The following is a 57,671-nucleotide window of genomic DNA, read 5'->3' on the forward strand; positions in this document are numbered from 1 at the left end:
CCAGCTTCATGTAATTTCTTGTAATCCTCAACGGAACAAGCTGCAATATTTACGTTTACACGGCGAATTTCGCCATTTTTATTTTTAATACCGTAAATAGTCTTGATAGATTCCAAAATATATTCAAGAGGATTATTAAGAGGATCTTCACCAGACTCAATAACAATGCGCTTATGCCCCATTGCTTCTAAGGCAATAACCTCTTCTCTAATTTGGTCTTGAGTCAACTTTTTACGTTTAATATCGCGATTTTTAGAATGGTACGGACAGTATACACAACCATTAATACAATAGTTAGACAAATATAATGGTGCAAATAGAACGATACGATCCCCATAAATAGCTTTCTTGATTTCTTTAGCTAACGCATAAAGCTTTTCCTTATATTCAGGCAACGGACATTCTAATAGAACAGCTGCTTCTCTATGGTTCAACCCCTTAAATGTAGCAGCTTTTGCTAAAATAGCATCTAACAACTCCCGATTTTCCTTGTTTTCCTCTGCATAGGCAAGGGTGTCAAGGATTTCCTGATGGGAAATAAATTCCTCCGCCTTTGGAGATTTTACATCATACATAGTACTTACCTCAAATCTTTCTAGTGGCAACGCCACCCCTCTTTAGGTATATGAAAGTATATGACAACCAGTCTTCTGGTATTTCACTGATACTGTACTAAGTATACCACTATTCCTACTAAAAAACATAGGAATTTAATACACAACAAAAGGTTCCCTCCTCCTATGAGGAAGCAACCTTTATTTCATGGGTTATTCTAATCTATATCGATTATCTATATCGAATATGACTAAAATGTATGTAACTAAATTAATTCCTTATTTACTATTAAGATTTCAATAGAAATTACTTATATAATTGATTTCTAGTATTAAAAAATGTCCTATAAGACAACTGACACGTAATAAAACAAGCAATCGATATAGTGGATAACGACATAAATGTAACGATCATTTGATATTTCACCGCTTCTAAAGGTGGCATGCCCGCTAATATAAGGCCTGTCATCATCCCCGGAAGAGCTACGATACCTAAGGTCTTAGCACTATCTACAGTAGGTTGTAGACCCGTCTTTATAACGTCACGGACTATCGCTTTCGAAGCTTGTTTAGGTGTACTACCTAAAGCTAATTTAATCTCCACCTCTTGTTTACGCAATTCAAAATTTGATAGCATTTGACGATAACAAAGCCCAATGGCTACCATAGCACCACTAATGACCATACCACCAACAGGAATCAATTGGTACGCAGTAAAACTAAGCACGCCAGTTACCAATAAAATAGATAAGGTTATCCATGCACCAATGGTGATAGCAAACCAGGAAATCCATAACGCATGCGGAATCCCTTGCCCTCGTTTAGCTGAGTTATAAGCAGCATTAAAAGCCATAAATCCAAGTAAGCCAATAATAAATATTGGACTTTCCGTACTAAAAATATAGGATAAAATAAACCCGATGACTAATAGTTGAACTGTAGCACGTATAGCACTGATGAAAATATCCTTTTCTAGCTTCAATTCTTGTCGATAAGACATAATCATACTAATAATAACTAGCACTGATGCAAGGCACAACGATATAGTAGATATAGTTTGAAACTGACTCATATCAGTACCTCCTCTTTAGCTAATTGACCGTCTACGATAGTGATGCGGCGATTTGCAGTACGCAAGCTTTGCTCTTCATTATGAGTAATGGAGATAATGGTGATCCCCTTTTTATGAAGCTCATCAATAACATTTTCTACAATAGATGTATTCGTCGCATCTAAGGCAGACGTAACCTCGTCTAAAAGCAACACTTTAGGCTCAAAAATAAGGCTCCGAATAAGGCATATTCGTTGCATTTCACCACCAGACAACTCATCATTACCGCGCTCCATATAATTTAGTGGCATATGTAGTAGATCAAAGAGATATTCTATACGACTCATATCCGGTTTTAAACCGCGAATATCATAAGGAAATAGAATATTACGACGTACTGTTTTCGCAAACAAATAAGGTCTTTGAAAGCAGTAGCCCACCTCTCTACGATAAGATTCAGGATCTATAGCCGTTAAGGGACGATCATTATAAGTAATAGTTCCCGATGTAGGACTAATCAGATCACTACATAATTTTAAAAGTGTACTTTTACCACTTCCAGAAGGACCTACAATAGTAATATAATCGCCTTGATTTACCGATAAAGATACATCACTGATAATAGATTTGTCTTTTACAATATAAGATATATTTGATAATTCTAGCAGCGCCATAAAGCCCCCTATCTCGTCATATGTATATTAATAGCAAAATATCGACTCACTGTTGCTAGTTATTTAGTATTCTTAAGCATAATGATTCTAATTATTTTATCATTACCAATATGATAATGCTAAGCTTAATTATAATATATCTATTAGACACATACTACAGAAAACAAAAAATCCCTAGTGGAAAACCACTAGGGATTAATAGTCTTTGTAAAATTAAGCTTCTACAGGGTATACGCTAACTTTACGGTTGTAACGACCAGCACGTTCAAATGCTACTTTACCAGGCACAAGTGCGAATAAAGTGTCATCTTTACCGATACCTACGTTAGTACCAGGGTGGAAGTGAGTACCACGTTGACGAACGATGATGTTACCGCTCTTTACGATGGAACCATCATGGCATTTAACACCAAGACGTTTAGATTCACTATCACGACCGTTACGAGTACTGGACACACCTTTTTTATGTGCGAACAATTGCAAATCAAAAGTAAACATTAAGTTCACCTCCTATATTTCGTGTATTTGGACAAACTCTGGATATTGACGGCTAATTTCCTTTAAACCAAGGATCATAGTCCCCAGAATATCCTGTCCACTCTGGTTAATCGTACCAGAGAGAACCATATCACATTGACCTTCGCTATTCGTATATTCCCCTTCTTGCTGAGCAATTTGGGTAAGTCCTAACATTGCCGTTGCCGATAAGGCAGACACTGCAGCACATACGATATCGAAGCCATGCTCATCATATCCTGCATGACCGGACATATGACAACCAATTACTTGACCATCACTATTCCGCTGGATTCCAATGGAAACCATAATTAAGCTTGGATAGATTCAATACGAACTTTTGTGAACGGTTGACGATGGCCTTGACGACGACGGTAGTTGGATTTAGCTTTGTATTTGAATACTAAGATTTTTTTACCTTTACCATGCTCAAGAACTGTACCTGTAACTTTTGCACCGTTTACAAGAGGAGCGCCAACTTTAACGTCGCCGTCATTCACTACAGTCAAAACTTCTTCGAATGTAACGGACTCGTTAGCAGCTGCTTCCAATTTTTCGATAGTAATTACATCGCCTTCAGCAACGCGATATTGTTTACCACCAGTTTTAATAATTGCGTACATGAGAACACCTCCTTGTTATCGAACTCGCTGAATTCGGTATCCCGACCCGAACTTCGGTCGGGCGTTTAAACCTGCTTCACGCGGATTGCAAAGTTCAGTAAACCGAACTAATACTGATATAGTATATCCTATTTACCTATCCATGTCAAACTAAATTCAACATAAACAGCTCAGTTTCTAATACTTTCATATATATACAAACCTCTAAAATTCTCCGATAATACCGAGGTGTTGTAAAAGTATTTTTGTACCGATGAGAATCAATACACCCCCACCTAGTATGTCTGCATATTTCCCAACAAACTGGCCCATAAATTTACCTAAGTATACACCAATTAAAGAAATACCGAAGGTAATAACTCCAATCATGGTAGATGCTTCCCACACATTGATGGGCATGAACGCAAAGGTAAGCCCTACAGCCATTGCATCAAGACTAGTGGCTACGGAGAGCATCATCATTTCCCAAACGCCTAAAAACTGTTTATCATCGTCTTCATCAGTTTCATCGCTCAGCCCCTCTCTGATCATAGCAACACCTAAATAGCCGAGCAGACCAAAGATAATCCAATGATCCCATTCAGATATGACATCAATAAACTGACGGCCTATAAGCCAGCCTATAACGGGCATGAGAAACTGAAACAAACCAAATAAAAACGCTAAGGTCACTTTTCGTCCATTCTCACCAACGGGCATGGATAAACCTTTACCGATAGAGACACCAAAGGCATCCATAGCAAGACCAATACTAATTAATACAATTTCAAATACTGACACAATATTCCTCTATAAACAAACTACTTACTTTATTCTGCTACAGCCATCAGAGAATAGCCTTCACGACTAATTTGTGGATTTACCACAATAGAAATCTTCCGGCCCATAGACTCGCCTAGGTCTTCAAGAACGGCCTTTGTCAAATATTGAGCTACCTCTGGATGAACTTCAATCTCTAAATTAGATTTAATACGCCCCGATTTAAATAATTCACGGATTCGTCGAACGATCTGCATATATACAGTTCTACCTGACAACATATAGCCAGTCCCTCCACATTGAGGGCAGGTATCAAACATCAAGGTCTGCAAGCCTTGGCGTGCACGCTTACGGGTCATTTCCACGAGCCCCAGCGAACTAATACCACATACCACAGTTTTCATCTTGTCTAACTTGGCTTGTGCGCTCAACAATTTTAACAACTCTTGTTGATGGGACTTATCCTTCATATCGATAAAATCGACGACGATAATACCACCAATATCGCGCAATCGCAATTGACGACAAATTTCTTTAGCCGCCTCTTTATTAACGGTAAAAGCTAAATCTTCTAGCTTATTGGATTTACCCGTATAATGAGCAGAGTTCACATCGAATACGGTAAGTGCCTCCGTATGATCAATGCGGATAGAGCCGCCAGAAGGAAGATTGATATCACGAGAGATAAGATCTTCTAATTGAGGTTCAATGTGATTGGCTTTAAAGATAGGTGTGCTGTCTCGATGGCGTGTCACTTTAATTTGCTGTGATGTAGGGCCATGACCTAAGAGGTCCATCAATCGGGATTCGCCCATATCGGAATCGACGATGATTTCCGCTACATTTCGATGCGCATAGTCACGTACAAGGCGGAACCAGAAGTCCGCATCACTATAGAGATCAGTACCACTCTTAGCCACCTTAAATCGTTTTAACACATGTTGCCATGTACGCCATAGATATTCCATATCACGACCGATTTCGTCAGCACTAGCCTTAGCGGCTGCGGTACGAATAATAAATCCACAGCCTTCCTGTACATAAGGCGCTGCTAATTCTTGTAATTTAGCACGTACTGCTTCATCAGTAATTTTCTTAGAAATATGCATACCTTCAGAATATGGTAAAAGCACCATAAAGCGTCCTGCCAAACTCACATCAGCTGTAACGCGAGCTCCTTTACCTAGCATTTCCTCTTTTACCACTTGTACGAGAATTTGCTGTCCCACAGATAGGCGTGGCAAGATTTTCTGTTCTTTCCCCTGTTGAAGGTTCAAATACGCATTTTGAGAGCCTCCAATATCGACAAAAGCCGCTTGCATACCGTTAAGTACGTTCTTAACAGTCCCCTTGAACATGTGATTTGCCATATGAGACTCATCAGTACGTTCTAAGACAAAGTCTACTAACTGCCCTTCTTCGTCGATAACAGCCATGCGGATTTCTTCGCGCATAACATTGACCAAAATTTTATGCATCCTATCCCTCCCTTCGTTCAATTCAAAATATATAGGTCTTTTAAATCACTAAAGCTTATATAAATGCTTAAGATTTATGTAAAAAGTACTAGTAATTAATTTCCAATGGAGTGTAACGGCCTTCATCGTTTTCCACCATAATGGCTTTACGGTGAATTTCATAGCCCGTCGTAATAGGCCAGTTATATTTATCTTTACCAAGATTCCACACTTCGCTAGGTTTGATTGTACCTTGCGGATAAATGCCGATGCCCATAGTAAGGGTTACCATACCATCCTTAACAGATGCTACGATAGGTTCTTTTACAAATTCTTTCACATCGATGGTGCGAGTTTTCTTAGGCGTTACCTTTTCATAAGAAATTTCCGATGCTTCATTGAAAGGTTTTAGCAATGCATCCCAATCAGCATTTTCATCCGTTACAGGACCTGTAACTTCGTAAATAGCAAAGTTACAAATAGCCATCATCTTTTTCACCTTTTCAGGCATTTCTTTGCCACCTAGCACCTCAAGACCTGGAGGTGCTACGCGGTTTAAGCGCTCCATGATGGACTCTAAAGAATCTTCTTCTAGTACATCCATATCGATATATTCAGCTGCTGCCGTTACGCCTAACGCAAGTGCGGAGGAGAAGCTAATTTTCATATGTGGATTAAAGCCTTCGGAATAAGCCATTTTAATTCCGGCGCGGCGAATCATACGCTCTACAGCTTGTGCATAATCAAGGTGCGACAAGAATCTCAACTCTTCGCCTTTATTTAAGGCCAAACGTAACTTTTTCAACTCTGCCACCCTCCTTATAGTCAATAATAGCTGTATCAAGCTCTGGACATACATTACAGCCCTTACATGGAGCACGACGGCAATCGCCTGTAAGATTTGCTTCTACCGCTTGTTCCCACTCACGTTTTAAGAACGCTTTACTTACCGTGCAGTCTAGATGATCCCAAGGTAATGGCTCATCAAAGTCACGTGTACGGCGTGCATAATATGCAGGATCCAAACCACAGTCTGCGAAGGCTTTCAACCAAGTTTCATAGTTGAAGAACTCAGTCCAGCCATCGAATTTACAACCTGCTTCCCAGGCTTTTACGAGAACCTTAGATAATCTACGGTCCCCACGAGCAAAGGCAGCCTCCATGTAGCCAGTATAGCCATCATGGTAATGATAGGAAATATTGCGATTATTGATGAGAGACTTCAAGTAACGTTGTTTACGATGAATTTCCTCTACATCTTGTTGACCATACCATTGGTATGGAGAATGTGTTTTCGGTACGAAGAAGGATACGCTGACAGTGACAGAACCATTGCGTTTACCTGTAATATCACGATGCAAATCAAGCACCTTATACGCCAAATTAGCAATACCTGCTAGGTCTTCATCAGTTTCAGTAGGAAGGCCCATCATAAAGTACAGCTTAACTGTATTCCACCCAGATTTAAAGGCATTTGTACACGCTGCCAATAAGTCTTCTTCGCTAACACCTTTGTTGATAACATCGCGCATGCGCTGTGTACCTGCTTCAGGAGCAAAAGTAAGACCACTCTTACGCACTTGTTGCACTTTTTTCGCAATATCGATGGAGAAACTATCGATACGCAAGGATGGCAAGCTTACGCTCACTTGTTTGTCTTTGAACTCTTCCATGAGCATGTCTACGAGCTCAGGCAATTTAGAATAGTCCGCAGAGCTTAAGCTCATCAAAGAGATTTCATTATACCCAGTGTTAGCAATCGTGTCCTTAGCAATTTGAAGCAAACGTTCTGGTGTCTTTTCACGAACAGGACGGTATAACATACCAGCCTGACAGAAACGACAGCCTCGTGTACAGCCCCGGAATAGTTCTAGTACTGCCCGGTCATGCACGATATCCAAGAATGGTACTACAGGTTTTGTAGGGTAGAACACATTTTCTACATCTTCTACGATGCGTTTCTCTACAGCTGCCGGTACATCTTCAAAGCGAGGTGTAATAGATTTAAAATCACCTTGATCTGTATATTCCACATCATATAATGCAGGACAATAGGTACCAGGAATTTGAGCTACTTTACGCAAAAACGCCTCTTTACCACCTGGGAAACCTTTTGCTTTTTCAGCTTTATAGAGGTCGATAAATTCATCACCCCATTCTTCGGATTCACCGAGAGATACAATATCAAAGAAATCTGCAATAGGCTCTACATTAAATGCACATGGACCACCACATACGAGTAACGGGAAATCCATATCACGATCTTTAGCGTACATAGGAATGCCAGCCAAATCGAGCATATTCAAGATATTAGTAAAGCTCATCTCATATTGAAGCGTAAAGGCTAGTACATCAAAGTCTTTAATAGGCGTACGAGTTTCCAAAGAAAATAAAGGAATGTTGCGCTTGCGCATCTCCTCTTCCATATCGTGCCAAGGTGCAAACACACGTTCCGCTGCTGCATCATCACGACGGTTTACAAGACCATATAAAATTTTGATACCCAAATGGCTCATGGCCACCTCGTATACATCTGGAAAAGCTAATGCCATTGTTACATCAACAGTACTGTGATCTTTTACGATACTGTTATATTCGCCGCCCGTATAACGAGCAGGCTTTTGGACATGTTGTAACCATGACGTATCTAATTGAATCATACATCCTCCGTCTTTTCTGAAAGACTTCTTTCACAATCAATCCTATATACATAGGTTATTTAAAAAATATATTTCGTCCGTTGCATTGCGATATTTAACAAAATACCGATACTTAACATATTCGTAGTCAATGCACTAACACCATAACTAAGGAATGGCAATGGAATACCAGTAACAGGCATAATACCAATTGTCATACCTACGTTTACGAGTACCTCAAAGGTAAACATGGTAGCAATACCTGTAGCTAATAACATACCAAAATTATCATTACACATATACGCCACTTTAATGCTGCGATAAATAAGCATAAAGAGCAATAACAATACTATGATACAACCTACAAAGCCAAATTCTTCACCAATAACTGAGAAAATAAAATCCGTATGGTTTTCTGGTAAGAAGTTCAACTGACTTTGAGTACCATTGAAGAGTCCCTTACCAAAAATCAAACCAGAACCAATGGCAATCTTAGATTGAATAATATGATAACCAGATCCAAACGGATCAATATCTGGATTTAAAAATACGAGAATACGTTGTTTTTGGTATTCTTTCAGTACAAACCAGCCTAAAGGCATCAATAATAAACCAGTGCCCGCAATGATTTTTATGAGTCTTATTTTAATGCCAGAGATAAATAGCATCCCCACAAAAATGGCAATGTACACAAGAGATGTACCTAAGTCAGGTTGTAAGAATACAAGCGCAATAGGCACCCCAACATATAATACAGGCATTATTAAAGACTTAAATGTATCTAACTTGCCAATACGGGGCTCTAGCATTTTGGCCATACAGATAATCATCAATAATTTAGAAAATTCTGATGGCTGAATGGTAATAGGACCCAATTGAATCCACCGTTGAGCACCCAATGCAGATGTACCAACAGCCATAACAGCAATTAACATCAAAAGAGTAATGCCATAAATGATATTGCCCCAATCCTTTAATCGATGATAGTTAAGGAATTGCATGCCTATCACAACAGCTGCATTAGCAAGGAAAAATATAAGTTGCTTTACTACTAAACTACCAAATCCAATAGGCTCTTGATTAACATGAGTTGCACTGCCAATAGCTGCTAAGCCAATGCAAACTAGTAGAAAAGTACATATGATAATAGCCCAGTCGCTATCATTCCATAGTTTCCGCCACATCATATCACCTATTTCAATTTACGACGGCGCCATAAACTTTGCTTACCTTGCACTAATAAACGCTGAGTAGTCCATCCACCGCGATTAATATACAAAACAGTATTTGAATCCCCAAAGATAGACTCACCAGCTGAAGCAAGAGTCGGTGTACATGCTTCTTCTTTAGCCGCTTTTTTCTTAGTTACATAGGCATCAAATTGTTTTTGTACATCATAATCTTCCCAACAATCACCTGTTACAACATAGTCTACAAGAGGTGCTAATACATTACGAAACTCATGAGAAGCAAGGTCTAACAAATGACCATCTTGTGTATATGTTAGGATATCTTCATCATAAGGAATCATAGCCCCTACATACTCGGCGCGAAGGACTTCCAACATATCATATAAATCTAAGTCTTCACGATCTACAGGAACTGCATTAAAGGCAATAGCAAAGTCGCGAATATTATGTTCTTGACACACTTGAATCATACGCGCCCCATTGCGCAAGGATACCCACAATGGATGTGTCACAACGATACAACGACTGACAAGATCTAAAATTGACTCAATGCCCTTACCAATCCCTGCTGGTGCATCAATCAAAATATAATCATATACATCACAAAGCCGACGAACTAATTTCTTATACTTCTTTCGACCTATATCTTCCCAACGTGCACTTTGACTAGCCGGTAAGAAATCTAGATTTTCTGCAATTGATACAATAGCATCATCTGTATATTCTTTATCTTCACTCGCATCAAGTGCATCATAGATAATTTCATCTGCCACGCCTAACACGAGATCCAAATCGCGCAATCCAAAGTCCCCATCACAGAGCAATACGCGGTGCCCTGCATGACTTAAGGCTGCACCCAAGCATGCAGTGACAGTCGTTTTACCTACGCCACCCTTGCCGGATACAACACCAATGATTTCGCCCATACTAATCCTTTCTTGGTTGCCCACTTGTTACTGCATTCTGAGGTTTCTGCCCATTAGACGTATTCCCTACAGTTGCAGAATCTTTATTACTTTTAGTATTTGTGTCATTCGTTTTTTTATTTAATGGTACATTGAAATATGCGGCTAGCACATCACGTACGATTGGACCTGCAGAGCCCGCACCAAAGCTACCTTGTTCAACAAGTGCAACCACAACAATTTGTGGCTTATCATATGGTGCATAGGCTACAAACCAGCCATGATCTCGGCCATGTGCATTTTCTGCAGTACCAGTCTTACCAGCTACATTAATTGGGAAGCCTTTAAATAAGTCCCCTGCTGTACCACCTTCGTTTGTAACATCACGCAAACCTTCTCGAATAAGGTCCATAATATTTTTTGGAACTGGTAGAATACCTAATTTATCAGGACCGAAAATCTCTTTCGGAGTGCCATCTTTATTATCAATACGGCTTACCACATAAGGTTTATATTTAATGCCACCATTAGCTACTTCGCTGAGCAAAACAGCCATTTGCAATGGCGTAACTAAGGTAAAAGATTGACCAATAGCAGCATCGAAGGTTTCACCTAAGTACCAATCTTCATCATATACTTTTCGTTTATACTCAGGGCTTGCCATAATGCCAGACGCCTCACCTGGTAAATTAATACCAGTCTTTTCGCCAATGCCAAAATAAGCAGCATATTTATCGAGATTTTCTATACCAACGCGATTACCCATTTCATAGAAGTAAACGTTATCTGACTTAGCAAGCGCTCTATTAAAGTTAAGCCATCCTAAGGCTTCACCTTCTGCATTTCGCTTATCGATCAACCAGTGCTTACCACTGTCAAAGATCATCTCTTCAGGAGTAACCTTTTTAAGATCTAACGCTGCTGTACCGGTAATAATCTTAAATGGTGACCCTGGTGGATATTCACCAGAAATAACCTTATTATCAAAAGGATGATTTTTATCATTATTCAGCTGATTCCATTGAGCAGTTGTAATCCCTTTAGAAAACCAGTTTGGATTAAATTCAGGCGCACTGACCATAGCTAAAATAGCCCCTGTATTAGGGTCCATGGCCACCACTGCTGCCCCTTGTGCTGGAATACCTTGCGCACGCAATTGATCGAGCTGATTCTTAACAGCTTCTTCAGCGGCCTTTTGTAAATTCACATCGATGGTTAGATGAATATTAGCACCTGGCACTGTATGTTTTCTATCTACTTCAGCCACAGGACGACCTGTAGCATCTACCTCAACTTGTTTACCACCATCGGTACCACGTAAGATAGAATCATATAATTTTTCGAGACCAGAACGACCTAAAATAGTACCACCACTTACCAGTGTATTAGGGTCTTGCTGTTTTAGCTCTTCTAATTCCTCTTCACTCACTTCACCAACATAACCAAATAATTGAGAAGCCATCGTTTCATATGGATAGTATCGAAGTGGCTCAACATCAATGGTTACCCCTGGTAATTCATGACGATGCTCTTCAATGGTTGTCACTACATCCATAGAAATATCATTAGCAATACGTATTGGCTCATAACCATACTTGTGATCATTAACCTTCTTTGTAATATCTTCAGGCTTCATTTTTAATAAAGCTGCCAATTTAGCAACTTCACCATCATCTAAAGCCTTTCCTGTAGGCATGATAGATATTGTATAAGCAGGTCTAGAGCCTACAAGAATTTGACCATTGCGATCATACATAATGCCCCGTGCTGCAGTCATCGGTACCATGCGTAGACGGTTACCCTCCGCCTTAGCTTGATAATAACCGCCAGCCAAGATTTGTAGCATAAATAAACGCAATGCCAATACTATAAATATGCCCGCTACAATGTAAAAGAGTACATCAAAGCGACTCGTTTTTCTTCGTTTATAGAGGCCTTCAAGCACTCTTTCACCCCCTTACCAAATTATTACCAAATATAATCTTGTTGTTCATCCTTACGCCACAACAATCCATGTACGATAGCAGCCAATACGCCGTTCCAGAACAGTACAGGTATAACCATATGCCACATATATAAGCCAATATGCAAATCCCCACCACTAGCCAAGATCATAAGGCTACGGATAAAACCATCTAGCAAGGTACATATAGCTACAATAGCACTAGACCAATACCAACGTTCTTCATAGAGTCGATGTTTCACTGCAGATAATAGGTAAACCACAAGAACGTAAGGAAATAAATGGAGCCCAAAGAAATTAGATATCAATACATCATGGACGATACCACCTATAACAGCGGCCATTATCCCCATACGACGTCCTTTAAAAAGAGTAACCATAACAATGATGGTCAAGATTAAATTGGGTAACCAATTCGTATGAAAAATAGCAGGCAATAATTGAGCCTGTATAAAATAAATTAAGAATCCACAGAGGACTAAAGCTAGACGCGTCATGGTTTAACGGCCCCCTTTGCCCCTTCAACTTGATCTCGTTGTGTTTGAGGTACTAGTTTAGGCTCAAGACCTGGTTTTTGTGGTGCACTTACGGAAGATGATGTAAGGACAAACACCTCTTCTAAACGATAGAAGTCCACACTTGGTGTAATTACGGCATTCTTTACAAAACCTTCCGTATCATTTTCGATGGACTGTACATTACCAACAGGCAATCCTTTAGCGTAGATACCACCATACCCAGAGGTGATTAATTTATCCCCTACTAATACATCACCATCACGAGCAATATTTACCATTGATGGCGTACGAGGTGAGTCGCCATCACCTTTTACGACACCAGATAGGCGAGATTCAGGACGTTGTACAATAACACCGATTGCACTACGCGGGTCAAGAATGGTTTGTACTCGAGAAGAGTGAGGGTATACATCGGTAATAAAACCAACTACCCCACTTGGTACAACGACAGCCATATTGACAGCCATCCCTTCTTCACTACCCTTATCGATAGTGAAAGTATTTGTCCATGTGCCGTAATCCTTTGTAATAATACCTGCTAAAGTCATGGAGAATTCCGGATGATTGCTCTTATAGTTGAGCAATTGACGAAGTCGAATATTTTCTGCTACTACTTCATCATAGTTAACAACCTTTTGTTCTAATGCAGCCTTGCGAGATGCTGCCTCATCACTTTCAATAGTTGCAGAAATAGCATTATTGAGTACTGTAAAACCGGTTTGTACACCGTCAAGCAAACGGGCAGATCCATAAGCAAATGGCGTTGTAATACCTTCAAGAGTGACAGTAACAAAAGGAATACTAGTTCGTTGTTTCCATGCAAATCCGAGCAACGCTAATAGAATACAGCTAATGACAACAACGATAATTAACTTTTTATCTGACTGTATCATATTAGTCTTGGCCCTTTCTATTTTTAGAATTCACAATAAAACGTGATAAGCTCACCAAGTCAGATGAAGCCCCGTTAAGGCCCACAACGACTTTTGTCTCTGGTGCATCCGGAACATGTACAGGCACACCTAACTCGCCCCCGATACGCTCAGCCAAACCCGACAGTTGCGCAGTACCACCAGTAAGATATATTCCATATTGCATAATATCTGCTACAATCTCAGGTTCAGCAGAACGAATCATTTGTTTCACTTCATCTAAAAGGCCAGCAATACAGTCATTAACAACTTGATATACCTCGGACTGATGAATAACACAACGTCTGCCTAAACCATTCATCATATCACGGCCTTGAAAGGCATATTCGGCATCTTCTAAAGGTGCCATAGCAGTGCCTACTGTATGTTTAATATCTTCTATAATTTCTTCAGAAACGATAACCCCAAAACACTCACGTACATAGCGTAGCAATGCATTATTGATATCTGAGCCACCGAAGCGAATCGTTTTACTATCTACAATGCCGCCCAATGAAACAATGCCCATATCAACAGTGCCACCACCAATATCAATGACCATAGATCCACGAGCTTCAAAGATAGGTGCACCGCAACCAATGGCTGCAGCGACAGGTCGTTCGATAAGAAATACTTCGCGTGCTCCGGCCTGAATAACGGCATCCATCATCGCTCTTTGCTCAACGTCGGTCATCCCACAGGGAACACCAACAAGAACTCGAGCGCGGCGCAATGCATTAGACACTTTATTCAGAAAATAGTTAAGCATCGTGTGCATAACTCGATAGTCCACAATAAATCCATCTTTTAATGGTGTCAAAGGGCGCCACATATCGGGCATACGCAATACAAGACGTGCCGCTTCATCCCCAACGGCTACTACTTTTTCTTGTTTTGTATCAGTTGCTATAATAGATGGTTCGCTTATAACAGTTCCTCGCGTGCCCCCCATGAGGCGCGTCTGTATGGAACCAATATCTATACTTACATCTTTTCCTAGAGTAGGTAAAATGGAACTCATAGTAAAATCTCCTTCATTACATCATCATTCCATTTTACCACATATAATGCGACTTTATCTATTGAATAGAAAAAGCACTCCTATAATGATGTATACATCTCTTCACTGAACAAATCAGAAAGAGTGAACTCATTATTATGAGTGCTTTTACTATTAATATGTGCATTCTCTAACTAAGTTTACCTATTTCACTAAGGCTTGTGAATTCATTATCACCAATGATAATATGATCTAACACTGGAATTCCCATAAACTGACCTGCACTGACAAATAACTTGGTAAGCCGAATATCTTCGTCACTAGGCCGGCTATCGCCAGATGGATGATTATGTATTAAGATAATGGCTGCCGCATTACAAGCTATGGCCTTCTTAAAAACAGCTCGCTGCTCTACGAGGCTAGATACTAAACCGCCATTCGAAATATGTTCTAACTGAATCAACTTATTTCGAGACGTCAACATAGCTGCCCATACATGCTCCACCTCTTCGTGTCGCAGGCGCTCCATTACATATTGAGCAATGACAAAAGGTTGAGAAAAATCTTCGTATGTTTCCTTAATTTTTAGTTCCCCTAATCGTCGCCCCATCTCAAGAGCCGCACACAAAGTTACCGCTTTATCTGTGCCAATTCCCTTAATTTTTATAAGCTCTTCAACGGTCATTCTATTAAGACCGTACGCCCCATCATCATAGGACTGTACAATATCACTCGCTAGCGATATGGCAGACTGACCTTTCACCCCAGTACGCAATAAAATAGCTAGCAATTCCTCCATCGCCATATGGGATGGTCCTAAAGCAAGAAATTTTTCACGGGGACGCTGAAATGGTAACATGTCTTTTACACTTACTGTTGGTACTTCCATAGAATCTCTCCATTCAAATAGATAACACCATTTGTAAATCTAACTACACACATCTACTCTCTTACTATATCAATAGCGCACAGCACAGCACAGCACAGCACAGCACAGCACAGCACAGCACAGCACAGCACAGCACAGCACAGCACAGCCGATTATAGCACTATCGCCATCAAATGATAGTATTATTTAGCACCTAATGCTTTACACAATTCATCGTATACATGTTCAACAGGTAATCCTACCACATTGGTATAAGAGCCTTCTATCTTCTCTACCCATAAAGCACCTTTACCTTGTATGCCATAGGCGCCAGCTTTATCCATAGGTTCGCCACTAGCAATATAGGATTCGATTTCAAAAGGAGCTAATTTTTTAAAATATACCTTTGTTTCATTATGAAAAACTATTTCTTGACCTTTAATAAGCAAGGCTACACCAGTAATTACAGAATGAACTTGGCCTGATAAACGCTCTAGCATATGACGGGCCTCAGATTCATCATGAGGTTTACCTAGCACTTGATTGTCTAATACGACAATCGTATCAGCACCTAGTACGATGCTCCCTTCAGGTACGCCTACAGCCGCACGAGCCTTACCTAAAGCTTGTTCTTTCACCATTTCAATAGGATCATCATAACCCTTATTAGCCTCTTCATAGGTACTTGATACAACAATATGATCAATACCAACTTGTGTTAATAATTCAGTTCTTCGTGGTGATTGGCTCGCCAAATATAATCCAGCCATTTGCACTCCTTTATCGTATACAAATTTTAGTTAATTTCACCGTTTTATAAATAAAACCATTCCAACTAATTTAGATAATATAAATTAGAAAATATCTGTAAATTAAACAAGAATATTAGGGCCATCCTTTTCAGGTGTTGTTAACTTTTTATAGTACTCTTGTACATCTTCGCCATGTTTTACCGCATCAGCACGGACTGCAGCATAAAACACAATGTCCGCTTGAGGCACACGGATACGACCTGGTACATGTTCCTCTAAGATGTCAAAAAATTTATCATCTGCTTTCAATAAAAGGCGACCATTTTGAACCTTATCACCCTTTACAATCGCATATACTAGAGACCAAATAGGACGCGGATCAGAAGTTGAACATTTTCTATATTTATATCGATATTTAATATTTGTCAATAATTCACGTTCAAACTTAAATACGCCATCAATCATATCGTAATCTACCTCAAAATGGCGCTTTCTAAATATAGAAGATTCTTCAATTACTAACTTTGTATCTGTCAAAATATAGGTATATCGACTAACAGCTTGTTTAACAATTACGATGATAGCCATAATTTCAATAAAATATTCTGCTATTAAAATAGTATGCAAGTTAATACTACGATATGTAGTGTAGCCAACACCACATAATAATAGAATAACAAAACATAATACTAGCCACTCTGCACTTTTAGCACGCTGAGATTTTTCTTCATATAATACTGTCATGTGTTACCCCTTTAAAAGAACTACTACTTTATAACTATACATTCTATTATAAGGTATTCTAAGTATAAAAACTACAAAAACCCCGCCTATATCTATGATATAGACGGGGTTTTATGACTCTATTAGTCACCTAGTTCAGATACGAACTATATTATTTTTTCAAGGATGCTGTAATACGTTGAGTATCGCGAGCAATCATGATTTCTTCGTTTGTAGGGATTACGAAGATTTTAACTTTGGAGCCTTCAGCACTGATTTCTTGTTCTTTACCGCGGATGTTGTTGCGTTCAGAGTCAATGCGAGTACCCAAGTATTCTAAACCGTTGCAGATTGCATCACGGTTACCGATACCGTTTTCACCGATACCAGCTGTGAATACGATAGCATCAACGCCACCCATAACTGCTGCGAATGCACCAATTACGCGGCGAACTTTGTAATGGAACATGTTCAATGCTAATTGAGCACGTTTGTTACCATTAGATGCTGCTTCTTCGATAACACGGAAGTCATTGGACACACCGGAAATACCAAGTACACCGGATTTTTTATTCATAATAGCGTCTACTTCATCGTAGTTCATGCCAGTTTTGTTCATCAAGAATGGAACGATAGCTGGGTCAATATCACCAGTACGAGTACCCATGATCAAACCAGACAATGGAGTGAAGCCCATTGTTGTATCGATGGAGCGACCACCTTTAATAGCGGATACGGAAGAACCATTACCTAAGTGACATGTGATGATGCGAAGATCAGACATGTGTTTGCCCATCAATTCAGCGCAACGTTGTGCAACATATTTGTGGGATGTACCATGGAAACCGTAACGACGGATGCCATAATCTTCATAGTATTCGTAAGGAAGCGCATACATGTAAGCTTCTTTAGGCATTGTTTGGTGGAATGCAGTATCGAATACAGCAACCTGTGGAACGTTAGGCATGATAGCTTGGCAAGCTTCGATACCTTGAATGTTTGGTGGGTTATGCAATGGAGCCAATGCGCAGCATTCTTCTAATGCTTCCATAACAGCTGGAGTGATCAATACAGAGTCAGCGAATTTTTCACCGCCATGTACTACACGGTGACCAACAGCGTCGATTTCGTCCATAGACTTAATTACACCATATTCAGCATCAACTAAAATATCAAGCAAAATGCGAAGAGCTTCTTTATGGTTCAAAATTGGTTCAACGCGTTCTAATTTATCTGCGTTAGGACGTTTATGTGTGAAGATAGCATCTTGATCACCAATCTTCTCAAAAAGACCTTTTGCCAATTCTGTTTCAGTTGTCATATCAAGTAATTGATATTTCAAGGAAGAACTACCGCAGTTAACTACTAATACGTTCATCGATTAACCCTCTTTCTGTTGTGTAACTTGAATCTTGTTTTGAATTTCTTTGCTGATATCAGCACCTACCTGATCCTTTTCAGGATATTGGTAGACTATATTCCACAATACGCCATGATCTAAGAATACGTATTGAGAAATTCTAAATATTTGTCCTTGTGATGTAACAGTAACATCAAGTTTTTTAGCAGATGCGCCTTCTAATGCTACGGACTCTTCTTTGATGGTCGCGCCTACTTTAGCAAATTCAGACTTACTGTGATTAATATACTCATCTACCGTAGGTAAAGGTTTATTTTTACCAGCCCGCAAAGCCTCAACCTCAATCACCATATGGTCTGTAACAGATCCATAAATGTCAATTGGATACCCATCATCAGACATATTTTTTGTGCTTTTACCCATTTCATAAGGCAAAGCAATGGTAATTTCAGATTGACCAGCACGGATAACTTGATGGCCAAAACTATATGTATCCATTACATTTGTAGAGCCACATCCCGCCATTGCTAGTAGCGCAGCACCGAGCAGAGCCCCTTGTAATGTACGTTTCCAATTTTGTTTCATCATATACCTCACATCAATTCAGCATTTACAGTTAATTATAGCCTATACAACAAATAAAATCTACAAAAAACTTTAGTTTTACACACATTTTTTACGTCTATTTCTTTACTATACGGCCTCTTAAGTTCAAAATTTATTTACAGTCTTTCTATGCTTTGTTACACTAACACTAATGAAAGGAGTCACTATGAAAACCATCGGTATTATTTGCGAATACAATCCATTTCACAATGGTCATGCACATCAACTACATACATTAGCTACAAAATACCCTGATGTATTGCGCATCTGTATTATGAGTGGCTCCTTTGTACAGCGTGGCGAACCAGCCCTTTTCTCAAAATTCGATCGCGCTCGTTGGGCTATTCTAGGCGGTACAGATATCGTTATCGAACTTCCTACGCTTTATTCGTTAGGTAGTGCTCAACTATTTGCTTCAGGTGCCATTCAATTAATTAAATCTTTATCTATTGATATGCTGTCCTTTGGTTCTGAAACAACTGATTTAAATCAACTCATCTATATGGCTAAGCGTATGGATTGTGAAAGCACCCAAAATGAATTACGCAATTATTTAAATGAAGGCATGTCCTATGGTACAGCCTTCCGTAAAGCGCTAGGCTCCGAATCACTTAGCACACCTAATGCCTTATTAGGGCTTGAATATATTCGTGCTGCATTAAAATATTATCCAAACTTAGAATATATTCCTATTCAGCGTACATCGGATCACCATAATTACAATTTCAATCAAGAGTTACCATCTGGTACGGCATTGCGTCAACTCATCACTACGGCTAATCCCTTAGATATGTGTTCAACGCTTCAAAGTACTATTCCAACATCAATTCTAGATGATATGACCCATAGAATCACAAATGATGACTATGTCGACTACAATAGATATTACAATATGATACATATGTTGAGTCGCCGCCTGACCGCCAATGAATTAGAGCGTTTTGTTGATTTTACTGAAGGTATTGAACACTTGTGGTTAAAAGCAGCACAACAGCCTTCATGGAAATCTGCCATTGAGCAAATAAAATCCAAACGCTACACCTACGCCCGTTTACAGCGCATGGGTGCCTATCTTACATTAGGCATTACGAAAGACTTGATAAATATCGCTATGCAAGACGGTCCTCAATACGCCAGATTACTAGCCTTTAACGACAGAGGACGTCAATGGCTGAGAACTGAACATGACATTCCACTCATTCAAAAATGGGCTAAAGCACCTACTCAGCTCAATAGTCTTGGAAAATCTATGCATCATATAGATACACTAGCTACAGATATACAAGCCTTATGTTTTCATAATGAAAATAAACGTATAGGGCATACAGACTATACATATACACCGCAATATATCAAATAAAAAGTACAATTGTAATTTAAGCAAAAAAGGGGTTACAATACAGGTTATTCCTGTATTGTAACCCCTTCTTCACCATCTAAGTCTACTACGGCAACCCGTACACTTTCAAGATGTGATGTAGGAATATTTTTACCCACATAATCTGCGCGAATCGGCAATTCACGGTGACCACGGTCCACGAGTACTGCTAATTGAATAGATTTAGGTCTACCGGATGTCATCAATGCATTTAAAGCTGCACGAATAGTACGCCCTGTGTAAAGTACATCATCCACGAGAATGATTGTTTTCTCCGTTGTATCAATCGTACATGGTTTCCCCTCTTTTTGGCGAGCATCACGATCATCACGATACATAGCAACATTGAGTGATTCACATTCAATACGAATACCTTCAATGCGTTCAATTTCAGACTGCAAACGTTTTGCCAAAATAACACCACGTCGTTCAATGCCTACAATAAGAGCATTAGATAAGCCTTTATTACGTTCTAGGATTTCGTGACTAATACGACGAATCGCGCGCATAATAGCATCTTGATCCATCAATAAGCGTTTCTTTTCCATATATACGCCCTTATAGCACAGAGTTCTCTATGCCCCTTTACAAATATAGTTAGAAGATTAGTTTCTTTAGATTTCTTTTCTTTTTTCGCTTATTTTCGCTTATCTTCTCGATATGTTTTAGCAAACTCTATACATGCTTCGAAGTCATCCGGAAGAGGCGCCTCAAAATGCATACTTTCACCTGTAATAGGATGTTTTACATCTAAAGATTTAGAGTGCAATGCCTGTCCTTCAATAGGAAAATCCATACGACGGTAGCCATAGAACGGATCATTAACAACAGGATGTCCAATATGAGCAAAATGTACACGAATTTGATGTGTGCGCCCAGTCTCTAAATTACATTCAACCAAGGTTTGATGGCCAAATCGTTCAACCACATTAAAGTGAGTGACTGCATCCTTACTATTTTCAAAGACAACCGCCATTTTCATACGATCCTTAGGATGTCTTCCAATAGGAGCTTTAATAGTACCCTTTTCTTCTACAATATTACCTTGTACTAATGCTAAATATGTCCGTTTAGCAGAATGCTCCTTTACCTGTTCAGCTAAACCTATATGAGCTGCATCATTTTTAGCAGCCATCATAACACCAGATGTATCCTTATCTAAACGGTGAACAATACCAGGTCTAATCTCACCATTAATACCAGACAAATCCTTACAATGATATAGCAATGCATTAACAAGTGTACCCGAATAATTGCCCACCGCAGGATGAACAACCATACCTCGTTGTTTATTCACAATGATAATATCATGATCTTCATACAATACATCTAAAGGAATATCCTCTGGTTTTACCTCTACGGATTCAGGTTCAGGAATCTCTACATGAATAACCATGTTAGGGGTAAGACGAAGGTTTGCCTTTCCTACTTTTCCACCAACGGTAACGTGACCGCCTTTAATTAAGCTTTGAATATAGCTTCGAGACCCTTCCATCTGTTCCGTTAAAAAAACGTCTAGTCTCGTACCTTCTTGTTCAGAACTAACAATATATTCCTTCATTATCTACCTCTCTATTGGTTAAGTATTATCTATTATTACTAATTGTCTTCTTTTAATGTAAACAAATAATATACAACTAATGCTACACCTACACAAATACCAATATCAGCCACATTAAAAATAGGCCATATACGAAAATCAAAGAAATCCACTACACCATGAATCATATAACGGTCAATACCATTACCAATAGCACCAGACACTAATAAAGCAGATCCAATTTGTAAAGTCCAAGGACCTTTTGATAAGCGCTTCCAATAATATGCACATGCGCCTAGCAAAATAACTGCTACCAGTAAGAAAAACCATCGCTGATTAGCAAGCATACCAAATGCTGCACCGCGATTAATAATATATGTTAAATGAAATACATTGGGTATAACCACTAAAGACTCACCTAACATAAAATGATTCATAATGTAATATTTAGTCCATTGATCTAAGAGCAACCAAAGAATTAGTATAATGTAAAACAAGCTGTACTCCCTTATAATAATATATATCTTAATAGTCCTATTATACTAAGTTAAGCAAATTTAGGCAAAATAAAAAGCCCCTCAATGAGGGGCCGTTTAATTTGTGATTACTCAGCGGAAATTACAGATACTGGGCAAACGGATTCGCAAGAACCGCAATCGATGCAAGTATCGTTGATTTCGTATTTAGTTTCGCCTTCAGAAATAGCAGAAACTGGGCAAACAGATGCGCAAGAACCACATTTAATGCAACCATCAGCAATAACTCTCATAATTAGGACCTCCATAAAAATATAGATCAGAACTTTTTATTATCATTTAGAAAGGCACTTGCCTCAACTTATGTTCTCATTATCACACAGTTCTTTTTGAAAGTCAAATGAAAATGATAAAAAACTGTATATATTTTTGCATATTACTTTTTCATTTTTATCATACAAAGCCTATGTTTATAGGTATTTTGATATTACTTTTCATTTAATTAATTGAATATGATATTCAACAAATGAGAATGTTGTAATTATCAATTTTATAAAATCCTAATCATTATAATAGGAATTTAATTATCAATATTTATTATCATAAAAACTATTTTTTTATTACAACAGATTTAACGCTTATCTATATTTTAATCTAACATATAAACTTCACTCTAAAAAAGGCCGAATCATACGATTCGACCTCATTTATATTTATAAAGTAAAGTAATATCTTTACTATTATTCACTATATAACAATAATACTATTTTTTCTTATAGCACTTAGAAAGATGTTAAGAATGTTAGTGTACCTAAAATAACGCCTGCAAGGTTTGGTACGATTAAAATATAATCACGTTTAGGTGATTTTGTCCAACCATATAATACCCAGATCAAACAGGATACTGCTGCAAATAATGGTTGCCATGGTTGACTAGGTTGACCATGAAGATTAGCAATTATTTGTGGGATATAGGCTAAAAATACAAATACACCAATAAATGCACCAATAGAACCAACTAACATGTTAAATCTTTCTTTTGTCATAGATGACCTCCTTATTCAACATTACATTATTATATCTTACACAATATACTATATCATATTTTTTTCGATGTAGTCAAATGTGTAAAATTAATCATGCAAATTAGTTTAATTCATATTGCTTTTGATTACACTTATATGTAATCTATATTAAAATCATATAGGCTAAAATCATAAAAAACGAGGCCGAATCTTACGATTCGACCTCGTATGTGCTTTTATAGTAGAGTAACCTATCCCCTATTATTTACCAGGGAAGAATGGCCATACCATTGGGATAATAATTAAGCTTACTACGAAGCAAACTAAGATCAATGGAACGCCGGCTTTTACATAGTCTGTAAATTTGTATTGACCAGGACCAAGTACTAATGTATTTGGAGGTGTACCTACAGGTGTACCGAATGCACAAGATGCAGCAACGCCGATAGCCATCAATACAGCATGAGGGTCAGCGCCCATACCTTGGGCAATGGAAATACCGATAGGAGCCAATAATGCACAAGATGCTGTGTTAGACATGAATTGAGTCATAACACAAGACAAGATGAACAATACAGCTGTTGCAAAGTAAGGGCTAGGGTCAGAACCCATAACGCCAATAACTGCATTTGCAATCATTTTACCTGCACCAGATTGATCAAGTGCAGTTGCTACTGGCATCATACCAGCGAATAAGAAGATTGTTACCCAGTCAATGGATGTGTAAGCTTGTTTTTCGTTCAAGCAACCAGTTAATACGCAAAGCATTGCGCCAATAACTGCAACCATGCTCAATGGTAAGTTAATACCATAGCCTTTTAGGAAGTCACCTAAAATCATAGCGATGATTACGCCTAAAAGAATAAGACCGGAGAATAATTGTTTCTTAGGATCGTTAGAAATATCTTCAGCAGCTACTTCTTGTTCTACATCACCAGCATCTTGAATTTCATGTTTAGGTAATAAATGTTTACCAATGAGCATCATGAATACGATAGTAGCGATAGTCAAAGGAATACCGATCCAAGCAAATTCAAAGAAACCAAATGGTTGTTCACCAAATTTAGTTAATGTACCACTTACAATGATATTAGGTGGTGTACCAACCATTGTAATGATACCACCAATACCTGCAGCAAATGCTAAAGGCATCAATTGGCGAGAAGCAGGAATCTTCGCAACAGCACAGATACCTACAACTACTGGAAGTAATGCAGCTGTTGTACCAGTGTTAGATAAGAATGCGGACATGGTAGCTGTAACAACCATGATAGCAAGCATTAAGCCATTTTCGCTAGTACCTGCATGAGATACTACTGTTTCCCCAATTTTTTGAGCTAAACCAGTGTAGAACAATGCAGCACCAACAACGAACATACCAGCGAACAACACAACTGTACTATCAGATAAACCAGAGAATACAACCTTAGGAGTAATAATACCCATAAGACCTAAAGTAATTGCGCCGCCTAGAGAAGTAATAGCTAAAGGAATAATTTCCGTAACGAATAAAACAGCCATGACTGCAAGGACGATTAAGGTTTGTTCCGCAGTACCCATACATCATCATCTCCCTTCAGAGAAATGCACCGATTGCATTAGATGAGATATAAAATATAGCCTACAATACAGATAGCAGAAGCCATCAAAAAAGTTATACCATAACCCTCTTTAGTTTTAGGATAGCCAAAAAATAACGCTTCCCCTAAAAAGCCTCGGCGATTAAACCAAGTATATTTAGTTCTACGTTGAAACCATTTAGCTTTTCCTTCATTACCGATAATCAGTGCAGTAATAAAAAATACAATAAATGCCCAAATAAAACAAATCAGTATTTTTAATTCAATTGATAACAAGTGACCACCTCTACTATATTCAAAGCACTAGAAGGTTATTGTGTGAATTCTTGTACCACCTAATGACCGATCTGAAAAGCATTTATTGCAAATATACCCTATTTATGCATGAATACATAATTAAAAAGGGATTTTTTATTCACCAATAGGTGTACCTAATTAGGCACACCTTGGTGAATAATTATTTAATTATTAATGGTTAGACAACATAGCAAGCATTGTACCTGCTGCTACTGCTGTACCAATAACGCCAGCTACGTTTGGACCCATAGCATGCATGAGCAAGAAGTTAGCTGGGTTAGCTTTCGCACCTACAACTTGAGATACGCGAGCCGCCATTGGAACTGCGGATACACCGGCAGAACCAATAAGTGGATTTGTTTTACCACCATCTACTAAACTCATGATTTTACCGAACAATACGCCACCAGCAGTACCGCCGATAAATGCAACTAAGCCTAAGCAAATAATAAGAATTGTTTGTACGCTTAAGAAGTGTTCCGCACTCATTGTTAAACCAGTACCAGTTGCCAAGAAGATTGTAACAGTATTGATCAACGCATTTTGAGATGTATCGGACAAACGTTCAGTTACGCCAGATTCACGGAACAAGTTACCTAACATCAACATACCTAAAAGGGATGTAATGGAAGGAAGTAATAAGGAAATGAAGATCGTTGCAACAATTGGGAACACGATTTTTTCAAAACGTGTAACTTCACGCAATTGTTCCATAACAATTTCTCGTTCTTTTTGCGTAGTGAATAATTTCATTACAGGTGGTTGAATCAACGGTACTAAGGACATATAAGAATATGCAGCAACCGCGATTGCACCTAATAAATGAGGAGCTAGCTTAGTAGCCAAGTAAATGGATGTAGGGCCATCAGCACCACCGATGATACCGATAGCAGCTGCTTCTTGAGCAGTAAATCCAAGCATCATTGCGCCACCTAAAGCAACGAATACGCCGATTTGAGCAGCAGCACCTAAAAGCAATGTTTTAGGATTAGCAATGAGTGGACCAAAGTCAGTCATTGCACCTACACCAAGGAAAATTAAAGGTGGGAAGATTTCTTGAGAGATACCTGCACTAATAAGAGCCATAACGCCTTCTTCAAAGCCATTACGAGGAATATTAGCAAGTACACAACCAAACGCAATCGGACCCAACAATAATGGTTCAAACTCTTTAGCAAATGCCAAGTACAATAGGATCAAACCTACAAGAATCATAATAGCATTGCCTGTTGTAAATGCGAGGAACCCGCTATCAGTTATAACGGATTGAATCGCAACAGCAAAAGCCTCCATATGCGTTCCCCTTTCACAAATATAAAATTGTTATACGACGCGGACTAGCCGCGTCATACACAACTTGGTATTAACCAAGAACAACCATGTCGTCGCCAGTGGATACAGTTTGGTTAGCAGCTACGCGAACTTCTGCAACTACAGCATCATGTGGAGCTGCGATTTCGTTTTGCATTTTCATAGCTTCAAGAATCAACAAAGTTTCGCCTTTTTTAACTGCTTGACCAGCGGATACAGCTACAGATAAGATTTTACCAGGCATTGGAGCTTTTACAGTTTCAGCACCTGCTGGAACTGGAGCTGCAGCTGCAGCTGGAGCTGGAGCTGGTGCAGGAGCTGCTTTAGGAGCTGCTGCTGGAGCTGCTTTAGGAGCCGCTGCAGGAGCTGCTGCTTTTACTTCATTAACTTCTACATCATATGCTGTGCCATTTACTGTAACGTTGAATTTTTTCATTTTAAATTCCTCCAAAATGTGTATGTCTACACAATACTTATAAATTTCTTTTACACATATAAATTAGATAATCTATTGAATTATCAAATTAGCCTATAATCTTATCGATTACCACGCAAACGGCCTTCCATTTTCCAATTATAGCTTACGATTGGACGGATATGCGCGATTTGATCAGCGGAATAACCCATTGCCGCTAATGCACCAACGATTACTGCTACTACATCTTGAGATGGAGCTTTACCGTTAGTTGTTGTAGCATTGCTCATTACAAATGCCTCCTAAAATTTTATTAACCTCTACCGCTTAAACGACCTTCCAAGCGCCATTTAGCGCTGGTTGCTGTAGGTCGAATAGATGCAATTTGTTCAGATGAATACCCCATCGCCACAATGGCACCTACGATAGCTGCTACTACTTCATCCTCATTTTGAGCAGATGCACTTGGTGCAGCCACTGGAGTAGCTGCTGGAGCCGCAACAGGTGCACTTGCTGGTACTTCTTTTTTCTTCTTAGTAGGGTCAATCAAATGAACAATTGTCATTAAAACACCTAAAAGAATCAACACAACAAATACAACTGTCATATTAATGGCCATGATTAACCAAGGATTGGTAGTAACTGCTTGTCCTTCCATAATCATTCCCCTTTCTAAAAAATTAGTAAAGAAAGGTATCTCCCAAATTCGATGTTCTTGTTATCGAAACGAATTATAATGGAATATTACCATGTTTCTTTGGAGCACGGTTTTCGCGTTTGCTTGCAAGCATTGCCAAAGCGTTGATAACTGCTGGACGAGTTTGTTTTGGTTCGATTACAACGTCTACGAAGCCACGTTCTGCAGCTTTGTATGGAGTTGCGAACTCTTCTACGTATTTAGCTGTTTTAGCATCTTTATCTTCGTCTTTCTTGAAGATAATGTTAGCTGCACCAGCAGGACCCATTACAGCGATTTCGGATGTAGGCCAAGCGTACACTTGGTCAGCGCCCAAATCTTGGGAACACATAGCGAGGTAAGAACCGCCGTATGCTTTACGAGTGATAACAGTAATTTTTGGTACTGTAGCTTCAGAGTAAGCATACAACATTTTAGCACCATGACGAATGATACCGCCCCATTCTTGATTTGTGCCAGGCAAGAAACCAGGAACGTCAACAAAGTTAACGATTGGAATATTGAAAGCATCACAGAAACGGATGAAACGGGAAGATTTGTCGGATGCATTGATGTCCAAGCAGCCAGCCATTACTTTTGGTTGGTTAGCAATGATACCAACGGATTGACCGTCAAAACGTGCGAAACAAGTAATAATATTTGTAGCATAGAATGGTTGTACTTCATAGTATTCACCATTATCTACAGTAGCTGCGATAACATCTTTCATGTCGTATGGCATGTTACTGTTATCAGGCAACAAGCTGTTCAAGCCTTCGTCTTCGCGAGTTGGATCATCGCCAGTATCTACTAATGGAGCATCTTCCATATTATTGGATGGCAAGAAGCCTAATAAGTAGCGAATTTGAGCGATGCAATCATCTTCATCTTCAGCTGCAAAGTGAGCAACACCAGACACAGAGTTGTGAGCCATTGCGCCACCAAGGTCTTCAGCTGTTACTTCTTCACCAGTTACAGATTTGATAACTGCAGGACCAGTGATGAACATTTGAGATGTGTTTTTAACCATGTAGATGAAGTCAGTTAATGCTGGAGAATATACAGCACCACCTGCACATGGGCCCATGATTACGGAAATTTGTGGAATAACGCCAGATGCATTTGTATTTTCAAAGAAAATTTTACCGTAACCAGCAAGCGCATCTACTGCTTCTTGAATACGAGCACCGCCGGAATCATTGATACCAACGATAGGAGCACCCATTTTCATTGCTAAACGTTGTACTTTAACGATTTTAGCAGCATGCATTTCACCAAGAGAACCACCTTCTACAGTGAAGTCTTGTGCAAATGCATATACTAAACGACCGTCAATAGTACCATAACCAGTTACTACACCTTCGCCTGGTAATTCTTTCTTTTCTTGACCGAAGTTAACACAACGATGTTTAACAAATTGATCAAGTTCAACGAAAGAGTTATCATCGAATAATTTAGCCAAACGTTCACGAGCAGTCATTTTGCCTTGAGCATGTTGTTTCTCAACGCGTTTTTCACCGCCACCAGCTTTAACTTTAGCTAGTTTTTCGTGCAATAACTCGATTTTTTCTTGCACTGTTGCCATTATAGCACCTCCAAATAAAACTTGTTACAGTATCATTTTATTTCATAAATAATTAAAGTTCAAGCATGCATACATATTTAATATATAACTAGTGATTATATGAATATGTATATCTATTACTCATACATAATGATGTGAATTGGATACTGTATTATTTCATACGTTGACATAATTCAAGCAATACGCCACCTGTTGCTTTTGGATGTAAGAAAGCAATAGAGGAACCGCCTGCACCGTAACGAGGTTTTTCGTCAATCATACGAACGCCTTTAGCCATCAAATCAGCAATAGCATTTTCAATATTATCAACGCGCAATGCAACGTGTTGGATACCATCACGACCGCCATTTTTTTCGATGAATTTACCGATAGGGCCATCTGGAGTTGTAGTTTCTAAGAATTCAAGTTCAGCATCGCCACATGGGAAGAAGGATACTTTTACTTTTTGTTCTTCAACCACTTCATCTTCTGGAAGATGTTCAATACCCAATGCATTTTTATAGAATTCTTTAGTTGCTGCTAAATCATTAACACCAATACCGATGTGATCCACTTGTAATACTTTAAAAGCCATTTCGATTATCTCCTTTTCAAGGCTAAATCTCTAATGCTATGTAGTCGCCGTCTACTTTAGCACGCTTGTCATTACGCCGTTAACAACTGTGTATGGATCGCTTTCGCGTTCATTAACAGCTGCCACTTGGCTATTAAATTCGTCGCTTGTAACGATTTTATCAGCTACATAACGACCAATTTGTTCATTAATCATTGCGATGATTTCATCACGAGTACGTTCTGCCCGACGAGATTCCAATTCACCAGAATCTTCAAGATACTCAAAATGTTCATCTAAAGCGTCGATAAGTTCATCTACGCCTTGGTCTTTACTAGCAATTGTGCGCTTAATTGGTGGGCGCCATTTTACTTCACGAGAGTCTAGGTCAAGCATCATTTCAATTTCTACATTCAAACGATCACAACCATCTCGGTCAGCTTTATTGATAGCAAATACATCGCCAATTTCAAGAATACCTGCCTTGATAGCTTGGATATCATCACCAAGACCAGGAACAAGTACAACCAATGTAGTATCAGCATTTTTAACGATATCTACTTCGGATTGACCTACACCTACTGTTTCAATGATTACTAAATCCATGCCAAAGGCATCCATGAGTTTTACAACGTCTGCAGTCTTTTTGGATAAACCACCAAGACTACCACGCGTGCCCATGCTTCGAATAAATACATTTTCATTTAATGTCAAATCATTCATTCGAATACGGTCCCCCAAGATAGCACCACCAGAGAATGGGCTTGTTGGGTCGATGGCAACGATGCCGATTTTTTTACCTTGATCTAGATAATGTTTAACAACTTTATCAGTCAAAGTACTTTTACCAGCACCAGGGGCCCCAGTAATACCGAGAATACGTGCATTCCCTGTTTTAGGGTAAATAGCCTTCATAATATCAATGGCATTTTCATACTCGTTTTCTACAGCCGTTATGGACCGTGCTAAGGCTAGTCGGGAACCTTCAAAAAGTTCTTTAACTAAATCCACTCGCCTCACCACCTATCTTAAAATATGGGAATAGAGGGGAGCCAACTATTCAGTTGTGCTCCTCTCTTACCCAATTAATTATTTAACGTTTTCGTTGATGAATTTAACGATATCGCCAGTTGGTGTGCCAGGTGTGAATACTGCTGCTACGCCAGCTTTTTTCAAACCAGGGATATCAGCGTCAGGAATAACGCCACCACCAATTACAAGTACATCGCCCATGCCTTTTTCTTTCAAAAGTTCAACAATTTTAGGGAACAATGTGTTATGAGCACCGGAAAGAAGGGATAATGCAACTACATTAACGTCTTCAGAAAGAGCTGCTTCAACGATTTGTTCTGGAGTTTGACGAAGACCTGTGTAGATTACTTCGAAACCAGCATCGCGAAGTGCGCGTGCTACTACTTTTGCACCACGGTCATGACCATCAAGACCTGGTTTTGCTACGATTACTCTAATACGTTTTTCTGCCATGATTAATTACCTCCGAAATTAGCCGATATTATAATGTGGAATGAGCTTCGTATTCACCGAATACTTCGCGCAATACATTACAAATTTCACCCAAAGTAGCATATGTTTTAACTGCATCAAGAATTAATGGCATCAAGTTAACGTTTTCATCAGCTGCACCAGCTTTAAGAGCTGCTAATGCTTTATCAACTGCTGCTTGATCGCGGTTAGCGCGAACTGCTTGAGTTTTCTTGGATTGGTTAACACCAACGGAAGCATCTACGCGAAGTAAGTCTTTTGGAGCTTCTTCTTCAACTTGGAATTTGTTTACGCCAACGATTGTGCGCAAGCCAGATTCAACTTCCATTTGCCATTTGTAAGCGGATTCTTGAATTTCTTTTTGGATGTAGCCTTTTTCGATTGCTACTACAGCGCCGCCCATTTCATCAATTTTCTTGATGTATGCCATAGCTTCGTCATAGATAGCGTTAGTCATAGCTTCTACATAGTAGGAACCGCCCAATGGGTCAACTACGTCAGCCAAACCAGATTCGTAAGCCACGATTTGTTGTGTACGAAGAGCTACTTGTACAGATGCTTCTGTAGGAAGAGCCAACGCTTCGTCACGGGAGTTTGTATGTAAGGATTGAGTACCGCCCATTACAGCAGCTGCAGTTTGAAGAGCAACACGAACGATGTTGTTATCAACTTGTTGTGCAGTCAACATGGAACCAGCTGTTTGAGTATGTACACGAAGCATCATGGATTTTGGTTTTTTAGCACCAAAACGTTCTTTCATGATTGTTGCCCATAAACGGCGGGATGCACGGAATTTAGCAACTTCTTCAAGTACGTTGTTATGAGCATTCCAGAAGAAGGAAAGACGACCAGCAAATGTATCAACATCAAGACCAGCTTTCAAAGCTGCTTCTACGTATGCGATACCATCAGCAATTGTGAATGCGATTTCTTGAGCTGCTGTGGAACCTGCTTCACGGATGTGGTAACCGGAGATGGAAATTGTGTTCCATTTTGGAACGTTTTGAGAACAATATTCGAAGATATTAGTGATCAAACGCATGGATGGTTTTGGTGGGAAAATGTAAGTACCACGAGCTGCGTATTCTTTCAAAATATCATTTTGAATTGTACCTTTCAATTCTGTGGAAGGTACGCCTTGTTTTTCAGCTACTGCGATATACATTGCCAACAAAACAGATGCTGGAGCGTTGATTGTCATGGATGTGGATACTTTACCAAGGTCGATGCCGTCGAACAAGATTTCCATATCTGCCAAGGAGTCAATCGCTACACCTACTTTACCAACTTCGCCTTCTGCAACTGCATCGTCGGAGTCGTAACCGATTTGTGTAGGTAAGTCGAATGCGCAGGAAAGACCAGTTGCACCAGACTCGATTAAGTAGCGGTAACGTTTGTTAGATTCTTCTGCTGTAGCGAAGCCTGCATACATACGCATTGTCCAGAAACGACCACGGTACATAGTAGGTTGTACGCCACGAGTGTAAGGGAATTCGCCAGGCATACCCAAATCACGTTCATAGTCAAAACCTTCGATATCAACTGGTGTGTATACACGGTTGTATTTTAAATTTTGACGTTCTGGAGTTTTTGCACTTTTTTCGTCACAAAGTTTGTTGTACTCAGCAATTTGGGCTTTTAAGTTTTCGTAAGCCATGTTTTCATCATCCTCCTAAAAAAACAGGTTATTTTTTCATGCTTCCAGTTTCTGTGAAGCGTTTATGCCAAGAAAGAGCTTCATCAAGCAACATAGGTGTATGGGCATTCTTTGTTGCAGCTAATGCTTTTTCTAGGTATTCAGTTAACATAGGTTTGTAGTCTGGGTGAGCACATTTTTCAATGATTAAACGAGCTCTTTCCACTGGGCTCAAACCACGGCAGTCAGCAACACCTTGTTCTGTACAGAAAATCATAGTGTCATGTTCTGGGTGATCCACATGAGATACATATGGAACGATAGAACTGATGTCGCCATTTTTAGCAACGGAGTTAGTGCAGAAAATAGTGAGATATGCACTACGTGCAAAGTCACCAGAACCACCAACACCATTCATCATTTTGCTACCCATAATATGAGTAGAGTTTACATTGCCAAAAATATCAAATTCGATAGCGGTATTCATGGCAATGACACCAATACGGCGAGCAATACCAGGGTTGTTGGAAATTTCTTGCGGACGAAGAATGATTTTTTTACGATATTCATCAATATTCGCATAGAAACGTTTCAACCCATCTGGAGAAGGACTTAATGCAGTACCGGAACATACAGTTACTTTACCAGCATCGATCAAGTCGAACATACCATCTTGGATTACTTCTGTATAGATGGACAAATCTGTGAATGGGCCTTTAGCAAGACCACTGATTACCGCATTCGCTACGGAACCTACACCAGATTGTAATGGAAGCAAGTTTTTAGGTAAACGACCTTCTGCAATTTCTTGTTCGAAGAATTTGATAAGGTGTTGACTCATTGCTTTTGCATCATCATCGATAGGTGCCAAAGGTCTTGTTGTATCAGGAACATCACAAGGTACTACTGCAACAATTTTACTTGGATCACAAGGAATTGCTTCAGTACCAATACGATCACCAGGTGTTTCCAATGGAATTGGTTTACGATGTGGTGGATCGAGTGGTTCATAGATATCATGCATACCTACCAAGGAAAGTGGTTGGGATACGTTTACTTCTACGATAACTTTTTTAGCTTGGCTAACAAATGTTGGAGAGTTACCAACAGATGTTGTAGGTACTAAAGAGCCATCTTCGTTGATTTGACAAACTTCTACGATAGCTACGTCTAAATCGCCAAAGAAACCATAGCGAACATTTTGTGCCATTGTGCTTAAATGCATATCGATGTATTTAACAGCACCGCTATTTAAGGCTTTACGTGTATCCCCATTTGTTTGATATGGGAAACGACGATTGATACCGTTAGCACGAGTTAACGCGCCATCAGCTTCATCACCTACGGAAGCACCTGTCCACAAATCAATTTTGAATGGTTCTTTTTCCATTCTTTCTGCCAATGCCAATGGCACTGCTTTTGCATAACCAGATGGAGTAAAGCCGGAAATACCAACTTTATCGTTAGGGTTAATCAAAAGAGCTGCATCATAAGCAGTGACAATTTTACCTTGGAGGGCCGCACATTTAACGCGGTCTTTGATGTCTATCACCATTACCATCTCCTTTAAGAGTAACATTGTATAAACGACAGTTTGATCTCTTGGTCGTTCCTTAAACCGACTTCATCGTAGTCCACATCCAATGCATTGTCAACTTATATGACTAAAATGTATTTTTTATCACACTTTGATTAGCATTATGATTAAAATGCATAGATTTTCACATTTCCACATAAGTTTTATTCACATCGTTATAACTCACAGGAATCATCGATATATGGCATATATTGATGTTTTTCAATTAAATCGAACTCTCTCTATACAATATATAGACCCTTTTCAATATAAAACAACATCTCATATACAAGAACTAGACCTTACACCTCCCTATAAAGATACAATGATATACAAAAAACCGGCTTTCAAATGCTAACGATAATGTTCAATTATGTCTAACATTAGAAAACCGGTTATACTACCTAATACGTACCTACCCAAGGTATGTATTAATTATACCATATTATGAAATTATATATCTACCATAAAACATGCTAATTATACAAGATATTACAATTATGCAGATTTATCAGCAGATAACTGAACTTTTACAAAGGCCCCTACCCAACCAAACAATTGCCAAAATACGATGGTTACTTGATGACTATATAGCTCAAAATCAGATAAGCCACTAAATAAAACACCTATAGCTAACGCACCTACACCAACTTGTGCAGCTTGGCGGAATATATCCCCTTCAAGTCTTATAGATGTAATAACATGACCAATAATAACTGCTAGGAATGATATCAATCCTGGGATGCCTGATTCAGCTAATATATTGAGATACAAATTATGGGCATGATACATCAAGACGTGAGGTCCTTGAATATAATAGTTATAATCTGGATATACTAAGTAAAATGTATTCCACCCAATACCAAAGATAGGATTTTCACGTACGATATACATGGTACTATCCCATAAAGCCCATCGAAGATCAGCTGATGTATCATGGCCTTGGAATATAGACCACAACCTTGAAGCTATTTCACCATCATAAAAATATAAAATTACTGGCACTGCTAATAAAGATAAGAATAATCTTCGTTCCACAAAGATTGCCCAATACAAAATCATCGCTCCAAAGCTAATCCAAATTCCCCTAGAATAGGTTAGTAGCATCGTTAAGAATAATATAATACCTATAACGAGCATCGTAACGACTTCGCGGGTACGATTTTCTTTCATATATACCAAGATATAGCTGATACATACGCTGAGCACCATCAATAGATAGGCTCCCAACAAATTAGGATTTTGTAAGGTGGAAGACATGCGTCGCATCAATTTTGGGAACTGTGCTGCATCTACCCACTCTTTTATATGGATATTAGGAACAAATACATATTGATAAGCACCTATGATACACACCAGAACAGCAGTACCTAATAGAGCACGAAGAAAATAATTCCACTGTTTAGGTGTTTGAATGTATGTGCGAACTAGATAATACATGCCTCCGCTGGCTACGATTTGATAAAACCAACTTTGAATTGACCAATCCCAATTTTCTGATACTAGTGCAGATATGCCAGTCCATACCACAAATATCATAACAGACCAGGATAAATAACCCGTCGGTAAACTCAGTGATTTACTAGATATCAAATCATATAAAGCAAGTCCTATCGCTAGCCACAGGAGTACATCCCCCACCATAGGTTGTAATGGCATAGCAACCACCACACCATAAATTAGACGCTCGATATAGAACGTAATTCTCTTCTGATTAGGAATAAGTGAGAGTTCCATAGGCTCACCTTAGTGACTCATCTCATGGTTAAACCACTGACGAGCATCTCCTAAAATATATAAAGAACCACAAACAGTGATAATATCACCAGTTTTTGTATGTTTATATGCTAAAGCCAATGCGTCTTCAACAGAATCTGCTGTTTGCGCTATAGCTTTTGGAACGATGTGACGTATTTTCTCAACCAAAACCTCTGGCACTTCAGTTCTATCTGTTGGAGCTGGTACAACTAGAACCGTATCGCCTGCCTTAACAACTTCGCGGATAATAGCATCTTGATTTTTATCTTTAAGAATTGCCATCACAATCGTTTTTGGAGTGTCCTTAAATAATTCAGCATAGGTCATACTGAAAGATTCAGCACCTGCCGCATTATGAGCACCATCAAAGATAAAGGTGCGATCCAAGCCTCGTTTAACTTCAAATCGACCTGCCCACGTAGTGCGAGCAAATCCTTCACGCATCGTTTCTTCACTGATGTTAGTATCTTCTTTCATCAGTAACCGTACAGCCATTAATGCACACGCAAGATTGACAGATTGGTGAATGCCTGCCATTGTCGTAAACAACATTGCAGGAACGGTATCATTAGTACTAACCGTAATCATTTGGCCACCAGTTACAGCACTACGGCTATCGATACCAAAGTCTTTATTGAAAGCATACACTCTAGCATGTTTTTCTTTAGCTACCTCTTCAATAATACGAAGAGGAGCATCCTGTGCAGCCGTTACAACAGGAATTTTAGATTTAATAATTCCTGCCTTGTGATGCGCAATCTCCTCAATAGTATCACCACAATATGCTTGATGGTCTATTGTTACATTGGTAATAACCGATACCTTTGGTGTCACGATATTAGTAGAATCTAGTAATCCACCTAAACCAACTTCCACCACCGCATAGTCCACATCTTGTTCTTTGAAGAACAAGAATGCAGCAGCCGTCAAAATTTCAAATTGAGTTGGCGCTTCTATGCCGTTAGTAATGATAGTATCAACTGCCACTTTTACATGACTAATTAGATTACCGAAGGCTTCCTCTGTTATATTTCCATCATTGATTTGAATTCGCTCCGTATAGGATTGAAGGTGAGGCGATGTAAATCGCCCCACCCGTAGTCCACTTGTAAACAGTGCGTAGGAAATATATGAGGTAACCGAGCCCTTACCATTCGTGCCTGTTACATGAACAATCTTATAGTCTTCTTGTGGATTCCCAAGGGCTTCCATAAGCGCTGTAATTCGTTCAAGACCAGGCTTAATACCGAATGAAGATGCCTGTTCTAAATAGGCTAAGGCCTCTTGATATGTCATATAAACCTCCTATTATAAGGTTTCAAGGAACGCTTCGCGTTCCAATAACGCTTGTTGTTTTTGTTTATATTCTTCTAACTTTTCTTTTTCTTTTGCTACTACAGCTTCTGGAGCTTTTGCGAGGAAGCCTTGGTTAGACAATTTGCCTTCCAAACGGGAAATTTCTTTTTCCATTTGGATTTTTTCCTTTGCAATACGCTCTCTTTCTTTTTCACCGTCGATCAAGTCTTTAAGTAAGAGATATACTTCCATACCATTTACAACTGTTACAGTTGCATTTTCTGGTTTTGGATCATCGGCACCAAGAATTGTTACCTTCTCAGCCCAAGCTAATGTAACAAAGTAATCCCTATGATCTGCTACAGTTTGAGCTAATGCTTCATCTGTTGGTGCTACGATAACCTCAGCTTTTTTACCTAAAGGCACATTCATTTCAGCACGCATGTTACGAATACCCTTGATGGCATCCATCATAACTTCCATTTGACGTGCTGCACCTTCAAGATTATCAAACTTTAATGCTTCAGGCCATTTTGCAACAACGATGCTATCCCCTTCATGAGGTAAATGTTGCCAAATATGTTCTGTTACGAACGGCATAAATGGATGTAACAATTCAAGCATGTGACGCAAGATTGTTACAAGTAAATATTGAACTGTACGACGATCACGTTCATTACCATCGTTGTATAAACGAGGTTTAGCTAACTCAATATACCAGTCACAGTATGTGTTCCAAATGAAATCATATACAGAACTTGCAGCTTCACCCAACTCGAATTTATCGAGATTAGACGTTACACTTTGTACTGTTTCGTTATATTTTTGAACAATCCATTGGTCTGCTAATGTCAAATCATCTGCAGTTGGAACGAAGCTTTCATCATAATTTGTAAGATTCATCAATACAAATTTGGATGCATTCCAAATCTTATTGGCAAAGTTACGATTAGCCTCAACACGTTCCATATAGAAGCGCATATCATTACCTGGTGTGTTACCAGTAACAAGAGTAAAGCGCAATGCATCGGCACCATATTGGTCGATAACTTCAAGAGGATTAATACCATTGCCCAAGGATTTACTCATTTTACGACCTTGGCTATCACGAACAAGACCATGAATAAATACATGTTTAAATGGAATTTCATGTTCGAACTCAAGAGCCATAAAGATCATACGAGCAACCCAGAAGAAGATGATATCGTAGCCAGTTACGAGAACACTTGTTGGATACCATTGTTTAAGCTCAGGAGTTTGCTCAGGCCACCCCATTGTAGCAAATGGCCACAAGCCAGAACTGAACCATGTATCAAGAACGTCTGGATCTTGTGTAACATGACCATGGCAATGAGGACATTCCGTAATATCGTCACGACTAACGATTGTTTCGCCGCATTCATCGCAGTACCATGCAGGAATACGATGGCCCCACCACAATTGACGGGAAATCGTCCAGTCGCGGATGTTTTCAAGCCAGTTTACATAAGTTTTTGTAAAACGTTCAGGAACGAACTCTACTTCGTGATCTTTAACAACCTTAAGAGCTGGCTCTGCTAATGGTTTCATATCTACGAACCATTGTTTAGATACCATTGGCTCAATAATTGTGTTACAACGAGAACAATGACCTACTGCATGGTCATGATCATCGATTTTTTCAAGTAAGCCTAGTTCTTTGAGTTCAGCTACAACTTGTTTACGAGCTTCTTCACGAGTCATGCCATTGAACTTGCCAGCACCTTCATTCATTGTCGCATCATTGTTCATAACAACGATGGATTCCAAATTATGACGTTGGCCCATTTCAAAGTCATTAGGGTCATGAGCAGGCGTAATTTTTACACAGCCTGTACCGAAGCTAGCATCTACATAATCATCGGCAATTACAGGAATTTCACGATTAACAAATGGTAAAATCAATGTTTTGCCGATGAGGTCTTTATAACGATCATCATCAGGATTTACTGCTACTGCTACGTCACCAAACATTGTTTCTGGACGTGTGGTAGCAACAATAACGAAACGATTATCCTCACCTTTTACAGGATATTTAATATGCCATAAGTGGCCATGTTCATCTTCATGTTCAACTTCAACATCAGATAAAGCAGTAGCACAACGAGGACACCAGTTGATGATGCGTTCACCGCGATAGATTAAGCCTTTTTCATAAAGTTTTACGAATACTTCACGCACTGCATGATAGTACCCTTCATCTAATGTAAAGCGTTCGCGAGTCCAGTCACAAGATGCGCCTAAGCTACGAATTTGTTTTACAATAGTATCGCCGTATTCTTTTTTCCATTCCCATACACGTTCTACGAATTTTTCACGACCTAAATCATAGCGAGATTTGCCTTCTTCTTTAGCGAGCATTTCTTCTACTTTGATTTGTGTAGCAATACCAGCATGGTCAGTACCTGGCATCCACAATACATTGTAGCCTTGCATGCGTTTGAAACGAATAAGGATATCTTGCAATGTATTATCTAAAGCATGGCCCATGTGCAACATACCAGTTACATTAGGAGGCGGCAACACGATACTAAATGGTTCTTTATTAGTGTCTACTTCTTCGTGAAAGTATCCTTGGTTTTCCCAATATGAATACCATTTCCCTTCTATTTCACCGGGGTTATAAGTGGTTAAATTTTCGTAGGTTTTCATCGTTCCTCCTAAATAAACTCCTTAGCGCTTCATAATCTTAGCCAATACAAATAGGCTCGTTTCATATAGCAATATCATAGGCAATGCAATCATCGTTTGAGAGAACATATCCGGTGTTGGTGAAATGACCGCACCTATGATAAAGGATATAAGAATAAATATCTTACGTTTCGTTTTTAAAAAACGCGATGTAATTAAATTGAAATATCCCAAGATGATTAAAATCAACGGCAACTCAAAGATAAATCCAAAGGGTAGTACAAAGGACAATACAAAGTCCATGTACTGACCGATAGAAAATAACGGTTGTAATTCGTCTGTAGCAAAGCCCATAAAGAACTTAACGGCTGCCGGTAGTACAAGGAAATAAGAAAATACAATACCTATGCCAAATAGGCCTATTGCAACTGGTAAAATCCAGTTAGATAGCTGCTTTTCTCGCACCGTAAGAGCGGGCTTAACAAATAGCCAAATCTGATGCAATATAATAGGCGCTCCTATAATAAGACCACCTACTATGGACACCTTCATATAGGTAAAGAAGGCCTCAGTCGGTTTCATATAATAGAGTCTGCCCGCAGGCTTTAAGAGTATTTCCAATAAGAAGTCTATATAATAATAAGAAATGCATGTTCCTATGACTACTGCAATGGCCATTATAATAAGGCGCTTTCGCAATTCAGATAGATGGCCTACAAGGGATATTTCCCTCGCCTCGTCCATCATTTTCTGTTCCATCTCAGTATAAATGGGCTCGTCCTCCGGCTCCTCAGGAACCTGTTGTTTTACCACCTTATACTGTTCTTGTTCAACCTTTAATTTGGCTTCGCGACGCTTTTGACGAACTACACTATCAAAAGAAGGTTTTTGTATGGGATATTCGAAGTCCGGTTTTGGTTCGAATGGTTCCATATTATACCTTTCTATCAGCTAAATTCTCTACCGCCATCACAAGGAATTCTTTGCCTGGGAAATCACGAACAGCGTCGAGTGCTGTCAAAGCATCTTTGCAATATTGATGAGCTACAGCTAATGTATTATCAATACCGCCTTGACCGATAACATAGTCGATAATAGCCTGCTCATCGCCGCCATTATTCAAGGCTTTAATATCCTCAAGTAATTTATCTTTATTGTCATCATTAACGATACTTAACAACGGATATGTCAATAAACCTTCGCGAAGATCATTCCCCACGGGTTTACCAGTCGTCGCTGTTGTTTCACGATAATCCATAATATCATCAGTAATTTGGAATGCCATGCCCAGAGCATGACCATATTTTTTCAACTCAACGATTTCAGATTCGCTCCAGCCCCCTAATAGGCCACCAAGTTCCATACAGCCTTCCATAAAGTCAGCTGTTTTCTTTTGGGTCTTAGTCATATACCGTTCAATCCCTTGATCGATGCGATACACATCTTCCATCTGCATAAACTCGCCTTCCACAAGGCAAGTAATGATATGTGAAAAAATCTGCAAATATTTCATATTAGGCATTTCAGATACAATTTGGAATGCTTTAGCAAACAAGTAATCACCACTAAGAATAGCTACCTTATTTCCTTTATGCATATGTATCGTTTCTTCGCCTCGACGAATCTCTGCTTGATCTAACACATCATCGTGAATCAAAGTCGCTAAATGAAGCATCTCTACGGCTTCAGCAATTCTAATACGCTGACGTTCTACAGATGTACCTGCATTAGCAATCAATAAACATAATTGCGCGCGCAAGCGCTTGCCACCTGCAGCAGATAATGGTCGAATCAGTGCATTAAAGTCTTCTGCACCTGTATTAAAAGATGATGCAAGAGACTCTTCCACACCCTCTAAATCTAGAGCAATGCGTTCCATAATCTCTAATTCATTGGTTTGACTCATGCTTCATCTCCTACTAGAACTTTATTGATGCGTTGTTGTAAAAGTTCACGTCCCGTGTGTTTTAAGGAGCTATATAAAATAGGCGGTGTATTCGTTGGATACATTTCCTTAATTTTAGCCAAGTTCGCAGACTTCTCTTTAGCCGTTAGTTTGTCAGCTTTAGTAACTACAATTTGTAATGGTACACCAGCTTCAACGAGCCAATCATAGGCCACCTTATCGATAGGCATCTCTGGATGACGGCCATCGATAAGTAAGCACAACAACATCAATCGTTCAGAATGTAAAATATAATCGGCAATAAAGGAAGACCACAAGTTGCGGTTTCCCTTATTTGTCTTTGCAAAACCATAACCAGGAAGGTCTACGAGAAACCAGTTATATCTGCGTTCCTCTGTTTCAGAAATATCCTCTTTTGATTCAATATCAAAGTAGTTAATTGTCTTAGTCTTACCTGGTTGGCCACTAACGAGAGCCAACCCACGATAATTACACAACGAGTTAATCAACGAAGATTTGCCCACATTAGAGCGCCCGATGAAGGCTATTTCCACAGTATCCCCTTCAGGATATTGATCAGCCTTAACACAGGAAGTATTATATTTTGCTGCTATAATACGAGGCCCCTTCGGTTCTTTTCGTGTATATTGTGGTTTTGGGCCCATTTGTTTAGTGGATTTTTTCTTTTTTTGCATTACACAAGTGCCTTTGCTAATACTTCATCCATTGTCTTAACTGGCGTAATAATGAGACCGTCTTTTACAATATCAGGTAATTCTGCAATATCCTTTTCATTACCTTTAGGAATCAATACTTCTTTAATACCATTAGACAAGGCTGCTAATAACTTTTCTTTTAAACCGCCGATTGGTAGTACACGGCCACGCAATGTAATTTCACCAGTCATGGCAATATCAGAACGAACCTTGCGATTTGTTAAAATAGATACCATAGCCAATGTCATCGTAATACCTGCGGAAGGGCCATCCTTAGGTGTTGCACCTTCTGGCAAGTGAACGTGTATATCGAGTTTCTTATAGAAATCATCTTCAATTTTTAAGGCTTTTGCATTGTGGCGAATATAGCTCATTGCAGCTTGACCAGACTCTTGCATAACCTTACCTAAGCTACCCGTTAATGCAAGTTTACCTGTACCGTTCATAGTTGTTGCTTCGCATGGCAATACAACGCCACCTACAGAAGTCCAAGCTAGACCATTTACATAGCCAATTTGCGGTTTCTTTTCGCGCTCTTGGTCAACAAAAATTGGTGCACCCAAGAATTCGGGAAGATTTTTTGTCGTTACTTTCGGTGCATCCCCACCTTCTTCAACGACTTTATAAGCAATCTTACGACAAATCTTAGCAATCGTTTTTTCTAAGGTACGAACACCCGCTTCACGAGTATATTCGGAAACTACCTTTTTCAACACTGCATCAGATAATTTAACCTTGTAATCTTCAAGGCCATTTTTCTTGATTTGTTTAGGTACTAAATAGCGCTTAGCAATTTCTAATTTTTCTTGTTCCATATAGCTAGATAATTCGATAATTTCCATACGATCTAACAATGGACCTGGAATATTGGATGCAACATTAGCCGTTGTAATCCAGAATACTTCGGAGAAATCAAATGGTACTTCAATGAAGTGATCACTAAATGTGCTATTTTGTTCAGGGTCCAATACCTCTAACAATGCAGAGGATGGATCGCCTTTATAATCAGATGCAAGTTTATCAATTTCATCCAATAAGAATACAGGGTTCTTAGTGCCTACATTCTTGAGGCCTTGAATCATACGACCAGGCAATGCACCAATATACGTACGGCGATGGCCACGAATTTCAGCTTCATCACGTACACCACCTAAAGATGCACGGATGAACTTACGGTTCATTGCTTTAGCTATAGACGTAGCCAAGGATGTTTTACCAACACCTGGTGGTCCAACTAAGCAAAGAATGGATCCACTATTCTTACCAGTTAACTTACGAACAGCTAAGAATTCAAGGATGCGTTTCTTAACCTTTTCAAGGCCATAATGATCAGCCTCAAGCATATCATGAGCCTCTTTAATATCTAAGCGATCCTCAGTCAATTCGTTCCAAGGTAACGCTAACACCCAATCTAGGTAATTGCGCAAAATAGTTGCTTCTGGCATCAATTGAGGCATGCGACTATAACGAGAGATTTCTTTATCGATACGTTCATGTACATCTTCGCTAAGGTTGAGTGCTTTCAATTTAACACGTAACTCTTCTGCTTCTTCCTCTGGATCTCCTTTGTCACCCAACTCATCGTGGATAACTCGGATTTTTTCACGCAAGAAATATTCTTTTTGCGCTTTTTCCATAGATTGACGAACTTGATTATTAATAGAATTTTCCAAATCAGAAATTTGTAATTCCATATTCAAGATGCCTACGATCATATTTAAACGACGAGCTACGGATAACTCTTCAAGTAACTCTTGGCGTTTAGTATTATTAATAGGCAACAAGAACGCAACTTGGTCAGCTAATTCACAAGGGTCACGTAATTCCATAACCCGTGTTACGCCTTCATCGGTAACAGATTTGGCCTCTTCAGCCCATTCGCCAAACTTAGATTGCACTAAACGACGATAGGCTTCTAACTCAACATCGTCTTCAAATTCGGAGGCTACACGCTCGTAGTCCCCTACATAGTACGGATCCATACTTGTTATATTCATTACGCGAATACGTGTAATGCCCTCTACAAGAACACGTACAATACCACCTGGCAAGCGTAACATTTGCTTAATTTTTACTAATGTACCCATTTGGGCTAAGTCATGAACAGTTGGCGAATCAACAGCATCATCCTTTTGGCTGACAACTGCTAAAATGCGATCCTCGTTCATTGCGGCTTCTACCGCTTTAATGGATTTGTCTCGACCGATATCGAGGTGAATCACGATATTCGGGTATACAACCATGCCTCTAAGGGGTACGGTTGGAATCCCAATTTCGAGTAAATTCATACTTCCTCCAGGTATTTATATTATGAAAAGAAACTCATTCCTACACAGAAATGAGTTTCTTCGAATTACGATTTCAACTGGATGTCTTGGTCTGCCTCATTTTTGAGTATAGGTTCACCTGTGCTCAACACGGATTCACGATTAACTATGCACTTAGTTACTTCCGGCATGGAAGGAACTTCAAACATAACGCGTTTCATCACCTTTTCAATGATAGCACGCAAACCACGAGCACCTGTTTTTCGCTGTAATGCTTCATCAGCGATTTCTTCTAATGCATCTTCAGTGAAAGTTAATTCTACACCATCAAGGGATAGAATTTTTTCATATTGTTTTGTTAATGCATTTTTAGGCTTTGTCAAAATTTGGATCAATGCATCTCTATCCAATTGATCTAATGTTACCATTACTGGCAAACGACCAATGAACTCAGGGATTAAGCCAAACTTCAATAAATCTTCAGGTACAACATCCTTCAAGATAGCCGATATATTACGTTCTTCTTTACGTTGTACATCTGCACCAAAACCAAGGGTTTTCTTAGCGGTACGCTTAGTAATAACCTTGTCCATACCATCAAATGCACCACCACAAATAAAGAGAATATTTGTAGTGTCAATTTGAAGCATTTCTTGATTTGGATGCTTTCTACCACCTTGAGGCGGAACAGAAGCTACGGTACCTTCTAAGATTTTAAGCAATGCTTGTTGTACGCCTTCACCAGACACATCACGTGTAATGGAAGGGTTCTCAGACTTACGTGCAATCTTATCAATTTCATCGATATAAATAATGCCACGTTCAGCCCGAGCTATATCATAATCTGCAGCTTGGATAATTTTGAGCAAGATATTTTCCACATCTTCCCCTACATAACCAGCTTCAGTTAAGCTTGTAGCATCTGCAATAGCAAATGGTACTTCTAGCATTTTCGCTAAGGTTTGAGCCAATAGTGTTTTACCACTACCAGTAGGACCAATGAATAAAACATTAGCCTTTTGTAATTCTACATCATCAACTACATTATCTGTTTGTAAACGTTTGTAGTGATTATATACAGCCACAGCTAAAGAGATTTTAGCATCATCTTGACCAATAACATATTCGTCAAGATGAGCTTTAATTTCTCTCGGCGTTGGCAATTCTTTTAAGTTGAAGTCGTCCGTCTCTACGTCACCTAACTCATCAGCAATAATACGTTCACATACTTCAACGCATTCATCACAAATATATACGTTAGGACCCGCTACTAATTTGCGGACTTCTTCGCTTGTGCGTCCACAAAAACTGCAGCGCATAGTGTCTTTATCTTTTGCCAATGGGCGCCTCCATTACTTGCTTTCTACAGGTTCTCTTGTGAGCACCTCATCGATTAAGCCGTATTCAACGGCATCCTGAGCACTCATGAAGTTATCGCGATCTGTATCGCGCGCTACAACCTCAATATCTTGTCCACTGCGAGAAGCTAAGATACCATTTAATTCTTCACGCATACGAAGAATCTCACGGGCATGGATTTCAATTTCAGATGCTTGCCCTTGAACACCACCTAATGGTTGGTGAATCATAACGCGTGCATGAGGCAACGCATAACGTTTGCCCTTGGCACCTGCTGTTAAAAGCACGGCCCCCATGCTTGCTGCAGAGCCTACACAAATGGTAGACACATCTGGTTTAATATATTGCATCGTATCATAAATAGCCATGCCGGCAGTTACAACACCACCGGGGCTATTAATGTACAAATGGATATCCTTATCAGGATCCTCTGCTTCTAGGAATAACATTTGCGCAATAACCGCATTTGCTACATTATCATCAATAGGTCCACCTAGGAAGATAATGCGGTCCTTTAACAAGCGAGAGTAAATATCATAGGAACGCTCACCGCGTTCACTTTGTTCAACTACGATTGGTACATACATATATTCACCTTTTCATGTACCTAGTTGAGCAAACTATTATTTAGCCGCTTCAGCGCCTTTTGCATTATCAATAATGAATCGAGCTGCTTTTTTGCGAGCTACAGAGCCTGCCAACATAGCTACACGACCTTCTTTTGCAATAATATCCCAAACTTCTTTAGGATCTGCCCCAAAGTTTTGAGCCATAATGAAGATTTCACGGTTCATATCATCTGGAGTTACTTCGATGCCTTCAGCAGTTGCGATAGCGTCTAATACTAAATCAGCGCGTACGTTTTCAGCTGCGGAATCTTTGTATTCAGAACGTAAATCTTCGATAGTTTTGTTGGAGAATTTCAAGTAGTCATCAAGTTTCAAGCCACGGCCTTCCATGTTCATAGCCAATTCTTGAATCATTTGTTCTACACGATCTTCGATCATTACTTCTGGGATTTCAACAGTAGCATTTTTAACAGCTGTTTGAATCAAGTCAGCATTGTAAGTATCGATTGCGCGACGGGAAGCTTCTTCTTCCATTTTAGCGCGAAGATCTTTTTTCAATTCTTCAATAGTTTCGTAAGAGCTTGCTTCTTTTGCGAACTCGTCGTTCAATTCAGGCAACTCTTTACGTTTGATATCATGAATATGAGTTTTGAATTCTGCTTCTTTACCAGCAAGTTCTGCTACGAAGTAGTCTTCAGGGAATGTTACTTTTACAGTTACATCATCGCCAGCTTTAGCGCCGATCAATTGATCTTCGAAGCCAGGAATGAAGCTACCAGAACCGATTTGCAATGGGTAGGATTTACCTTCACCACCATCGAATGGTTTGCCATCAACGGAACCAGCGAAGTCGATTACTGCGAAGTCGTCTTTTTGAATTGTAGCGCCTTCTTCAGCAACAACCATTTTTGCTTGTTGTTCACGGATGTTGTTCAATTGTTCTTCGATTTGTTCATCAGTTACTGTAGCATCTTGTTTTTCAGCTTCTAAGCCTTTGTAGTCGCCAAGTTTAACTTCAGGGCGTTTAGTTACAGTAGCTTTGAAAATCAAGTCTTTACCTTCTTCGAATTGTTCGCGTTCGATTTCTGGTTCAGAAACAGGAACGATATCGTTTTCACGAAGTGCAGCACTGTAGTTTTGGCTAGCCAATACTTCGAATGCTTCTTCCATGATAGCGTCTTTGCCGAAGTTCATTTCCAAAATACGGCGAGGTGCATGACCTTTACGGAAGCCAGGAATGTTTACTTGACTTGCAATGCGTTTTACAGCTTGCTTAATGCCTTTATCTACTTCTGCTGCAGGTACTTCAATAGTTAACGTTACTACGTGTTGATCAACAGGATTTACAGTTGCTTTCATTTAAAATATGTCCTCCTCGAAGGGCAATACGCCCAAATTTCTGTAGTATATTATGCACTCCTAATAATAACATAAATGCAAAGTCAATGCAATTCTTCTCAATTTACACTAAAAGACCACCCCGAAATGGGTGGTCTTTCTATGTTCTACATAATTATGCGAATTAGTTATCTTTAGCAATCAATTTGATAATGTCACGACGAGACAAGATACCAATCAAATGGTAATCCTTATCTACAACAGGAACATTTTTCAAATGTTGATCAAGCATAACAGATACAATTTCCTCTACATCTTTATCCGGTGTAGTTGTAATAACTTCGTCAGTCATCAACTCATGAACGTGAGATGCTAACAATTTTTTGAATTGCGCATTATATTCGCCGATACCATTGTAATAAATACTAGCGCCCAACACATTTACATAGTGAGGTACATGAGGGCGAACTTTTTTATAAAGCAAATCACCTTCAGAAATAATACCTAATAATTTATTGTTGTCATCCACTACGGAAACAGCTGTTAAATTATATTTTACCAATAAGTCAGCCACATCAGAAATCGGCGCATCCTTGCCAACAGTAACAGGGTATTTATTCATTACTTCTTGAATTTTCATAGTGAATTCCTCCTTACAAATACATCTTGCTTTATTATACTATTCGACATAATATAATAAAACTCCTTTTTTTATAAGAACATTATATAAATAATTTATAAGGCTATTACAAATAGTATTTCTGATACTAATACAAAATCAATCTGCACTCATCATAATATATATTATTTATTCAAGCGATACGATCTATTTAAATTAACTACATCACCAATGATAAGGTTCATTGCGATTAATTTTAGATGCTCTATAAATTTGCTCTACTAGTAATAAACGTACCATTTGATGGGTAAATGTCATAGGACTAAAGGATAATTTATAATTTACAGACTTGCGCAACTCATCGCTTACGCCAAAAGCACCGCCAACGATGAATGCCATATCACTTATACCATCGACTTCTAGTTTAGCTATTGTTTTGGCCAAGTCTTCAGAGGACATCGTTTTACCGTACACATCTAACAACACTGTATAAGCATTCTTTGGAACAGCTTTTAATAAACGTTCCCCTTCTTCTGCAACGACTTGTTTTCGATCTGCATCACTCGGCTTATCTCCAATTTTACTTTCATTTAGTTCAGTAATGGTAATCCCACTATAAGGTCGCATCCGTTTCACAAACTCTGCTACCCCATCGCGCAAGTAAGCATCTTTTAACTTGCCAATACAAACTACATAAAATCTCATACTCTACCTCTTTACGGATTGCATAAACACAATTTCATTAGGTTGTCCATGTTGCAATTTCATTTCCGGTCCAATGCGAACGCCACCATCTACGAGCATTTTCCCAATCGTTTGGGTAACAAGGACGGCATTATTGTTATTTTCAGAACGATGGGCCAAAATAACTTGCATAAAGTCAGGTCGCTTCATCATGAGCAAAGCTCGGGCAGCCATTTCATTGCTTAAATGACCTTCATCGCTGGCAACACGTTGTTTTAAAAATGGTTGATAAGGACCAAACCGCAACATATGAGGGTCATAATTGGCTTCTAGTACTAACAAAGTCGTATCATCCATACGATGTAAGATACTATCAGAAATTACACCCGTATCGGTAACGACAGTAGCCTTATCTTTTCCAGCAAATACATTAATACCTATTGGATCAGCCGCATCATGACTAACGCCAAAAGACTCGACTACAAGATTACCAAGAGAGAGGCTCCCCTTAGTCAATTCTATTAATTGATTCTTTGGCACAATTAACTTATCTTGAATTTCACGCCACGTCCCTTGTTTCGTATACACAGGGATATCAAAACGTTTCAACAATTGTTGAAGACCTGCAATATGATCACTATGTTCATGACTGATAAAAATGCCCTCTACCTGTGCCATATCGATATGCAATTCTTTTAAACCATTGACGATACGTCGACAACTAATGCCCACATCGTGCAATATGACGGAGTTCCCTTTTTTTATTACTGTACAATTGCCTTTGCTACCACTAGCAAGAACATGGACCTCCAACGGTGAGGATTCGCTCATCAAAACACTCCATATACTAAATCATAATTCTTTACATATGTCGGTGAAAGTCAATCTGTTATCACTTTCACTAACTCAATCATCAATTGGTTTCAGATAATTCACTCAACCGTTCTACAAAGTATGCCATATTGGCTTCGATATCTGGACCTCGGCGGAACATGTCACCACCAACGAGGAACATCGTATCATTACCATACAATTCTACCAGCTCATTGAGACGAGCATCTGTTACACCACCACCCGGTGCTGGACAGGCTGCTTTCATCACTCCGAATGGATGTTTAATATAAGAGGAAATTCTCTTACATTGATCTTCTGTGAAAGTAAAACGTCCGCCATAGGATACAAATATAGGCATATCTGCACCAAAGATACGTGGTAACAATCCCAATTGCAAATAGTCAGCAATCCCGGATACACCAGGGCTCATAAAGCCACCAGAGTAAGCAGGATGATGAATGATTGGTAAGCCTAACTTTTCATCATTTGCTAATTTATGAAGCCATCCAAATCCCACAAGACCGGAAGCCACCATAAGAGCTGTAGCACCTGCATCTTTTGCAAAATAAGCTCGCTCTATTACGTCTGTACCATCACCAGACACATTAGCTGCATATAATGTATGTGTACCATGGGCTTCATTCATTTCACGCACCGTGGCAGCACATCGTTGTACACGATCTTTAAATTGAGAGAATGACTGATTAGAAATACCGTGGTCATCTTTAATAACATCTGCCCCACCACGTGTATAAGCACCGCACATACGAGCGAGCTCTTCATTCGGTGTTCCCATAGGTTTTACTACAGCCTGAATCATAGGACGCGTTGGCGTTTCAACCAATTGACGAAGTCCTTGCAAGCCAAATTGAGGGCCTTTAAATACATCATATAAAGTTGGACAGAGTTCAATATCAACTACCCAAATATGTGGTTGTAACGATGAGTTACCAAAGACTACGTTTAAGAATTGCGTTGCTTCTAGCGCTGTTGTATCTACAAGATAGGAAATACGAGCCACATAGTAATGAGACGGATTTATCGTAACATTAGGCATAACCCCTACATTGGCATATGTAGAATCAGAACTCATAGGTTCTAAGGACTCCAATCTGCCAGTGATAGTGCCTTTAATGTACGGATCCGTTACAAACTCATAAGGAAACTCTATGGTTTGTTCTACCTGAACAGCCCAGGCAATGGCCTTTGCCTCTTCATACGAACTTGCTTCTATTCGATACGTAACTATAAATCGCTCGTCTTTCATAATGCGTCTCCTTTGCAATAATATTATTTAATTATATACCAAAGTAGTACACGATTCCATACAAAAAAAGGCCCCACTCTAAAACTAGAGTGAGACCTTTTGGAAAGAGCGAAAACATGTATATAGATTTTTTACCTATATAAACAAGGTTTCTACCGTGAGAGACAATACATGTAATCGTATGAGAATTAATTAATTTAACTATATCTTATTGATAGAAATGTTTAGGATAACCTTTGAATCGTGTGAAGTGACGATATTTACGTGTTGCACGGTTAGGTTCATTAACTGTTTTATAACCGAAGCCATTGAATACTACATTCAAAAGAACGGCTACGATACTACCAGCTGTGATACCAGATTTCAAAAGAATTTGTGCCCAAGCTGGGAAGTGTGCATAGAATTGAGGCGCTGCCAATGGAATCATGGATACCCCAATACTAATTGCTACGAGCATCAAGTTGTAGTTACCATCGAAGTTAACTTTACCAAGGGAGCGAATACCACTGGCAATAATCATACCAAACATTGCGATACCTGCACCGCCTAATACAGCATTTGGGATACAAGCTACAATAGCTGCTAACTTAGGGAATAAACCTAATAAAATCAAGATTACACCAGATGCGGCTACAACGAAGCGACTTTTTACACGTGTTACAGCAATAAGACCAACGTTTTGAGCAAATGCAGTGTAAGGGAAGCTATTAAGGATACCACCAATTAAAGTGGATAAACCATCAGCGCGAAGCACTGCAGCCAATTCTTTTTGGCCGATAGGTTTGTCTACGATTTCACCAACCGCAATACTATCACCTGTTGTTTCTACCATAACTACAAGCATTACAATGATCATAGAAATAATAGATGCAAAATCAAAGGTAGGCATGCCAAAGTAGAATGGTGTTACAACGGAAATCCATTGAGAACGACCTACTTCAGAGAAGTCAGTAATACCACAAATCATAGCTAGAGCAGTACCGAGGATAAGCCCTACCAAAATAGCCAGATTACCAAGGAACCCTTTACCAAATCGATATGTCAAAATAACGAGAATAAATGTAGCTACACCAAGAGCTATGTATAGTGGATCGCCGAAGTTTTTGTTACCTACGCCGCCACCCATCCAGTTAACCGCTACTGGCATCAAGTTAATACCAATAATAGTAATGATGGTACCTGTTACTACAGGCGGGAATAGACGAATCAAACGGCTAAAGAATGGTGCTACAACAAATGTAAACAGCCCGGCTACGATAATAGCACCATAAATGGTATTAATATCATGCTGTTGACCAATCAGGATCATTGGACCTACAGAAGCAAATGTTACACCTTGAATAAGAGGAATACGACCACCAACAGGACCAAAGCCTAATGTTTGAATCAATGTAGCTACACCACATGTGAACAAATCGGCTGTGATCAAACGAATTAAATCTTCAATTGGCAAATGCATGGCTTGCGCAATAATGATTGGTACCGCTACGGCACCAGCATACATGGCTAACACGTGCTGTAAACCATAAGCAAATAATTGCGGGATTGGCAGCATACCATCTACATGGTTGACACCAGATACACCTTTACTCATAAGAATCACCTCATATCTTACGTTTTAGTTACTAGTAAATAATATAGTCATACTATCGTACTTGATAGAGTTTAAAAATCTCATAGACTTCACGTGGGAACCTTGATGGCCAGGGGCCGTAGCCCCTACCCATTAAGCAAATATTCTATTTTTTATAACCTGTATGTTGAATCGGCAAGGACCTACGTGGTTCTCCGTCGATACGACGATATGCATTTGCAATAGCTGGTGCAATAGGGATACTAGAGATTTCGCCAATACCCTTAGCGCCATATGCATATTGTTCTGGTGTCCCCTTTTCAATAAGGCTTACATGAATTGGAGGACATTGTGTGGCTCTAAGAAGACCTAATGTGCTATATTTAGCTGTTACATATCCATCTTTATAAGGGAAGTCTTCTGTAACTGCATAGCCCATACCCATGATAGCACCGCCTTCGGCTTGCCCAGCACAAGATTGAGGATTTACAACACGACCTACATCGTATGCTACATGTAGTTCAGCAACTTTATTATCTTCACCAATTCTAGCTACACATGCACCATAACCGTAAGCAACGTGATTTTTTGGATGTGGTTTATCGGAGTTGAATGGATCAGTTTCACCAAGGAACTCTTCATAAATTTCTACACCATTCAATTCTTCTAAGGTCTTAGTTTCTAACATTTCTTTCAAGCGAAGACTTGCTTGACGCGTTGCTTCACCAGTGAATACTGTTTGACGGGATGCAGTAGTTGTACCAGAGTCTGGTGTACGTTCCGTATCTGGACGTTCCACAAATACTTTATCCGCTGTTAAGCCAGTTGTTTCACAAAGCACTTGAGTAGCCATAGTCGCCATACCTTGACCGATACATGCTGCACCAGTACGGATACGAACTTTACCATCACGTACTTCTAAGATAACGCGACCAGTATCAGGTAAACCTACACCGATACCACTATTTTTCAAGCATACTGCAAGGCCTGTACGATCAGATGCATAATACGCATCTTTTACGGCTTCCAAACATTCTGCTAATGCAGTTTCTTCGGAACAAATTTGACCATTCGGTAAGGAATCACCAGGGCGAACAACGTTTTTATAACGGAATTCCCAAGGATCCATCCCTACCAATGCAGCTAATTCATCAATGTTTTGTTCTTGACCAAAGATAGTTTGTGTTACACCGAACCCGCGGAATGCACCACCAGGAACAGTATTTGTGTAAACGCAAACACCATCAAAGGCAAAGTTATCAAATTTGTAAGGACCACAAGAGTGTGTACCTGCACGTTGAAGTACAGGACCACCTAAGGATGCATATGCACCACAGTTAGATACGATGTTCACCTTACTTGCTACCAAGTTACCTTCTGCGTCACAAGCAGTAGTAATATCCATTTCCATCGCATGTCGTTTAGGATGAATATTAAGACTTTCTTGACGGGAGAAGAGAACCTTAGTTGGTTTGCCTGTGAGCCATGCTACAAGAGATGCATGATGCTGTACGCTCATGTCCTCTTTACCACCAAAGCCGCCACCTACAAGCATGCTATGAACTTTTACAGATTCCTCAGGAATGCCAAGCATACGAGATACTTCATGACGATCATCGTAAACATTTTGGCTACCGGAATGTAAATGAATTACATCGCCTTCACGATATGCTACAGCACATTCAGGTTCCATGAATGCATGATCTGTTTGAGGTGTGGAATAGTGATTTGTCACTACAAATGCGGCCTCAGCAATAGCCTTATCTACATCACCACGAGATAATGTTTGACGAGTCAATACATTTCCATTTGGATGTAATTGAGGTGCATCCGGTTTCAATGCTTCTAATGGGTCTACTACAGGCTCTAACTCTGTATAATCAACTTCAACGAGAGCAAGAACTTCGTCCAAATATTTCTTTTCTGTAGTTGCTACTAATGCAATTGCATCGCCAACATAGCGAGTATTATCACCTTCTGCGATAAGTACATCCCAGTCTGGCACTAAATGACCAGTCTTATTGAATGGTACATCTTTAGCAGTCAAAGCCGTTACACACTTAGGATGTGCAAGTGCTTTAGACACATCAACGCGATCGACTCTAGCACGAGGGTATTTAGAACGCAACGCTTTTGCGTAAATCATGCCATCCATATGGATATCGTCAGCATATTTTCCAGTACCAAGTGCTTTTTCCTCCGCATCAACGCGGTGTAAACGAGCACCTACATTACCATTTGTATCCTTTTCAGGAACTGGTAAGTTCTCACGGAACATTTTTGCTGCCAGCATAATGCCTTCTTCGATTTTCACATAACCAGTACAACGACAGATATTACCTAAAATAGCTTTTTTAACATCGTCAGGTGTAGGGTCATTATTTTCATCAATCAAAACTTTTGCACTAATAATCATACCTGGGATACAGAAACCACACTGCACCGCTCCGCATTCACCAAAAGCATAGGTGTATACCACTTTTTCCCGTTCAGATAAGCCCTCAATTGTTACGACTGATTTACCATCTAATTGGGATAGTTTAGTTACACAAGCCTTTGCTTTTTTTCCGTCTATAATTACTGTACACGTACCACAAGCACCAGCACTACAACCTTCTTTAGTGCCCGTCAATTTCAAATCAGCTCTCAAGAAATCAATTAAACGTTGATCCTCTTGAACCTCATGTTGGGTGCCATTCACTTGAAAGCGGTACATATATAGCCCTCCTCTCATTAAGGAATACATTCACCAAGATATGATTCTAATAAGGATCCATCTTGTACCACATGGTGACCTCTAAGGATTACATCTCGAACTTTACCTGTTACGGATATGCCCTCATAAGGTATATAGTCAGCCTTTGTATGGGCGGACTCTTTTGAAAGCACATGCTCAATGCGCTTATCAACAATTGTAATATCCCCATCGCTGCCAACGGCTAACGTGCCCTTCTTCGGATACATACCGTAAAGCTTGGCAGGGTTTTCACTAACTAATTTCATAAAATCTACAGCACTCATATTGCATTGATTTACCAACACATCATAAGCGATGATGCCCCGTTCCTCTGCGCCTGGAATACCTCCAGGAATACGGGTAAAATCATGTCGACTCTTTAATTTTTGATCATTAAAGGTAAAGCTACAATGATCAGAACCAATCGTTTGGAATAGACCATTTACTAATGCATCCTTTAATGCCATTTGATCTTGTATCGTTCTCAGCGGTGGACTCATCACATATTTAACACCTTCAAAATCAGGCAACGTATATCGTGATTCATCAAGTACCAAATATTGTGGGCAAGTTTCACAAGTCACTTTATGTCCAAGGTCTCGTTCCCGAATAACCTCTTCTATACCCTCTTTAGAACTTACATGAACGACATGTACTGGATACTCTAATGCAGCACCGATTGTACTAAAACGCTTAATCGCTTCCGATTCAATCATGGCAGGTCTGGTGAGTGGATGATTACTTACATCTAATTCACCACGTTTACGTTTGTCAGCTACGAGAGCATCAATAAGATCACCGTTTTCACAGTGTGCTCCAACGAGAGCTCCTGTAGGTTTGATTGCCTCTATAGCATCATAAATTTCTCGATCTGTTAAACGGAATCCATAAGCTAAATATACCTTAAAGGATGATACACCAGCTTCAACTACTTTTGGGATTTCACTGGCCACAGTATCATTCATTTCTACAAGCTCCATATGGAATTTGTAGTCACAGGAGCAATGCCCTGCGGCACGCTCCTTGTGAACCTCTAAGCCTTTACAAAGGGAGCCTTCCTCAGGAGAAGCAAAATTGATAATTGAAGTAGTCCCGCCAAGGATAGCAGCCTTTGTGCCACTATCAAAATCATCCGCAGTAGACGCTAAGGCATTTGTCATCTGAAAGTGTGTATGAGGATCTATAAATCCAGGGAATACATAGCAACCTTTTGCATTAATAACTTCAGCACCTTCTGGAACAGAAAGGTGTTCATCAATGGCGACAATTTTGTCGCCATCGATAAGTAAATCTCCGGTAAGGATTCCATCAGTTAAGACCAAGTCCCCTTGTTGTATGATAATCATGATACATAGTACACATGCTCTTTACAGAAGGCATGTACGACTCCTTTCAATTCTTCAGGTAATGCATCGATGTCACATACGGCTTCTTCCCCTTTGAAGCGATAACCACAGCTAGTGCCTGTGATGTAGAATC

Annotated in this window: 57 protein-coding genes (2 of these 57 only partly in view); 1 reads left to right on the plus strand and 56 read right to left on the minus strand. The window is 39.4% G+C overall.

Going from position 1 to position 57,671, the window contains the following annotated elements; translation table 11 throughout:
* The 21 genes from hydG to VCHSUH04_RS06890 all read right to left on the minus strand — a co-directional run.
* Nucleotides 1–575 carry the 5' portion of a [FeFe] hydrogenase H-cluster radical SAM maturase HydG gene (gene hydG, locus VCHSUH04_RS06785; RefSeq protein ID WP_060923969.1) on the minus strand. Its footprint begins 844 nt before the window's first position, so only the first 575 of its 1,419 coding nucleotides appear in the window; its start codon is at nucleotides 573–575; its stop codon lies beyond the left edge, outside the window.
* 286 nt (nucleotides 576–861) lie between these two features.
* Nucleotides 862–1,626 carry an iron export ABC transporter permease subunit FetB gene (gene fetB, locus VCHSUH04_RS06790; RefSeq protein WP_105085890.1) on the minus strand — a complete coding sequence of 255 codons (765 nt, stop codon included), beginning with the start codon at nucleotides 1,624–1,626 and terminating at the stop codon, nucleotides 862–864.
* Nucleotides 1,623–2,279: an ATP-binding cassette domain-containing protein gene (locus VCHSUH04_RS06795; RefSeq protein WP_105085891.1), complete on the minus strand. Its 657-nt coding sequence runs from the start codon at nucleotides 2,277–2,279 to the stop codon at nucleotides 1,623–1,625. The genes fetB and VCHSUH04_RS06795 overlap by 4 nt, the downstream gene beginning before the upstream one ends.
* A gap of 213 nt (nucleotides 2,280–2,492) precedes the next feature.
* Nucleotides 2,493–2,777 (minus strand): 50S ribosomal protein L27, encoded by a 285-nt coding sequence (gene rpmA / locus VCHSUH04_RS06800; protein ID WP_004696430.1) that lies wholly within the window; start codon nucleotides 2,775–2,777, stop codon nucleotides 2,493–2,495.
* 12 nt (nucleotides 2,778–2,789) lie between these two features.
* Nucleotides 2,790–3,104: a ribosomal-processing cysteine protease Prp gene (locus VCHSUH04_RS06805; protein WP_105085892.1), complete on the minus strand. Its 315-nt coding sequence runs from the start codon at nucleotides 3,102–3,104 to the stop codon at nucleotides 2,790–2,792.
* Nucleotides 3,105–3,106: 2 nt separating this feature from the next.
* A complete protein-coding gene (gene rplU, locus VCHSUH04_RS06810; RefSeq protein ID WP_004698652.1) occupies nucleotides 3,107–3,418 on the minus strand; it encodes a 50S ribosomal protein L21 in 312 nt (103 codons plus the stop codon).
* A 204-nt stretch (nucleotides 3,419–3,622) separates the two neighbouring features.
* Complete coding sequence (locus VCHSUH04_RS06815; RefSeq protein WP_105085893.1) at nucleotides 3,623–4,198, minus strand: manganese efflux pump MntP family protein; 576 nt, start codon at nucleotides 4,196–4,198, stop codon at nucleotides 3,623–3,625.
* 29 nt (nucleotides 4,199–4,227) lie between these two features.
* Entirely contained in the window at nucleotides 4,228–5,655 is a 1,428-nt protein-coding gene (locus VCHSUH04_RS06820) for an Rne/Rng family ribonuclease (RefSeq protein WP_105085894.1), read from the minus strand.
* Between the two features lie 88 nt (nucleotides 5,656–5,743).
* Complete coding sequence (locus VCHSUH04_RS06825; protein ID WP_105085895.1) at nucleotides 5,744–6,439, minus strand: TIGR03936 family radical SAM-associated protein; 696 nt, start codon at nucleotides 6,437–6,439, stop codon at nucleotides 5,744–5,746.
* A complete protein-coding gene (locus VCHSUH04_RS06830; RefSeq protein ID WP_105085896.1) occupies nucleotides 6,411–8,294 on the minus strand; it encodes a TIGR03960 family B12-binding radical SAM protein in 1,884 nt (627 codons plus the stop codon). Before VCHSUH04_RS06830 ends, VCHSUH04_RS06825 begins: the two co-directional genes overlap by 29 nt.
* Nucleotides 8,295–8,353: 59 nt before the next feature.
* A complete protein-coding gene (gene rodA / locus VCHSUH04_RS06835; RefSeq protein ID WP_105085897.1) occupies nucleotides 8,354–9,457 on the minus strand; it encodes a rod shape-determining protein RodA in 1,104 nt (367 codons plus the stop codon).
* Between the two features lie 8 nt (nucleotides 9,458–9,465).
* Complete coding sequence (locus tag VCHSUH04_RS06840) at nucleotides 9,466–10,389, minus strand: P-loop NTPase (RefSeq protein ID WP_105085898.1); 924 nt, start codon at nucleotides 10,387–10,389, stop codon at nucleotides 9,466–9,468.
* A gap of 1 nt (nucleotide 10,390) precedes the next feature.
* Complete coding sequence (gene mrdA / locus VCHSUH04_RS06845) at nucleotides 10,391–12,313, minus strand: penicillin-binding protein 2 (protein ID WP_105085899.1); 1,923 nt, start codon at nucleotides 12,311–12,313, stop codon at nucleotides 10,391–10,393.
* Nucleotides 12,314–12,336: 23 nt separating this feature from the next.
* A complete protein-coding gene (mreD, locus tag VCHSUH04_RS06850; RefSeq protein WP_105085900.1) occupies nucleotides 12,337–12,828 on the minus strand; it encodes a rod shape-determining protein MreD in 492 nt (163 codons plus the stop codon).
* Nucleotides 12,825–13,742, minus strand: coding sequence for a rod shape-determining protein MreC (gene mreC, locus VCHSUH04_RS06855; RefSeq protein WP_105085901.1), 918 nt, complete (start codon nucleotides 13,740–13,742; stop codon nucleotides 12,825–12,827). The genes mreD and mreC overlap by 4 nt, the downstream gene beginning before the upstream one ends.
* A 1-nt stretch (nucleotide 13,743) precedes the next feature.
* Nucleotides 13,744–14,781, minus strand: a complete 1,038-nt coding sequence (locus VCHSUH04_RS06860) for a rod shape-determining protein (protein WP_060923982.1) — start codon at nucleotides 14,779–14,781, stop codon at nucleotides 13,744–13,746.
* Between the two features lie 169 nt (nucleotides 14,782–14,950).
* Nucleotides 14,951–15,649: a DNA repair protein RadC gene (radC, locus tag VCHSUH04_RS06865; protein ID WP_105085902.1), complete on the minus strand. Its 699-nt coding sequence runs from the start codon at nucleotides 15,647–15,649 to the stop codon at nucleotides 14,951–14,953.
* Between the two features lie 182 nt (nucleotides 15,650–15,831).
* Entirely contained in the window at nucleotides 15,832–16,398 is a 567-nt protein-coding gene (locus VCHSUH04_RS06875; RefSeq protein WP_105085903.1) for a nucleoside triphosphate pyrophosphatase, read from the minus strand.
* Nucleotides 16,399–16,500: 102 nt separating this feature from the next.
* Entirely contained in the window at nucleotides 16,501–17,124 is a 624-nt protein-coding gene (locus VCHSUH04_RS06880; protein WP_105085904.1) for a hypothetical protein, read from the minus strand.
* Nucleotides 17,125–17,275: 151 nt separating this feature from the next.
* Nucleotides 17,276–18,481, minus strand: coding sequence for an acetate/propionate family kinase (locus tag VCHSUH04_RS06885; protein WP_105085905.1), 1,206 nt, complete (start codon nucleotides 18,479–18,481; stop codon nucleotides 17,276–17,278).
* 3 nt (nucleotides 18,482–18,484) lie between these two features.
* Entirely contained in the window at nucleotides 18,485–19,048 is a 564-nt protein-coding gene (locus VCHSUH04_RS06890; RefSeq protein ID WP_105085906.1) for a hypothetical protein, read from the minus strand.
* A 187-nt stretch (nucleotides 19,049–19,235) separates the two neighbouring features.
* Between VCHSUH04_RS06890 and VCHSUH04_RS06895 the strand changes: the two genes are divergently transcribed.
* Nucleotides 19,236–20,429 (plus strand): nucleotidyltransferase family protein, encoded by a 1,194-nt coding sequence (locus VCHSUH04_RS06895; protein WP_105085907.1) that lies wholly within the window; start codon nucleotides 19,236–19,238, stop codon nucleotides 20,427–20,429.
* Nucleotides 20,430–20,473: 44 nt separating this feature from the next.
* On the opposite strand, the gene pyrR is transcribed toward VCHSUH04_RS06895, so the two are convergent.
* The 35 genes from pyrR to VCHSUH04_RS07065 all read right to left on the minus strand — a co-directional run.
* On the minus strand, nucleotides 20,474–20,995 hold the full coding sequence (pyrR, locus tag VCHSUH04_RS06900) for a bifunctional pyr operon transcriptional regulator/uracil phosphoribosyltransferase PyrR (protein WP_105085908.1): 522 nt from the start codon (nucleotides 20,993–20,995) through the stop codon (nucleotides 20,474–20,476).
* Nucleotides 20,996–21,084: 89 nt separating this feature from the next.
* Entirely contained in the window at nucleotides 21,085–22,008 is a 924-nt protein-coding gene (locus VCHSUH04_RS06905; protein WP_105085909.1) for an RluA family pseudouridine synthase, read from the minus strand.
* A gap of 38 nt (nucleotides 22,009–22,046) precedes the next feature.
* Entirely contained in the window at nucleotides 22,047–22,484 is a 438-nt protein-coding gene (gene lspA, locus VCHSUH04_RS06910) for a signal peptidase II (RefSeq protein WP_105085910.1), read from the minus strand.
* 107 nt (nucleotides 22,485–22,591) lie between these two features.
* The gene (locus VCHSUH04_RS06915) at nucleotides 22,592–22,756 is read right to left on the minus strand and encodes a DUF362 domain-containing protein (RefSeq protein ID WP_005386021.1); all 165 of its coding nucleotides are present in this window, start codon (nucleotides 22,754–22,756) and stop codon (nucleotides 22,592–22,594) included.
* Nucleotides 22,757–23,245: 489 nt separating this feature from the next.
* Nucleotides 23,246–23,509 carry a SemiSWEET family transporter gene (locus VCHSUH04_RS06920; RefSeq protein WP_004696474.1) on the minus strand — a complete coding sequence of 88 codons (264 nt, stop codon included), beginning with the start codon at nucleotides 23,507–23,509 and terminating at the stop codon, nucleotides 23,246–23,248.
* A 240-nt stretch (nucleotides 23,510–23,749) separates the two neighbouring features.
* A complete protein-coding gene (locus tag VCHSUH04_RS06925; RefSeq protein ID WP_105085911.1) occupies nucleotides 23,750–25,048 on the minus strand; it encodes an SLC13 family permease in 1,299 nt (432 codons plus the stop codon).
* Nucleotides 25,049–25,086: 38 nt separating this feature from the next.
* Entirely contained in the window at nucleotides 25,087–25,344 is a 258-nt protein-coding gene (locus VCHSUH04_RS06930; protein WP_060923992.1) for a hypothetical protein, read from the minus strand.
* Nucleotides 25,345–25,536: 192 nt separating this feature from the next.
* Nucleotides 25,537–26,658: a sodium ion-translocating decarboxylase subunit beta gene (locus VCHSUH04_RS06935; protein WP_105085912.1), complete on the minus strand. Its 1,122-nt coding sequence runs from the start codon at nucleotides 26,656–26,658 to the stop codon at nucleotides 25,537–25,539.
* 70 nt (nucleotides 26,659–26,728) lie between these two features.
* Complete coding sequence (locus VCHSUH04_RS06940; RefSeq protein ID WP_005377346.1) at nucleotides 26,729–27,112, minus strand: biotin/lipoyl-containing protein; 384 nt, start codon at nucleotides 27,110–27,112, stop codon at nucleotides 26,729–26,731.
* 101 nt (nucleotides 27,113–27,213) lie between these two features.
* On the minus strand, nucleotides 27,214–27,381 hold the full coding sequence (locus tag VCHSUH04_RS10265) for a hypothetical protein (protein WP_004696483.1): 168 nt from the start codon (nucleotides 27,379–27,381) through the stop codon (nucleotides 27,214–27,216).
* A 23-nt stretch (nucleotides 27,382–27,404) separates the two neighbouring features.
* Complete coding sequence (locus VCHSUH04_RS06945; protein ID WP_105085913.1) at nucleotides 27,405–27,749, minus strand: OadG family protein; 345 nt, start codon at nucleotides 27,747–27,749, stop codon at nucleotides 27,405–27,407.
* A 73-nt stretch (nucleotides 27,750–27,822) separates the two neighbouring features.
* Complete coding sequence (locus tag VCHSUH04_RS06950; RefSeq protein ID WP_105085914.1) at nucleotides 27,823–29,352, minus strand: carboxyl transferase domain-containing protein; 1,530 nt, start codon at nucleotides 29,350–29,352, stop codon at nucleotides 27,823–27,825.
* A gap of 151 nt (nucleotides 29,353–29,503) precedes the next feature.
* Nucleotides 29,504–29,926 carry a methylmalonyl-CoA epimerase gene (gene mce / locus VCHSUH04_RS06955; RefSeq protein ID WP_005386012.1) on the minus strand — a complete coding sequence of 141 codons (423 nt, stop codon included), beginning with the start codon at nucleotides 29,924–29,926 and terminating at the stop codon, nucleotides 29,504–29,506.
* Nucleotides 29,927–29,977: 51 nt separating this feature from the next.
* Entirely contained in the window at nucleotides 29,978–30,916 is a 939-nt protein-coding gene (meaB, locus tag VCHSUH04_RS06960) for a methylmalonyl Co-A mutase-associated GTPase MeaB (RefSeq protein WP_060923998.1), read from the minus strand.
* A gap of 78 nt (nucleotides 30,917–30,994) precedes the next feature.
* Nucleotides 30,995–31,390 carry a cobalamin B12-binding domain-containing protein gene (locus VCHSUH04_RS06965; protein WP_060923999.1) on the minus strand — a complete coding sequence of 132 codons (396 nt, stop codon included), beginning with the start codon at nucleotides 31,388–31,390 and terminating at the stop codon, nucleotides 30,995–30,997.
* Nucleotides 31,391–31,418: 28 nt separating this feature from the next.
* Nucleotides 31,419–33,065, minus strand: coding sequence for a methylmalonyl-CoA mutase (locus VCHSUH04_RS06970; RefSeq protein WP_005386006.1), 1,647 nt, complete (start codon nucleotides 33,063–33,065; stop codon nucleotides 31,419–31,421).
* 28 nt (nucleotides 33,066–33,093) lie between these two features.
* Nucleotides 33,094–34,599 (minus strand): acetyl-CoA hydrolase/transferase family protein, encoded by a 1,506-nt coding sequence (locus VCHSUH04_RS06975; RefSeq protein WP_039969068.1) that lies wholly within the window; start codon nucleotides 34,597–34,599, stop codon nucleotides 33,094–33,096.
* A gap of 519 nt (nucleotides 34,600–35,118) precedes the next feature.
* Nucleotides 35,119–36,357: an O-antigen ligase gene (locus tag VCHSUH04_RS06980; protein WP_105085915.1), complete on the minus strand. Its 1,239-nt coding sequence runs from the start codon at nucleotides 36,355–36,357 to the stop codon at nucleotides 35,119–35,121.
* Between the two features lie 9 nt (nucleotides 36,358–36,366).
* Nucleotides 36,367–37,674 (minus strand): folylpolyglutamate synthase/dihydrofolate synthase family protein, encoded by a 1,308-nt coding sequence (locus VCHSUH04_RS06985; RefSeq protein WP_105085916.1) that lies wholly within the window; start codon nucleotides 37,672–37,674, stop codon nucleotides 36,367–36,369.
* Nucleotides 37,675–37,686: 12 nt separating this feature from the next.
* A complete protein-coding gene (locus VCHSUH04_RS06990; protein ID WP_105085917.1) occupies nucleotides 37,687–40,344 on the minus strand; it encodes a valine--tRNA ligase in 2,658 nt (885 codons plus the stop codon).
* Nucleotides 40,345–40,365: 21 nt separating this feature from the next.
* A complete protein-coding gene (tatC, locus tag VCHSUH04_RS06995) occupies nucleotides 40,366–41,256 on the minus strand; it encodes a twin-arginine translocase subunit TatC (protein WP_105085918.1) in 891 nt (296 codons plus the stop codon).
* A gap of 1 nt (nucleotide 41,257) precedes the next feature.
* Nucleotides 41,258–42,229, minus strand: a complete 972-nt coding sequence (locus VCHSUH04_RS07000) for a polyprenyl synthetase family protein (RefSeq protein WP_105085919.1) — start codon at nucleotides 42,227–42,229, stop codon at nucleotides 41,258–41,260.
* Nucleotides 42,226–42,924, minus strand: a complete 699-nt coding sequence (gene yihA / locus VCHSUH04_RS07005; protein ID WP_105085920.1) for a ribosome biogenesis GTP-binding protein YihA/YsxC — start codon at nucleotides 42,922–42,924, stop codon at nucleotides 42,226–42,228. The genes VCHSUH04_RS07000 and yihA overlap by 4 nt, the downstream gene beginning before the upstream one ends.
* Nucleotides 42,924–45,233, minus strand: coding sequence for an endopeptidase La (gene lon, locus VCHSUH04_RS07010; protein WP_105085921.1), 2,310 nt, complete (start codon nucleotides 45,231–45,233; stop codon nucleotides 42,924–42,926). The genes yihA and lon overlap by 1 nt, the downstream gene beginning before the upstream one ends.
* Before the next feature lie 65 nt (nucleotides 45,234–45,298).
* Nucleotides 45,299–46,552 (minus strand): ATP-dependent protease ATP-binding subunit ClpX, encoded by a 1,254-nt coding sequence (gene clpX / locus VCHSUH04_RS07015; RefSeq protein ID WP_105085922.1) that lies wholly within the window; start codon nucleotides 46,550–46,552, stop codon nucleotides 45,299–45,301.
* Between the two features lie 12 nt (nucleotides 46,553–46,564).
* Nucleotides 46,565–47,158, minus strand: a complete 594-nt coding sequence (gene clpP / locus VCHSUH04_RS07020) for an ATP-dependent Clp endopeptidase proteolytic subunit ClpP (RefSeq protein ID WP_005385987.1) — start codon at nucleotides 47,156–47,158, stop codon at nucleotides 46,565–46,567.
* A gap of 36 nt (nucleotides 47,159–47,194) precedes the next feature.
* Nucleotides 47,195–48,499, minus strand: a complete 1,305-nt coding sequence (gene tig, locus VCHSUH04_RS07025; RefSeq protein WP_105085923.1) for a trigger factor — start codon at nucleotides 48,497–48,499, stop codon at nucleotides 47,195–47,197.
* A gap of 163 nt (nucleotides 48,500–48,662) precedes the next feature.
* Nucleotides 48,663–49,118, minus strand: a complete 456-nt coding sequence (locus VCHSUH04_RS07030) for a CBS domain-containing protein (protein WP_024065467.1) — start codon at nucleotides 49,116–49,118, stop codon at nucleotides 48,663–48,665.
* A gap of 204 nt (nucleotides 49,119–49,322) precedes the next feature.
* Complete coding sequence (gene rlmH / locus VCHSUH04_RS07035; protein ID WP_105085924.1) at nucleotides 49,323–49,802, minus strand: 23S rRNA (pseudouridine(1915)-N(3))-methyltransferase RlmH; 480 nt, start codon at nucleotides 49,800–49,802, stop codon at nucleotides 49,323–49,325.
* Nucleotides 49,803–49,805: 3 nt separating this feature from the next.
* Nucleotides 49,806–50,612 (minus strand): MBL fold metallo-hydrolase, encoded by an 807-nt coding sequence (locus VCHSUH04_RS07040; protein WP_105085925.1) that lies wholly within the window; start codon nucleotides 50,610–50,612, stop codon nucleotides 49,806–49,808.
* 82 nt (nucleotides 50,613–50,694) lie between these two features.
* Complete coding sequence (locus VCHSUH04_RS07045; RefSeq protein WP_105085926.1) at nucleotides 50,695–51,882, minus strand: RuBisCO large subunit C-terminal-like domain-containing protein; 1,188 nt, start codon at nucleotides 51,880–51,882, stop codon at nucleotides 50,695–50,697.
* A gap of 208 nt (nucleotides 51,883–52,090) precedes the next feature.
* Complete coding sequence (locus VCHSUH04_RS07050; protein ID WP_105085927.1) at nucleotides 52,091–53,476, minus strand: nucleobase:cation symporter-2 family protein; 1,386 nt, start codon at nucleotides 53,474–53,476, stop codon at nucleotides 52,091–52,093.
* A 145-nt stretch (nucleotides 53,477–53,621) separates the two neighbouring features.
* Nucleotides 53,622–56,171, minus strand: coding sequence for a selenium-dependent xanthine dehydrogenase (gene xdh / locus VCHSUH04_RS07055; protein ID WP_105085928.1), 2,550 nt, complete (start codon nucleotides 56,169–56,171; stop codon nucleotides 53,622–53,624).
* A gap of 17 nt (nucleotides 56,172–56,188) precedes the next feature.
* A complete protein-coding gene (gene hydA / locus VCHSUH04_RS07060) occupies nucleotides 56,189–57,538 on the minus strand; it encodes a dihydropyrimidinase (RefSeq protein ID WP_105085929.1) in 1,350 nt (449 codons plus the stop codon).
* Nucleotides 57,535–57,671: the final stretch of a selenate reductase gene (locus tag VCHSUH04_RS07065; RefSeq protein WP_105085930.1), read on the minus strand. The gene runs 1,555 nt beyond the window's last position; 137 of the gene's 1,692 nt are visible here — the last part of the coding sequence; its start codon lies beyond the right edge, outside the window; its stop codon occupies nucleotides 57,535–57,537. The genes hydA and VCHSUH04_RS07065 overlap by 4 nt, the downstream gene beginning before the upstream one ends.

The sequence above is a fragment of the Veillonella sp. T14073-2 genome (assembly GCF_002959875.1).
Lineage (GTDB): Bacteria > Bacillota > Negativicutes > Veillonellales > Veillonellaceae > Veillonella > Veillonella infantium.

Coding starts and splice junctions, on each gene's coding strand:
- fetB (WP_105085890.1), bottom strand. CDS start 1,626: ATGAGTCAGTTTCAAACTATATCTACTATATCGTTGTGCCTTGCATCA.
- VCHSUH04_RS06795 (WP_105085891.1), bottom strand. CDS start 2,279: ATGGCGCTGCTAGAATTATCAAATATATCTTATATTGTAAAAGACAAA.
- rpmA (WP_004696430.1), bottom strand. CDS start 2,777: ATGTTTACTTTTGATTTGCAATTGTTCGCACATAAAAAAGGTGTGTCC.
- VCHSUH04_RS06805 (WP_105085892.1), bottom strand. CDS start 3,104: ATGGTTTCCATTGGAATCCAGCGGAATAGTGATGGTCAAGTAATTGGT.
- rplU (WP_004698652.1), bottom strand. CDS start 3,418: ATGTACGCAATTATTAAAACTGGTGGTAAACAATATCGCGTTGCTGAA.
- VCHSUH04_RS06820 (WP_105085894.1), bottom strand. CDS start 5,655: ATGCATAAAATTTTGGTCAATGTTATGCGCGAAGAAATCCGCATGGCT.
- VCHSUH04_RS06830 (WP_105085896.1), bottom strand. CDS start 8,294: ATGATTCAATTAGATACGTCATGGTTACAACATGTCCAAAAGCCTGCT.
- rodA (WP_105085897.1), bottom strand. CDS start 9,457: ATGTGGCGGAAACTATGGAATGATAGCGACTGGGCTATTATCATATGT.
- VCHSUH04_RS06840 (WP_105085898.1), bottom strand. CDS start 10,389: ATGGGCGAAATCATTGGTGTTGTATCCGGCAAGGGTGGCGTAGGTAAA.
- mreD (WP_105085900.1), bottom strand. CDS start 12,828: ATGACGCGTCTAGCTTTAGTCCTCTGTGGATTCTTAATTTATTTTATA.
- mreC (WP_105085901.1), bottom strand. CDS start 13,742: ATGATACAGTCAGATAAAAAGTTAATTATCGTTGTTGTCATTAGCTGT.
- VCHSUH04_RS06860 (WP_060923982.1), bottom strand. CDS start 14,781: ATGAGTTCCATTTTACCTACTCTAGGAAAAGATGTAAGTATAGATATT.
- radC (WP_105085902.1), bottom strand. CDS start 15,649: ATGGAAGTACCAACAGTAAGTGTAAAAGACATGTTACCATTTCAGCGT.
- VCHSUH04_RS06875 (WP_105085903.1), bottom strand. CDS start 16,398: ATGGCTGGATTATATTTGGCGAGCCAATCACCACGAAGAACTGAATTA.
- VCHSUH04_RS06880 (WP_105085904.1), bottom strand. CDS start 17,124: ATGACAGTATTATATGAAGAAAAATCTCAGCGTGCTAAAAGTGCAGAG.
- VCHSUH04_RS06885 (WP_105085905.1), bottom strand. CDS start 18,481: ATGAACGTATTAGTAGTTAACTGCGGTAGTTCTTCCTTGAAATATCAA.
- VCHSUH04_RS06890 (WP_105085906.1), bottom strand. CDS start 19,048: ATGAAACAAAATTGGAAACGTACATTACAAGGGGCTCTGCTCGGTGCT.
- VCHSUH04_RS06895 (WP_105085907.1), top strand. CDS start 19,236: ATGAAAACCATCGGTATTATTTGCGAATACAATCCATTTCACAATGGT.
- pyrR (WP_105085908.1), bottom strand. CDS start 20,995: ATGGAAAAGAAACGCTTATTGATGGATCAAGATGCTATTATGCGCGCG.
- VCHSUH04_RS06905 (WP_105085909.1), bottom strand. CDS start 22,008: ATGAAGGAATATATTGTTAGTTCTGAACAAGAAGGTACGAGACTAGAC.
- VCHSUH04_RS06915 (WP_005386021.1), bottom strand. CDS start 22,756: ATGAGAGTTATTGCTGATGGTTGCATTAAATGTGGTTCTTGCGCATCT.
- VCHSUH04_RS06920 (WP_004696474.1), bottom strand. CDS start 23,509: ATGACAAAAGAAAGATTTAACATGTTAGTTGGTTCTATTGGTGCATTT.
- VCHSUH04_RS06925 (WP_105085911.1), bottom strand. CDS start 25,048: ATGGGTACTGCGGAACAAACCTTAATCGTCCTTGCAGTCATGGCTGTT.
- VCHSUH04_RS06935 (WP_105085912.1), bottom strand. CDS start 26,658: ATGGAGGCTTTTGCTGTTGCGATTCAATCCGTTATAACTGATAGCGGG.
- VCHSUH04_RS06940 (WP_005377346.1), bottom strand. CDS start 27,112: ATGAAAAAATTCAACGTTACAGTAAATGGCACAGCATATGATGTAGAA.
- VCHSUH04_RS10265 (WP_004696483.1), bottom strand. CDS start 27,381: ATGAGCAATGCTACAACAACTAACGGTAAAGCTCCATCTCAAGATGTA.
- VCHSUH04_RS06945 (WP_105085913.1), bottom strand. CDS start 27,749: ATGGAAGGACAAGCAGTTACTACCAATCCTTGGTTAATCATGGCCATT.
- VCHSUH04_RS06950 (WP_105085914.1), bottom strand. CDS start 29,352: ATGGCAACAGTGCAAGAAAAAATCGAGTTATTGCACGAAAAACTAGCT.
- mce (WP_005386012.1), bottom strand. CDS start 29,926: ATGGCTTTTAAAGTATTACAAGTGGATCACATCGGTATTGGTGTTAAT.
- VCHSUH04_RS06965 (WP_060923999.1), bottom strand. CDS start 31,390: ATGGCAGAAAAACGTATTAGAGTAATCGTAGCAAAACCAGGTCTTGAT.
- VCHSUH04_RS06970 (WP_005386006.1), bottom strand. CDS start 33,065: ATGGCTTACGAAAACTTAAAAGCCCAAATTGCTGAGTACAACAAACTT.
- VCHSUH04_RS06975 (WP_039969068.1), bottom strand. CDS start 34,599: ATGGTGATAGACATCAAAGACCGCGTTAAATGTGCGGCCCTCCAAGGT.
- VCHSUH04_RS06980 (WP_105085915.1), bottom strand. CDS start 36,357: ATGGAACTCTCACTTATTCCTAATCAGAAGAGAATTACGTTCTATATC.
- VCHSUH04_RS06985 (WP_105085916.1), bottom strand. CDS start 37,674: ATGACATATCAAGAGGCCTTAGCCTATTTAGAACAGGCATCTTCATTC.
- VCHSUH04_RS06990 (WP_105085917.1), bottom strand. CDS start 40,344: ATGAAAACCTACGAAAATTTAACCACTTATAACCCCGGTGAAATAGAA.
- tatC (WP_105085918.1), bottom strand. CDS start 41,256: ATGGAACCATTCGAACCAAAACCGGACTTCGAATATCCCATACAAAAA.
- VCHSUH04_RS07000 (WP_105085919.1), bottom strand. CDS start 42,229: ATGAGTCAAACCAATGAATTAGAGATTATGGAACGCATTGCTCTAGAT.
- yihA (WP_105085920.1), bottom strand. CDS start 42,924: ATGCAAAAAAAGAAAAAATCCACTAAACAAATGGGCCCAAAACCACAA.
- lon (WP_105085921.1), bottom strand. CDS start 45,233: ATGAATTTACTCGAAATTGGGATTCCAACCGTACCCCTTAGAGGCATG.
- clpP (WP_005385987.1), bottom strand. CDS start 47,158: ATGTATGTACCAATCGTAGTTGAACAAAGTGAACGCGGTGAGCGTTCC.
- tig (WP_105085923.1), bottom strand. CDS start 48,499: ATGAAAGCAACTGTAAATCCTGTTGATCAACACGTAGTAACGTTAACT.
- VCHSUH04_RS07030 (WP_024065467.1), bottom strand. CDS start 49,118: ATGAAAATTCAAGAAGTAATGAATAAATACCCTGTTACTGTTGGCAAG.
- rlmH (WP_105085924.1), bottom strand. CDS start 49,802: ATGAGATTTTATGTAGTTTGTATTGGCAAGTTAAAAGATGCTTACTTG.
- VCHSUH04_RS07040 (WP_105085925.1), bottom strand. CDS start 50,612: ATGAGCGAATCCTCACCGTTGGAGGTCCATGTTCTTGCTAGTGGTAGC.
- VCHSUH04_RS07045 (WP_105085926.1), bottom strand. CDS start 51,882: ATGAAAGACGAGCGATTTATAGTTACGTATCGAATAGAAGCAAGTTCG.
- VCHSUH04_RS07050 (WP_105085927.1), bottom strand. CDS start 53,476: ATGAGTAAAGGTGTATCTGGTGTCAACCATGTAGATGGTATGCTGCCA.
- xdh (WP_105085928.1), bottom strand. CDS start 56,171: ATGTACCGCTTTCAAGTGAATGGCACCCAACATGAGGTTCAAGAGGAT.
- hydA (WP_105085929.1), bottom strand. CDS start 57,538: ATGATTATCATACAACAAGGGGACTTGGTCTTAACTGATGGAATCCTT.